Here is a 53868-nt window from a genome sequence, read left to right as displayed (position 1 = left end):
TCAAATCACTACTGGTGAACGTCGCGAATCTCGCGTAACTAACGCTCAGAAAGGTCACTTCGCAAAAGCGGGTGTTGCTGCTGGTCGTCTAGTTCAAGAATTCCGTGCAACAGAAGCTGATCTTGAAGGTCGTGAAGTTGGTGGAACTATCGGTGTAGACATGTTCACAGTTGGTCAAGTAGTTGACGTAACTGGTCAGTCGAAAGGTAAAGGTTTCCAAGGTGGTGTTAAGCGTTGGAACTTCCGTACGCAAGATGCGACTCACGGTAACTCAGTTTCTCACCGTGTTCTAGGTTCTACAGGTCAAAACCAGACTCCTGGTCGCGTGTTCAAAGGCAAAAAAATGGCTGGCCATTTAGGTGCTGAACGCGTAACTGTACAGGGTCTAGAAATTGTATCTATCGACACAGAACGTTCAGTTTTAGTAGTGAAGGGTGCAATTCCTGGTGCTACTGGTGGTGACGTAACTGTTCGTCCTACGATCAAGGCCTGAGGGGAAATAACGTGAATTTAAATACTGTTTCCGGCTCTGCTGTTGAATTATCAGAAGTTGCGTTCGGTCGTGAATTCAATGAAGCTCTTGTACATCAGGTTGTTACAGCTTATTTAGCTGGTGGCCGTCAAGGTTCAAAAGCTCAGAAATCACGTGCAGACGTTTCTGGCGGTGGCAAAAAGCCATTCCGTCAAAAAGGTACTGGTCGCGCTCGTGCTGGTTCTATTCGTAGCCCAATCTGGGTAGGTGGTGGTAAAACTTTTGCTGCTCGCCCACAAGATTGGTCTCAAAAAGTTAACCGCAAAATGTATCGCGGTGCAATGCAATGTATCTTAGCTGAACTTGTTCGCCAAGATCGTCTTGTATTGGTTGAAGAGTTTGCTGTTGCTGCTCCAAAAACTAAAGAGTTGCTTGCAAAACTTAACGACTTGAATGCTACTCGTGCATTGATCGTTACAGAATCTGTAGATGAGAATCTATACCTTGCAGCCCGCAACATTCCACACGTTGATGTGGTTGATGCTGCTGCTATCGATCCTGTTAGCTTGATTGCGTTCGATAAAGTTGTTATGTCTGTAGCTGCTGCTAAGAAAATTGAGGTAGAACTCGGATGAACAACGAACGTATCTATCAAGTCCTACAAGGACCTGTATTCTCAGAAAAAGCACAAGTTTTAGGCGAAACTGCTGGTGTTCAAGTTTTCAAAGTTGCACTTGATGCAAACAAGCTTGAAATCAAAAAAGCTGTTGAGCAATTGTTTGGTGTTCAAGTTGTTAAAGTTAACACAACGATCACTAAAGGTAAGACTAAACGCTTTGGTAAAACATTAGGACGTCGTTCTGATGTTAAAAAAGCATACGTCACCCTGAAAGCTGGCCAAGATGTTGAAATGGCTGACTTGGGCGATACCGCTGAAAGCGCAGCGGAATAAGGACGAAATTTATGCCGATTCAAAAATGTAAGCCAACGTCTCCTGGACGTCGCTTTGTAGAGAAAGTCGTTCACGACCATCTTCACAAAGGTGCGCCTTATGCTCCGTTGGTTGAAGCTAAAAAACGTACTGGTGGTCGTAATAACAACGGTCACATCACGACTCGTCACGTTGGTGGCGGTCACAAGCAGCACTACCGTCTAGTTGACTTTAAACGTAACAAAGATGGTATTCCTGCAACTGTAGAGCGTATTGAATACGATCCTAACCGTACAGCACACATTGCACTAGTATTGTATGCTGATGGTGAGCGTCGCTACATCATCGCGCCTAAAGGCCTTCGTGCTGGCGATAAAGTTCAATCTGGTAACGATGCTCCAATTCGTCCAGGCAACTGTTTACCGCTTCGCAACATGCCTATCGGTTCTACTCTTCACAACATCGAACTTAAAATCGGTAAAGGTGCTCAATTAGCGCGTTCTGCTGGTACTTCGGTTCAATTGTTGGGTCGTGACGGTTCTTACGCTATCGTTCGTTTACGTTCTGGTGAAATGCGTAAAATTCACGTTGAGTGCCGTGCAGTTCTTGGTGAAGTTTCTAACCAAGAAAGCAACCTTCGTTCACTTGGTAAAGCAGGTGCAGCACGCTGGCGTGGCGTTCGTCCTACCGTTCGTGGTATGGCGATGAACCCAGTAGATCACCCGCACGGTGGTGGTGAAGGTCGTAGCAAAGGTATTCAACCTGTAAGCCCATGGGGTCAAAAAGCTAAAGGGTACAAGACACGTACCAATAAGCGTACGACTAAGATGATTATTCGCGACCGTCGCGTTAAGTAACAAGTAAAGGAATCTGACAATGCCTCGTTCTCTGAAAAAAGGCCCATTCGTCGATGCGCACTTGTTCGCTAAGGTTGAAGCGGCTATCGCGGCTAATAACCGTAAGCCGATCAAAACTTGGTCGCGTCGTTCGATGATCCTCCCAGATTTTGTTGGTTTAACAATTTCTGTACATAATGGCCGTAACCATGTTCCAGTGATCGTATCTGAACATATGGTTGGTCACAAGCTTGGTGAATTCGCGCCAACTCGTACCTATCGTGGTCACGGTGTTGACAAGAAATCTAAACGTTAAGGTGCTATGATGGAAGTTACTGCTAAATTACGCGGTGCCGCTATCTCGGCACAAAAAACTCGTTTGGTTGCAGACCTAATCCGTGGCAAATCTGTTGCTCACGCGCTTAATATTCTTAACTTCAGCAACAAAAAAGCTGCAGTTTTGGTTAAAAAAGCATTGGAATCTGCAATTGCAAACGCTGAACACAATAACAGTTTAGATGTAGACGACCTTAAGGTTACTACGATTTACGTTGATGAAGGCACTAGCCTTAAGCGTATTATGCCACGTGCTAAAGGCCGTGCAGATCGTATTACTAAGCGTACTTGTCACATTACCGTTAAGGTAGGGGTTTGATATGGGTCAGAAGGTTCATCCAATCGGTATCCGCCTTGGTGTTGTAAAACGTCATAACGCCAACTGGTATGCGAGTCCGAAACAATACGCTGAATACTTGCTTAAAGATCTTCAAGTTCGTGAGTTTTTAACTAAAAAACTTAAGAATGCAATGATCAGCAATATTCTTATCGAACGTCCTACGGGCGCTGCTAAAGTAACGATTAGCACTGCACGTCCTGGTATCGTTATCGGTAAAAAAGGCGAAGACATTGAGAAATTACAGCGTGAACTTACTCAAATTATGGGTATTCCAGCGCAAGTAAGCATCAATGAAATCGATCGCCCAGACTTAGACGCTCGTTTAGTTGCTGAAGCTATCGCTTCTCAATTAGAAAAACGTGTAATGTTCCGTCGTGCTATGAAGCGTGCGGTTCAAAACACAATGCGTGCTGGTGCTAAAGGTATCAAAGTTGAAGTATCAGGCCGTTTAGGTGGTGCTGAGATTGCACGTACTGAGTGGTATCGTGAAGGTCGCGTACCTTTGCATACACTTCGTGCAGACATCGATTATTCAACTATGCGTGCTGAAACGACTTACGGTACGATTGGTGTTAAAGTTTGGATCTTCCGTGGTGAGATCTTGGGTGGCATGAAACAAGTCATGAACCCGGCTCCAGCTGAAGAACGTCCAGCTAAACGCGGTCGTGGTCGTGGTGAAGGTCAAGAGCGTCGTGGTCGTCGCAATGATCGTTCTGCTGAAAAAGGAGAATAATCCATGTTACAACCTAAACGTACTAAATTCCGTAAAGTGCAGAAAGGCCGTAACACTGGTCTAGCTCACCGCGGTAGCTCGGTATCTTTTGGTACAATCGCACTTAAATCTGTTGAGCGTGGTCAAATGACTGCTCGTCAAATTGAAGCAGCGCGTCGTACAATCAGCCGTCGTATTAAACGTGGTGGTAAGATCTTTATCCGTGTTTTCCCAGACAAGCCAATTACTTCTAAGCCTCTTGAAGTGCGTATGGGTAAAGGTAAAGGTTCTGTGGAATATTGGGTTTGTCAAATCAAACCAGGTAAAGTCTTGTACGAAATTGATGGTGTTAACGAAGAATTGGCTCGCGAAGCGTTTACGCTTGCAGCTGCTAAACTTCCGTTTAAAACCACTATCGTGACTCGGACGGTAATGTAATGAAAACTAAAGATCTACGTGAAAAGTCGGTAGAAGAGTTGACAGCTTTGCTTGATGAGCAACAGCTTAACCAATTCCGTCTTCGTATGGCAAAAGCAACTGGTCAATTGGGTAAATCGCACGAAGTTGCGCTTACTCGTAAAACAATTGCTCGTATTAAGACACTCCTTACCGAAAAACAGGGGAACGGACAATGAGTGAACAAACAGTTCGCACGTTAACCGGCAAAGTAGTAAGCGACAAAATGGACAAGTCTATTGTTGTACTTATCGAACGCCGCGTTCAACACCCGTTGTATGGCAAATCAATCCGCCGTTCAACTAAATTACATGCTCACGATGAGAACAACACAGCTAAAACTGGCGACGTTGTGACTATCAAAGAAAGCCGCCCAATTTCTAAAACTAAGTCTTGGACTCTAGTTGAAGTTGTTGAGGCTGCTGCTGAGTAATTAGACGTATCTGTTGCATCATCGGTTAATTTCGAGTACTCTTTGAGCCTTTCGAAATTGTGACCGGTGATGCTCGGTTTTGGAGTAGGGCAATGATTCAAACCGAAAGTATGCTAGACGTAGCAGACAATAGTGGTGCTCGCCGCGTACAATGTATTAAAGTACTTGGTGGTTCACACCGTCGTTATGCTTCTGTTGGCGACATTATTAAAGTTACTGTAAAAGAAGCTATTCCACGCGCACGTGTTAAAAAAGGTGACGTGATGAATGCTGTTGTAGTTCGTACAAAATTCGGTATCCGTCGTCCAGACGGTTCAGTGATTCGTTTCGACGATAACGCTGCTGTTATTTTGAACAACAACAAAGCGCCGATTGCAACTCGTATTTTCGGACCAGTGACTCGTGAACTTCGTACTGAACAGTTCATGAAAATTATTTCACTGGCTCCTGAAGTTCTATAAGAGGCAATCATGGCTAAGATTAAAAAAGGCGATCAAGTTATTGTGATCGCAGGTAAAGAAAAAGGCAAACAGGGTACTGTTCTGTCTGTTTCAAATGACCGTGTTATGGTTGAAGGCCTTAACTTGGTTAAGAAGCATCAAAAGCCGAACCGTGCAACAGGTGCTGAAGGCGCTGTAGTTACACAAGAAGCTTCGCTTCATATCTCTAACGTGGCAATTTTTAATGCTACAACCCAAAAGGCTGACCGTGTTGGTTACCAAGTGACTGAAGGCGTGAAAACTCGCGTTTACAAGTCAAATGGTGAATCAGTGGCGGTAGCGAAGTAATAGGTTGAAAAGGCAATGGCCAGACTTAAAACGCGTTACAACGACGAACTTAAGGCTCAATTACAAGAGACTTTAGCCGTTAAAAATGTGATGGATATTCCTCGCATTACTAAAATCACGATCAACATGGGTGTTGGCGCAGCTGCTGCTGACAAAAAACTCCTTGATGGTGCTCTTGCTGATATGCAAGCTATCGCTGGTCAAAAACCAGTTCTTACGTTAGCTCGCAAATCAATCGCTGGTTTCAAAATCCGTGATGGTTGGCCGATTGGTTGTAAAGTTACTTTACGCGGCGAACGTATGTACGAATTCTTAGACCGTCTAATCTCGATTGCGATCCCTCGTATCCGTGACTTCCGTGGTTTCTCTGCGAAATCATTTGACGGTCGTGGTAACTACTCAATGGGTCTTAAGGAACAAATCATGTTCCCTGAAATCGATTTTGATAAGATTGATCGTATTCGTGGTATGGATATTACCATCACTACGACTGCTCGCACCGATGACGAAGGCCGTGCGCTTATGCGTGCATTCGGCTTCCCGTTCAAATAAGAGGTCGATATGGCTAAGAAAAGTATGATTAATCGCGAATTGAAACGCGAAGCTACTGTTGCTAAATACGCTGCAAAACGTGCTGAATTAAAAGCTGTTATTGCAAACGTAAATGCTAGCGACGAAGAGCGTTTCGAAGCGATGATGAAATTCCAAGCATTACCACGTAATGCGTCTCCAGTACGTTTACGTAACCGTTGTGGTTTAACTGGTCGTCCTCATGGTTACTTCCGTAAGTTCGGTTTAAGCCGTAACAAATTACGCGATACAGTAATGCAAGGTGATGTACCGGGCGTTGTTAAGGCAAGCTGGTAAGGAGCGTTATAGATGAGTATGCAAGATACCGTTGCCGACATGTTAACTCGTGTTCGTAACGCGCAAATGGCAAAGAAACAAACCGTTTCTATGCCTAACTCTAAGTTGAAGGTTGCTATTGCAAACGTTCTTCAACAAGAAGGTTATATTTCAAACGTAGAAGTTGCAGATGCTGAAGGCAAAGCAACTCTTACTTTGACTTTAAAGTATTTCGAAGGCAAACCAGTTATCGAAACTGTGAAACGCGTAAGCCGTCCAGGTCTACGTCAGTATCGTGGTAAAGATGCACTTCCGAGCGTTAAGCAAGGTTTAGGTATTGCAATTGTTTCTACAAGCAAAGGCATCATGACTGATCGCGCTGCACGTGCTGCAGGTATCGGTGGTGAAGTTATTGCTTTTGTTTCTTAATAGGTGATTCCTCATGTCTCGTGTGGCTAAAGCCCCAGTAACTGTACCTAACGGTGTAACAGTTACTCAGAACGGCCGGCAGGTCGAAGTGAAAGGTAGCAAAGGTACTTTGTCTTTCACCCTGCATGCGCTGGTCGAGCTTAAACAGGAAGACGGTATTTTAGCGATTGCTCCAAAAGCTGAGTCGAAAGACGCTTGGATGCAAGCTGGTACTGCTCGCGCTGTGCTTAACAACCTTGTAAAAGGTGTGAGCGAAGGCTTTGAACGTAAGTTACAACTTATCGGTGTTGGTTATAAAGCTGCGGTTAAAGGTAACATTGTTAACCTTAACCTTGGTTTTTCTCACCCTATCGACTATACGCTTCCTGAAGGTGTAACTGCTGAAACTCCTACAGCAACTGAAATTGTTCTTAAATCTGCTGATAAAGCACGTTTAGGTCAGGTTGCTGCAGATATCCGTGGTTACCGTCCACCAGAGCCTTATAAAGGTAAAGGTGTTCGTTATTCTGACGAAGTTGTACTTCGTAAAGAAGCTAAGAAGAAATAAGGCGCGAGGTTCTTATGAACGAAAAGAAACAATCCCGTTTGCGTCGTGCGAAAAGCACACGCTTGCACATCCGTGCGTTGGGTGCGACTCGTTTGTGTGTAAACCGCACTCCGCGTCACATCTACGCTCAAGTTATTTCAGCAGATGGTGGCAAAGTTTTAGCGCAAGCTTCAACTTTAGATGCTACTTTACGTGCTGGTACAACTGGTAACGTTGAAGCAGCTACTAAAGTAGGTGCTTTAATCGCAGAACGCGCTAAAGCAGCTGGTATTACTAAAGTTGCATTTGACCGTTCTGGTTTCAAATATCATGGTCGTATCAAAGCCTTGGCTGATGCTGCTCGTGAAAACGGCTTGGAGTTCTAATCATGGCTAAAGTTGAACAAAACGAAGGTCTTGTTGAAAAGCTGGTTGCCGTTGATCGTGTAGCCAAAGTTGTTAAGGGTGGTCGTATCTTCTCTTTCACAGCATTGACTGTGGTTGGTGATGGTAATGGTCGTGTAGGTTTTGGTCGTGGTAAAGCACGTGAAGTTCCAGCTGCTATTTCTAAAGCACTTGAAGCTGCTCGTCGTAACATGATTACTGTTGACCTTGTTAACGGTACTGTACAGCACCCTATTAACGCGCGTCACGGTGCAAGCCGTGTTTACATGCAGCCTGCTTCTGAAGGTACTGGTGTAATCGCTGGTGGTGCTATGCGTGCAGTTCTAGAAGCTGTAGGCGTACGTAACGTATTAACAAAATGTTATGGTTCTACTAACGCTGCAAACGTAGTAAACGCGACTTTTAACGGTCTGCGTGATATGACTTCTCCTGAGAAGGTTGCTGCGAAACGTGGTCTTACAGTAGAACAAATTCAAGGGTAATCAATCATGAAAACGATTAAAGTTACCCAGACTAAATCTTCTGCGCATCGCTTGAAAAATCACAAGCTTAGCCTACAAGGTTTAGGTCTGCGTCGTATTGGTCATACTGTAGAAGTGCAAGATACGCCTTCTAACCGTGGTATGATCAACCAAGTCTACTATATGGTTAGTGTAGAGGAATAAGCCATGACTCTGCGTTTAAATGAGCTTGCACCTGCTGAAGGTGCAAAACGTGAAAATCGTCGTTTAGGCCGTGGTATCGGTTCTGGCGTTGGTAAGACTGGTGGCCGTGGTGTCAAAGGTCAGAATTCACGTAAGAGCGGTGGTACTCGTCCAGGCTTTGAAGGCGGTCAAACTGCGATATATCGTCGTTTACCTAAATTCGGTTTCACTAGCCAAATCGCTTTAAAAACTGCTGAAGTACGTTTATCTGAGCTTACTAAAGTGGAAGGCGACATCGTTAGCCTAGAAACTTTAAAAGCTGCAAACGTTGTACGTAAAGATATGTTACGTGCTCGTATCGTACTTTCTGGTGAAATTACTCGTGCATTCACTGTTCAAGGTGTTGCTGTGACTAAAGGCGCTAAAGCTGCTGTTGAAGCTGCTGGCGGTAAAGTCGAGGAGTAATCGCTAGTGTCTATGTCTCCTAGTTCTTCAGGTCATGTCAATATGATGAAAGGCCAGCCATTTCATGTGAAATACCGTGAAATTATTCGCCGCATGATGTTTCTCATCGGTGCATTATTGGTTTTTCGACTAGGAGCACATATTCCAGTACCAGGCATTAATAATGCCGCACTTGAAAATCTTTTTAATGCAAACCAAGGTACGATCCTTGGTTTGTTTAACATGTTTTCTGGTGGTGCATTAGAGCGTATGTCCATTCTTGCTCTTGGGATTATGCCGTACATTTCTGCATCGATTATCGTGCAGTTAATGTCTACAGTTATTCCTTCGTTGGAAGCTTTAAAGAAAGAAGGCGAACAAGGCAAGCGTAAGATTAATCAATATACGCGACAGGGTACATTGTTCCTTGCACTCGTGCAGGCAATTGGGATGTGTGCTGGTCTGATCAGTCAAGGGATTACCTTAACTGCAGGTCTGGCTTTCTACGTACCAGCTGTAACCTCTTTGGTTGCAGGTACAATGTTCTTGATGTGGTTAGGAGAGCAAATTACCGAACGTGGGGTGGGCAATGGTATTTCCATGATCATCTTCGCCGGTATTGTTGCAGGTTTGCCGAATTTAATTCTGCAATCAATATCATCAGTAGATAATGGTCAAACCAGTCTAATCGGCTTGGTTATTTTTGGCGTGTTGTCTCTGGCTGTATTAGCTGCAATTGTATTTATTGAGAAGGCGCAACGTCGTATTCCAGTAAACTATGCTCAAAAACAACAAGGACGTCGTGTATTTACTGCACAACAGTCGCATTTGCCATTAAAAATTAATATGGCCGGTGTGATCCCAGCGATTTTCGCAAGTTCATTGCTTTTGTTCCCTGCGAGTTTAGGGCAATGGGTGGGTAGTGCAGATCCGAATGCGGGTATTATCAAACGTAGTTTGCAAGATTTGGCATTGGTGCTTTCGCCTGGTCAGCCGTTGTATTTGGTGCTCTTTGGTGCGTTAATTATCTTTTTCTGTTACTTTTATACAGCGCTTGTATTTAGCCCGAAAGAAGTATCGGAAAACTTGAAACGCAGCGGGGCTTATGTACCTGGTATTCGTCCAGGTGAGCAAACTGCTCGTTACTTAGATCATATTCTTAACCGTTTGACATTTATTGGCGCGATTTATATCACCATCATTTGTTTAATGCCGATGATTTTACAAAGCTCATTTGGTATTCCATTCTCTTTAGGTGGAACATCTTTGCTTATTGTTGTGGTGGTAGTGATGGACTTTATGGCTCAGCTGCAAGCACATCTCACCTCGCATCAATATGATAATCAAACGTTAATGAGAAAAACGACTGCTCATCCTAAGGGATAAGCGCACTTGAGGTTTCATCATGAAAGTACAAGCTTCTGTAAAGAAAATTTGTGGTAGCTGTAAAGTTATCCGTCGTAATGGGGTTATTCGCGTAATTTGTAGCGCAGAACCTCGTCATAAGCAGCGTCAAGGTTAATCTGATCAAGACCTGTTGATTTCAGTAGGCTAATTAGGTTATTATCCGCCCCTCAAGATTTTTGTGGGGCGGTTGATTGTCTTAACTGCCTTTTTGGAGAAAATTGAATGGCTCGTATTGCCGGTGTAAACATTCCGGATAACAAGCATGCTGTTATCTCTCTAACGTACATCTTTGGTGTAGGTCGCCACACTGCTAAGAATATCTTGGCTGCTGTTGGTATCGCGCCGACTACAAAGATCCGTGAATTAGATGACGCTCAGCTTGATGCGATTCGTGCAGAAGTTGCTAAGGTTCCGACCGAAGGTGATTTACGTCGCGAAATTTCCATGAACATTAAACGTTTAATGGATTTAGGCTGCTACCGCGGTCTTCGTCATCGTCGCAGCTTGCCTGTCCGTGGACAACGCACCAAAACTAACGCACGTACCCGTAAAGGTCCGCGCAAACCTATTAAGAAATAAGATTTCTGGAAGCTAAAAGATGGCTAAAGATACTCGCACACGCAAGAAGGTCACTCGTACCGTCTCTGAAGGTGTTGCACACATTCACGCTTCTTTTAATAACACCATTGTGACTATTACCGATCGTCAAGGTAATGCACTGGCTTGGGCTACCTCTGGTGGACAAGGCTTCCGTGGATCACGTAAATCAACTCCGTTTGCTGCTCAGGTAGCTGCTGAAGTTGCTGGTAAAGCTGCTTTAGACTACGGTTTGAAAAACTTGGACGTCCTTGTAAAAGGTCCTGGTCCTGGTCGTGAATCTGCGGTTCGTGCTTTAGGTGCAGTGGGTTATAAAATTAACAGCATTACCGATGTGACGCCAATCCCGCACAACGGTTGCCGTCCACCTAAAAAACGTCGCGTGTAAGGAGAAACATTCATGGCTCGTTATATTGGTCCAAAATGCAAACTCTCTCGCCGCGAAGGGACAGACCTGCAATTAAAATCTGGCGTTAAACCATTTGACGTCAAAACTAAAAAAGCTGCTAAAGCTCCTGGCCAACATGGCGGAGCGCGTGGTGGCAAACAATCTGAGTACTCACTACAATTACGTGAAAAACAAAAAGTACGTCGTATGTACGGTGTTTTAGAGCGTCAATTTAGTAATTACTATAAAGAAGCTGCTCGTGTGAAAGGCGCAACTGGTGAAAACTTGTTGAAACTGCTTGAAAGCCGTCTTGATAACGTCGTTTATCGCATGGGTTTTGGTTCTACACGTGCAGAAGCTCGTCAGCTTGTATCTCACCGCTCGATCACTTTGAATGGCCGTCGTGTTAACATCGCGTCTATCCAAGTTAAAGCTGGTGATGTAATTGCTGTGCATGAAGGTGCTAAACAACAATTGCGTATCAAAAACGCAGTTGAATTAGCTGCACAACGTGGTATTCCTTCTTGGATGGAAATCGACCATTCTAAGTTGGAAGGTACGTTTAAAGCTGCACCAGATCGTTCAGATTTACCTGCTGAAATCAACGAAAGCTTGATTGTAGAATTGTATTCTAAATAATCCTTGAGGTAGCAATATGACGCGTACTGCAAATGAGTTTCTAACTCCGCAAGCGATCAAGGTCGAAGCGGTTAGCGGGACCTCGGCAAAAGTTATTCTAGAACCCTTAGAGCGTGGCTTTGGTCATACTCTGGGCAATGCTTTACGTCGCATCCTTCTTTCTTCTTTACCTGGCGCTGCTGTGGTTGAAGTTGAGATTGAAGGTGTCGAGCACGAGTACAGTACTTTGGAAGGCTTGCAGCAGGACATCGTCGAGCTCTTGCTGAACCTAAAAGGATTGTCTATTAAGCTGTTCGATCAAAATGAAGCTTATTTGACATTAGAGAAACAAGGTCCTGGCGATGTAACTGCTGCTGACCTTCGTTTACCTCATAATGTTGAAGTGGTTAACCCTGAACATTTGATCGGTACTTTAAGTGCTTCAGGCTCATTAAAAATGCGCTTGAAAGTTTCTCAAGGTCGTGGTTATGAAACTTCTGACTCGCGTTTCCCAGAAGGCGAAACTCGCCCTGTAGGTCGCTTACAGTTAGATGCTTCTTATAGCCCAATCAAACGTGTGTCTTACACAGTGGAAAACGCTCGTGTAGAACAACGTACAGACCTTGATAAATTGGTCATTGATCTTGAGACCAACGGTACAGTTGATCCAGAAGAAGCAATCCGCAAAGCGGCAACAATCTTGCAACAACAAATTGCAATTTTTGTTGACCTTCAGAAAGATCAAGCTCCTGTTGCTCAAGAACCTCGTGAAGAAGTTGATCCAATTTTGCTTCGTCCAGTAGATGATCTAGAGCTTACTGTTCGTTCTGCTAACTGTTTGAAAGCAGAAAATATTTACTACATTGGTGATCTTGTACAGCGCACTGAGGTTGAGTTACTCAAAACTCCTAACCTTGGTAAAAAATCGCTTACTGAGATCAAAGATGTTCTGGCTTCAAAAGGCTTACAACTCGGCATGCGTTTAGAGAACTGGCCACCAGCTAGTCTCCGTATGGACGATCGTTTCGCCTATCGTAGCCGTTAATTAAGTAGGACTATCACCATGCGTCATCGTAATAGTGGTGTGAAATTAGGCCGTACAAGCAGCCATCGTAAAGCGATGTTTCAAAACATGGCTAACTCTTTGTTTGAGCACGAGTTGATCAAAACAACTGTGCCTAAAGCAAAAGAGTTACGTCGTGTAGCTGAGCCTTTAATCACTTTAGCTAAAAACGATACTGTTGCAAACCGTCGCTTAGCGTTTGCTCGTACTCGTTCAGCAGCAACTGTTGGTAAATTATTTACCGTTCTTGGCCCTCGTTACAAAGAACGTAACGGCGGTTATCTACGTGTTCTTAAAGCGGGCTTCCGTGCAGGTGATGCTGCGCCGATGGCTTACGTTGAACTAGTAGATCGCGAAGTTAAATAATTTCGTAGAGCTATTCAGTTGTTCTTAGAAAAAGACCAGTGTTTCACTGGTCTTTTTTTATGGGTTTTTGTTCGACAATCTATGCATTTTGGCCTTTAGTGACATATTTTACGACAGATCTACTTAAACTTGACATTGTGTATTGTCAGTTTTATGGTTTAATAAGAACAGAATATAAGACAGGATAAAAACAATATGGATAAGCACGTCGATCTGCTCATTGTAGGTGCTGGTATTTCAGGCATTGGCCTTGCGGCACATTTAACCAAGCATTGCCCACAACGTTCGTTTGAAATTATTGAACGTCGTGACAGCTTTGGTGGAACATGGGATTTGTTTAAATACCCAGGTATTCGTTCTGATTCAGATATGTCGACCTTTGGTTTTAATTTTAAACCGTGGCAACAAGCCAGCGTTTTGGCAGATGGTTTTTCGATTAAGGGCTATTTGGCGGAAGTCATTGATGAACAGAAACTCAAAGAAAAAATTCATTTTAAGCATCGCGTACTCAGCGCTAATTATGATTCTACTGAGAAAAAGTGGCAGATCGTGATTGAGAATGCAAAAGGCAAAAAACAAAACTGGATTGCAAATTTTGTGTTTGGCTGTACCGGCTATTATAACTACGACCAAGGCTACCAACCTGATTTTCCAAATAAAGAAGTATTTAAAGGCGAGTTTGTAAATCCACAGTTTTGGCCTGAAAAATTAGATTATACAGGTAAAAAAGTCGTCATTATTGGAAGTGGTGCGACAGCGATTACACTGGTGCCTGCGATGGCCAAAGGTGGGGCGGCACATGTCACTATGCTACAACGCTCTCCAACTTATATTGCTTCGGTGCCATCAATCGATTTTGTGTATGACAAAATGCGTAAAGTATTACCTCAAGATGTAGCTTATAAATTGACTCGTGCACGTAATATTGGAATGCAACGCGGAATTTATGCGTTCGCGCAGAAGCAACCGAAATTACTCCGCCGACTGCTGCTCCAGTCGATTAAGATGCAGCTCAAAGGTAAAGTGGATATGAAACACTTCACCCCAGAATATAATCCTTGGGATCAACGATTATGTGTAGTGCCAGACGGTGATTTATTTAAAATTCTTCGTTCAGGCCAAGCCAGTGTTGAAACAGATCAGATTGAACGCTTTACTGAAACGGGCCTTCAATTAAAGTCTGGCATGCATTTAGAGGCCGATATCATCGTCTCAGCCACTGGTCTAGAAATTCAAATCTTGGGAGGTATACAAGCAACGATTGATGGCAAACCTTTAGATACCTCTAAACATATGCTGTATCAGGGCGTGATGGTCAGTGATGTACCGAATATGGCGATGATTATTGGCTATATTAATGCGTCATGGACCTTAAAAGTGGATATTGCAGCTGAATATATTTGCCGCTTACTCAACTATATGGATCAAAAGCAGTGGGCTGAAGTGATCCCGCAAGGGGATGCGACAGAGCTGATGGAAGATACGGTTATGGGCAGTTTAAGCTCGGGTTATATTGCCCGTGCTGCTAATGTAATGCCAAAACAGGGTAGACATGCACCATGGAAAGTCAGCAATAATTATCTTGCGGATCGGAAGACATTGAAAAGCGCTTCTTTTGAGGATGGTGTACTGAAATTTGCTAAACGTGATGCAGCATTGAACCAGAAGCCTAAATTGGTGTCTTAGGTTGAGTAGTTGATTTAAAAGGAGCATAACGCTCCTTTTTTTATGGAAATGACTTTAGGGTGTTCTGTTTTTAGTTTCTTAAACTGTAGGACTTTTGGATGATTTTAAAAACTTAAAAGATAAAGAATAGGGAATATTTTGAATATCTTAGAACAAAGTTACCAAGTCCCATTTGTATCAAATATGATTCATGCCAAAAAATGGCACACTGATGCAACATATCATACTTTAGCCCCGATTATTCTAATGCACCATTCATTAGGTTGTGTGGCTTTGTGGCGGGATTTTCCTGCCCGACTGGCACAAGCGACTGCACGCGTGGTCTATGCCTATGATCGATTGGGTTTTGGTTTGTCTGATGCGAGTACACAGCCCTTGGCACATAGTTTTGTCATCACTAAAGCAGAACACGCCTTTAAAGCTGTTTGGATTATTTTTCGATCCAGAATTTTGTCATTCTAGGGCATAGCGTGGGTGGGGGGATGTCTGTTGCGATTGCTTCGGCTTATCAAGTGCGTTGCCAAGGATTAATTTCAATCTCGGCACAGTATGCGGTTGAAGCACTGACACTGAAGGGGATAAGTGAAGCAAAAGTTAGCTTTCAACAAGTGGGACAAATGGAACTTTTAGAGAAATATCACTCTGAAAAGGCGCAATGGGTACTTGATGCATGGATTGAAACATGGCTATCACCCATTTTCCAAGATTGGAATTTGGCCAGTGTGATTGATGGTGTGCTTTGTCCAACGTTGGTTATTCATGTTGAACTGGATGAATACTGTAGTACGGCACAACCTCAGCAGATTTTTGAAGGGGTGTCAGGGCAGGCTGAACTGCACATTTTAGAAGGTTTACATCATATGCCACATAAAGAGCAACCTGAGTTGGTGGTTGCTTTGATTGCGGAGTTTCATCAAACACATTGTTAAAAGTAAAAGCCCATCGAAAGAGGGGCATTTTGATCTTAGAGTGAACGGGAAATGAGCTCTTTCATAATTTCATTGGTTCCGGCATAAATGCGATTGGCACGATTATCTAGATAAGCTCGTGCAATCGGATATTCCAGCATATAACCATAGCCGCCATGCAGTTGTAGACATTCATCGACAACTTTAGAAAACATCTCGGAAATTTTATATTTGGCTGCTGCTGCGGCATCAATGCCGAGACTCTCTTCCAGTTGCAATTGCATACAACGGTCGAGGTAAGCACGGCAAAAATCGATTTCTGTACGTAACTCTGCCAGTTTAAAACGAGTATTTTGAAAGCTTGAAACTGTTTTTCCAAAAGCTTTACGTTCTTTGGTGTACTGAACGGTATGTGCCAGTGCTGCTTCTGCCCCCGCTTGGCAGATAATGGCCACCAACATGCGCTCCCAAGCCAGTTCTTTCATCAGCATCATAAAGCCCATACCTTCCATACCAAGCAAGTTTTCTTTAGGCACACGCACATGATCAAAAAACAATTCGCAGGTGTCTTGTCCTTTCATGCCAATTTTATTGAGGGGTTTGCCTTTACTGAACCCCGTACGATCAGCTTCAACGATGATTAATGAGAGATTGGCTGAACCTTTTTCGTTATTGCCGGTCTTACAAACCACAATCGCCATATCGCAGAGGTAGCCGTTGGTAATGAAGATTTTGGAGCCATTGATAATGTAGTCATCACCGTCTAAAACAGCCGTTGTTCGTACCGCTTGCAAGTCTGAGCCTGTACCAGGTTCAGTCATGGCAATGGCGGTGACGGTTTCACCCGAAGCCATTCGCGTTAACCAATAGTGTTTTTGTGCTTCATTGCCAAAGTTATTGATATAGTTCGCGACAATGTCCGAGTGTAGTGAAAACCCAGTTGAGGAATCCATGGCATAGGCTTGCTCCTCAATCAAAATCATACTGTACAAACGGTCTACACCTGAGCCACCATAAGCTTCAGGCATGGTGGCACACAGTAGCCCCATGGCACCTGCTTTATTCCATAGCTCACGATCAACATGTTGTTGTTGTTCATATTTTTCAATATTCGGAACAACTTCTTTGGCATAAAACTTTCGCACAGTTTCTCGAAATGCCTCATGTTCAGCATTAAATAAATTACGCGGCAGCATATTAGTTAACGGGCGAATTGCGCCTGATTGCATGGAAGCTCATCCTGATGTTGTTATTTTGCTAGAAGATTAGTGAAAAGCAGGACATGCGACAATGGACTGAATGCTCAAATCTATTTGATTTTTTGATGAGTTTTGCCAGTTGTTAAAATTGCGACATTTAACTAGTGGCGAGGGCGGTGTGATCGGTTAAACTAAGCCGTTTCAATTAATTTGGGGAATGTAATGACTGAAGAAATGAGCTTGGAAGAACGTAAAGTAATCTACCGAGCACGTCGTGGTTTAAAAGAAATTGATGTGTACTTTGACCCTTATGTGAAAAATTATTATCTTCAGGCAGATCCTGCGGAAAAGGCCATGTTTGCGGCCTTGGTTGAACAAGAAGATCCAGATTTGCTGGATTGGTTTATGGAAGTGTCTGAACCACCGCACCCTGAGATGAAAACCTTGATTCAAAAATTAAAGCATTATGTACACGGATAAGTGCAATGGAACATCGTCATTTTCAACTTAAACCCAGCCGTTTGGCTTATGTGTTTCAGTTGTCGATTTATGCCGTTCTGATGCTGGTCTTGTATCAGCTACTTCCTTTTGGACTGTGGCTGATCGCTTTGGTTGCAGGCTTTGTGCTGTATTTGTTTTTTCTACGTGGGCCGCAACATTTTCAGCTTCAGCATTTAGATGGCCGTGATTGGTCTTTGTCACTTCAGAAACAAACTAATGTGCAACGAGTGCAAATCAGCCATATTGTGGATCATCGTGCTTATATTGTGATTTATTTTCAACACTTTAGAGCAAAACCGATGTTGGTTTGGTGTGATCAGTTACCCATCACGCAATGGAAAGCCCTAAAAACACTCACTAAAATGCAATAATTGTTGGACAATTTTAATTTGCAATACTCACCTAAGCTATTGAAAAATAATAAATATAATCATATTTCATTTTCTATTGTCTGACATATCTGAAGAAACTGATGTGCTTTTTGGGATTGTCAGACAACTTTCCTACAGTTTTTTGATCTTAAAATGTACATTCAAATCACCAACAGCAAACAAGGATAATCTTATGATGATCCCAACTTGGATGTTTCTAGTGGTAGCAATTGTGTTAGCGATTGTTATAGGACGATTAGGAACTGTGCTGAAGGAACGATTTACACCAAACAAAGCCTAGCTAGGCTTCCCAGTTGATAAGTAGCATGTGCTGAACCGTCGCTATGCTACTTTTTTTTTGCCTAAAAAAAAGTTGAGGCGTCATTTTAGTCAATTTTCCGCTTTTTATTTCATGGCAGAGTAGTGGTCTCATTTAGAGTAAATACTCTTTTCTTCGAAAAATGCTTCTGCTATGTTTGTCAGCATGGACACATACAATTATACAAATAGAGGACAGGAAAATGTCGCAAGTCCAAAAAATAGGCCAAGGTGTGGCTGTTGTAGCGCTTACAAGTTTATTATTTTCGGGTTGTTCACAAGTGGTTAAAACAGGTGCCAATGTTGCGCTTGGGTTTAGTGAAAAACATATCGTACCGCCTATTTTAGCCATGGAAGACGCTGAGATGGTGTGTAACTCAGGCAATGCTTTGACTCCTGCGATTATGTCGACCAAAGACATGGGGGCAGATCCAACGCGTGTGGCAGTTCTGCTTTATTCAGCATCAGGTATTTGTGCGGAGAATCAGGCACTTGAGGCTGAGTTACGTTATTTGCGTGCCTCGAAAGCAGGCAATCTCTCTGAAGCACAGGATGCTCGAATTGAACAAAAGCGTTGGGCGGCGACTGCAGCACAACGGCAATATACTGGTTATCAACTTTTTCAAAACCGCTGGGAAAAGAAATATAAGAAACCATTGGGCGAAGGCTGTCCAAAAATGAACAGCGATTTGGATCAAACTGTATATATGCTGGGGATGTTGAGTGGGTTACAAGCCATGACCAATGATATTAACTCAGGTAGTGCAGTCAATGTTCCTAAAGACATTGCGGCTATTGTTGAACGTGGGATGGTGTGTCTAGACAATGAAAAGTTTTGGGGTGCGCCGAATGCAACGCGTGCGGTGATTTGGACCTTATTGCCAGGTGCGGGTGAAGGCAAACCTGATCCATATCAGACCTTGAAACAATCGATGCAAATTGGGGAGCAAAAAGGGGTTCGCTTATCTCATGCAATGTATGCTATAGCAGCTCAAGCCAGTGGGGACGATGCCAAGATTCGTGATGCATTAAAAAGTTATGCGTCTTCCTATAGCGATGAAAAACAGAGCAATCCACAATTTAAACTGATTGATAGTATGGCCTCGAGTATAGTTCAGGGGATTTCAGATCGTTATTGGACTGAACACACCGGGACACGAACTGGGGATGGTGGTATGGCGCATTTCTGGGATGAAAAAGAAGACCGCTCTGAGCTAGATGAGTTGTTTAGTGAAAGTTAACCAATTTTAAACTGAGCCGCAGCGCAGAAAAAACAACAATAAATAAATGAGCAACGCGATAAGGACATGTGATGCATGATCAATTTCTGAATCGAAAAATCATTTTGATTGCTTTTGTCGTGTCGATCTCGGCATGCCTACAGATTTTTAAAGATCAATTTATTTATTGGCGAGTGGATATTTTTCCTGAAATTTGGCGCTTGTGGACAGCGCACTGGGTGCATGTGGGATGGATTCATTTTGCACTCAATATGCTGGCTTTTATATGTTTGCCTTTTATTTTTCCACGGGCCCGTGTCTGGCATTTTGTGGCGTTATTGCTGATTTTACCGCCGCTGATTAGTCTCAGTTTTTATTATTTTCTAGCGGATATTGAAGCTTATGCAGGGCTGTCTGGTGTGCTGCATGGAATATTCACTGCCATAGCCATTGTCCATTTGCTATACCGTAAGGAACGGATGTTTGCGAGTTTGGTGTTGTTTCTTATTTTAGGCAAATTGATTTGGGAAAACACCTTTGGTGAGAGTGCTACGGCTGAACTGATCGGGAGTCCAGTTTTGGTCGAAGCACATTTGTTGGGCGTGATCTGGGGAATTGTGATTGTAGCTTTGTATTTAATCGGGGTAAATCTATTTGATGAATAGAGGATTGACCTAAATTCTAAAAAGAAAATCTAGATTGTCATATTCAAAAATATAAATTTGATGCAAAGATAAACAAAACAAAAATCTAAAGGCAGAGAGAAAGGATAAGCTCGAGCCGACTAAAACGACAGGTTCTACGGTGTATTACGCTGGATACAACGGTAATAAAAATAGGAAACAACATGCAGAATCATGGACAGCACAGATCAGGATTCGATCTGCTGAAGTATATATGGACCGAGTGGATTTCTACTTTTGTCATTCTGATTTTACTGTTACTTACGCTGTTAATTGGTACAGGTGAAATGATTCATGGCCAATTACTACGTATGGGTGAGCGCTTATATGGTGATCCAACCACGGGTATGCAGTACTCTTTTTTAAGGGCAGAGCCTGCCAAACCAGAGTGTAATCGTCAGCCTAATGTGGATGCTTTGGTCAAAACCCAAATGCAAGCCAACGCCGCAGATGAGTTCGCCGACTTCTTTGGTACTGCTTCGGAAGCGGATGTGCGTGCGTCCATTTTGGCAGGTGTACAGCAGTGTGAAGAAAAGTATCAGTTTTATGATAAAGCCATGCAACATATGGATGCACACCCAAGTATTCGTGCCTATCGTAATTTTGAAACCACCTTTTTCGGTATTTTTAAATTCGGAACAGAAAATCGCGCCATTCTGTTAATTTTTATGGTGGTTTTAGCTGCGATTAGCGCCACTTTAAAAATCCATCATATTGGTTTGCGTGGCCCTGCAACCAAGCTGGATTATCGAGTTTATAGCCTACTGATGACACTGGGTAATGGTTTATTAACCTACTCAAGCATTAGCCAATTTAACTCAGTCAAAGACTCGGGTGTACCGATGAATGGCGAAACCCAGCTGATTTATTGGCTGTGGATGATTCTGTTTTCGGTACTTACCTTGATAAGTGTGTGGCAGCTGTTTAGCCCACCGAAAGAGGCCAAAGCTGGCGGGCGTCTAGGCTTTGCTTTCCTGAGTGTGCCTCTGTATGCCTACATGGCGGTGATTACAGGTGTGGCATTTATCTTCTTCATGGACTACCCCATGGGGCAAGGGATTTACTTGGGACAGTTGGTTGAATTCTCCAGTATTTTCCTGAATTTAGCCCTATTTATTTGGGCGGGTATGTTGTTGAAACAAACCCGTGTCGTGGATCTGTTCTTAAATATTTTGCGTCCATGGAATTTGGCTCCTGAAACTTTAACTTGGTTGATTTTAATCGCTGCGGCTTTACCGACCGCATATACGGGTGCATCAGGGATCTTTGTGATTGCAGCAGGGGCGATTATTTATAAAGAAGTCTGGAATGCAGGTGGACGTCGTCAGTTTGCTTTGGCTGCAACGGCAATGTCGGGTTCGCTGGGTGTAGTTTTGCGTCCATGCTTATTGATTGTGGTGGTGGCATCCTTAAACAAAGAAGTCACGACGGACTTACTTTATCAATATGGTGTTTACACGTTCTTACTGACCTCAACACTGTTTTTAGTGGTTTCACTCTTCTTTGCAGAGAGTAAATTCCGCATCGCGGCACCGAGTTTGGCCGCACCGAAATCAGGGCGTGCTTTCTTAGCAGTTGTGCCTTATATCGTGATTTTTGTCCTCACGTGGATGTTCTATAAATTCTTATTAGACACTGACCTAAATGAATTTACTGCACCCGTGATGATGCCTGTGATTTTATTGATGATCGTGTTGTTTGATAAATTACGTCATCAGCCTGCGCCTTTGCCTGCTGTGGGGCATTGGGATGAGACACTCAGCGCAAATTATAACTCGGGTGGTGAACCTGCATTGGCTGGGGCTCAAGTTGCCCATGCAGAATACCGTGAAGGGCTACATGGTAATGCCGCAGATGATGGACAAGTGGTGAATCATGGGGTGGTTCAATCTAGTTCCATGGACGTGTTACGCCAAGTCGGTTTTTGGAAATCGATGCATATCTCGACCAGTGAAACCGTTGGACACATTGGTGCTTTGGTCATTTTAATGGCACTGTCGGTGAGCGTGGGCGGATTGCTTGAACGTACGGAGGTAATGAGTTTCTTCCCAACTGATATTAGCAGTACGTTCTTGGTCATTACTCTGATTTTGGGGTTGATGGTCTTTGTTGGGATGATTATGGATCCGTTTGGCGCCGTGATCTTGATTTCTGCGACGGTTGCACCTGTGGCCTATCAATATGGTATTCATCCTGTCCATTTTTGGATGATCACCTTGATTGGCTTTGAGTTGGGTTATGTGACACCACCTGTGGCCCTTAATCATCTTTTAGCAAGACAATCCATTGGTGATGCCGAGGTGAATGAGGCCGATGAGGAAGTGCGTCATTTGTCTTTCTATTATCGTTATGAACGTTGGATTTTGCCTTTGATCGTGTTGTTCCCAGCGATGCTGATCATTGCTTATGTTCCATACTTCTTTAAGTTATTTGGCTGGTATCACTAAGTTGTGAACTTGAGTTAGAACATAAAAAGCATCTTCGGATGCTTTTTTTAATGCTTTAGCTTTATTGATGATGCTGGTCAGTAAACTGATTTCTTTGCAGAGACTATAGTCAAATCATCATAAAACTTATATAGCTAACTCTATGAATTATTTTGAGTTTTTTGGAGTAATGTGTGGATAATAAAGTAGTTTGACTATACCAATCAAATCAAATCAAATCAAATCAAATCAAAGTACAAGGATATTGCTAAGCGTCCCATCTTAAAAAATCAACCCTTACTTAAGCTCAATGATAAGAGCTAATCGACAAATAAACTCCTTCTAAAAGATATCCTTGGTATGAGCTAGGGGTTGTTATGTATAACGACTAGAGACTTTATCACTAGAGGTAGTTCAAAAGAGATGATGAGTTATGTAATGGCTTAGTGCTGATTGAAAAGATATAATCAAATCATTATAAAACCAATACAAATCATTCGATGAATTATTTCGAGTTTTTTTCGAATCCTGTATGGATAATAAAGTAGTTTGACTATAGGTGAAGCAGCAGGGCAAAAAAATACGTTAGCGTATCAGTCGATAGGCTAACGTCTTTAAAAATAACAACTGCATTTTACTGTGCAGCCAATTGTGCTTCTAACAGTTTAATTTGTTCTTCTTTGAGCTTTACCAGTTCATCGGCATCTTTATGCTGTGCTTGCAAACTCTTTTCCTGTTCCTTTAACTGACTTTGAATATCGTCCAGTTTTGCCACTTCTTCTTTGGCAAGTGAGGCATTTTCAGGTACAGGTGCTTTTAAAATCTCTTCTTCAACCAGTTTAATAGTGTTGTCTGCCATGGCGGTCGAAGCTGCTTTTTCAGCTTCTGGAAGGGTCTTCACGGTCGGCTGAATCAACTCCGCTTGGTGCACCGGTGTTGCTGTAGACTCTTGTGCAGCAAACAACCACTGATAAAGTGCGAAAATCGCAATGATTGCCACTAAACCTGCTGTAATACCCCAGAGTAATTTAGGGTTGTTGTGTTGTACGGATGACATTCGATTCAACCTTTATTCTTTGGATTGACGTGGTTTAAATTGAATGACCCCAACCTCGTCAGGGATAGCGGGGATCTGAGGCTCGTCTACATGAGTTGGACGATTCTCAGAATAACCACAGTCGATACATTCAATCCATTCATCGTCATTCGAGGTAAGCATAACAACTCGATCCATCGCCTGACATTTAGGACATTTTGCACCTGCAATGAAACGACGTTTAATAGTCATTAGACTTACCTTCTGAACAATTTAGGCGCCTAGTTTACTCACTTTTTTAGCGGTTCGTCCAACCTTGATGACGAAGTAAAGCATCTATTTTTGGCTCGCGTCCACGGAAATTGATAAATGCATCAAGCGCTGTATCTTTTCCGCCAACTGCTAGAATAAACTGGCGAAATTCTTTTCCAGTGGCAGTATTAAAAATCCCTTCATTTTCGAAGCGATCGAAGGCATCACTGGCCAAAACTTCCGCCCATTTATAAGAATAATAACCTGCTGCATAGCCCCCTGCGAAAATATGGCTGAAGCTATGTTGGAATCGGTTATCAGGCGTGGTCTCTAAAACAGCGTATTTTGCACGGATCTCATTTAAGGTGGCTTGGATTTGATCCGCTTTCAAAGCAGGGGTTGCTTTATGAATGCTGAGGTCAAACAGGGCAAACTCAATTTGACGTAGGCTTTGCATGCCAGACTGGAAGAAACGCGCATCCAGCAAGGCTTTCAGTAGACTTTGTGGTAAGGTTTCTTGGGTGTCAATATGTGCACTGAGCAGGTCTAAGCTTTCAGTATCCCATGCCCAAAACTCCATGAATTGGCTTGGTAACTCTACCGCATCCCATGCCACACCGTGTGTCCCCGCAACCGCAATATTATCAACTTCTGTCAACATATGATGTAAACCATGTCCAAATTCATGGAACAAGGTAATCACTTCATCATGGGTCAGCAGCGCTGCTTGATCCCCCACAGGTGGTGTAAAGTTACACACCATATAGCAAATCGGTTTTTGTAGGCCGTGCGTTGTTTGGGTGCGAGAGCGGAAACCACTCATCCATGCGCCGCCACGCTTGCCCTGACGTGCATAGAGGTCAAAGTAGAATCCACCGACCACTTCGCCTTGATCTTCTAGTTCAAAATAACGTGCATCTGAGTGCCAAACAGGGGCTTCACGCTCCACAATTTGAATCCCATAAAGGCGATTCACAATGCTAAATAAGCCCTGCAAAATCTTGGGTGCAGGGAAGTAGGGCTTGAGTGCTTCTTGAGATAAATTGAACTGTTGGACTTTCAGTTTTTCCGAATAATACGTGCTGTCCCACGGTTTTAAATCCTCAATGCCATCTTCAGCAGCAATAGCTTTCAGCTCCGCCACTTCTTTGAGCGCAGGGGCACGTGAATGTTCAGCTAAATCACGTAAGAATTGATCCACTGTTGCTACATTTGGCGCCATTTTGCTGGCCAATGAAAGCTCGGCGTAGTTGTTGAAACCTAACAGTGCAGCCATTTCCTGACGCAGGCTTAAAATTTCTTCCATCGCCGCGGTGTTATCAAATTCAGCGTGTTCAGACTGATCAGATGCACGTGTGGTATATGCACGATACAGTTCTTCGCGTAAAGGACGGTTTTCCGCGTAGGTCATAATCGCCAAGTACGATGGAAAGTCTAAAGTGGCAACGGGTTGATCCAGTTCGCGCTGCTGACCATATTGTTTTAACAGCTCAACACTGCTTTGGGGTAAGCCTGCCAGTTCGTGTTCCGCTAAAGGTTTGAAATAGGCTTGGGTTGCATCCAGGACATGGTTGGAAAACTCAGACGATAGTTGTGATAAGCGTGCGGAGATTTCTGCATAACGTTTTTTGGCTTCACCTTCTAAAGCCACACCCGATAGTTTGAAGTCGCGCAGTGCAAGTTTAATCGCACTTTGTTGGGCTTCAGGGAGGTGATCAAACTGCGCAGCATCATGAATGTGTTGATAGGTTTGATACAGCGCTGTGTGTTGACCTAACTCGGTATAGTATTCACTTAAGCTTGGTAATAGTGACTGGTACACCTCACGAGTTTCAGCATTGTTCATCACGGCATTGAGGTGGGACAGCACGCCCCATGCTTCACTCATATTATTTTCTAAATGATCAACTTGTTCTAAGACCGCAAGCTGTGCCTGAATCGATTTAGGGACTTCGCTCAGGTCTTTTAAAAAACTTTGACCCTGTTGAATGGCTTGTTCGATCTGCTGTTGGAGTTGTACTAAGGTGATTTGATCAAACTGTGGAACAGGCAAGGTTGCTTTTTCTAATGTCATGCGTTTAAGCCAAATTAAATGTTCAGTTATCACTAGATGTAAGGGTGATACTGTGGGAAATCAAGTTTTAATTGGTTTTGATATTTTGCGCTGCTTGAAATTCAGCCCATGATGGGTAGTGCTGGTCAATGTGTGAGGGCTGATAAAGCACTTTGGCAAAGTTACGGGTCATACATTCAGTTGCTAAGATTTCACCGCTTTTATATTTTTCTTTACGGTGTCGCCAAATTTCATTTTGTCGGTAGTAATCCGTCCCGATTTTAAGGAAGATATGCTGTTGTTCAAATACATGATAGACATAGCCTAAATCGACTGAGCAACGCAGTTCACCTTCTAGGCATTTCTCACTAAACCAAAGCTGAATTTGAAAGCTATGTGGAGTGGGGTTGTAAAATTGATAATCAATATAGTTATAAAAAATTGCAGCGCCACTACCAAATGGAAGTACACGACCATGATCTGGAAAAGGGTCAAAGGAATGCTGTGAACGTTGTACCACTTGCAATGGACTATGTAAGACAAGCCAGTGAATGAGATTGGCAATTTGGCATATACCACCACCAATACCACCGCGTGCTTGACCAAAGCTGAGTTCCATTCCCTCTACATAGCCTTTTTGAGTTGTTGGTTGTCCCACCAACTGACAAAAAGAAAAAGTCTGTTGTGGGTGGATTAAAATCCCGGAAATACACGGACTGGCAATTTTGAGATTGATGACTTTATTGTGTTGCCAGTGTTGATCGCTGTCGCCTAATTTACGAATCAGAACGGACTGATGCTTTTTGACGCGAAAAGCCAAAGGGACGTCAGAAAATGAATGGGCATAGTCTTTCCCATCTGTTTTCCACTGCCAATAGCGCATCATACGTCGGCTACGCGTGGCCATGAAATAAAGCAGGGGATGGTATTGGCTGATAGGTTTGCTTAAAAATAAACGCAAAAAGTTCATGTTGGTCCTATGAAAAAAGGTGCTAGAACATTAAGCCCTAGCACCTTTTACATCATTTACTCAGTTTTCGCTTTTGCATTTGATTTTTTCTTTTTAGGTTTCGACTTTTTCTTCACTTTATCTTTAACCTTTGTTTCAGACTTTGATGAAGATTTTTTACCAGGCTTTTTGCTGTAGGAGCTAGGTTGGGATTTATCTTTTTTGCGTCGTATGGGCTGGTCTCCGCTGTTACTGGGAGAGGCGTTTGTCGACTCGCTAAAGACTTCTTCTTTACTTTCGCTTCGTGCTGTTTTGGCTTTGCCAACACGGGGCGCTCGACTACGTATAGGCCGACCACCATGTGAGAGTTGTTGCAATAATTCAAAATCAATTTTACGGTCTTCTAAATTAACTGCTGCAACTTTGATTTTTACTTCATCGCCCAAGCTAAAGCTTTGACCGCGTGTCTGTCCAATCAAGCTCTGACTTGGTTGGTCATAGACAAAGTAGTCATCGCCCAGTTGGCTGACATGGATCATACCGTCAACATATAAGTCTTTAAGTGTCACAAACAGGCCAAATTCTGCCACTGCAGAAATGATGCCGACAAACTCTTCACCTAAATGCTGCTGCATGTAATGGCACTTCAACCATGTAGTGACAGAACGAGAAGCTTCATCTGCACGGCGCTCGGTCGCAGAGAAGTGTTCACCTGCATCATCCAGCGAAGCACCAGAAATTGGGTAAGGCTTTTTCTTCAATTGTGCTTTGATGGCACGGTGAAGTAACAAGTCTGGGTAGCGACGAATTGGAGAGGTGAAGTGCGTATAAGCTTCATATGCCAAACCAAAGTGACCCGCGTTATTCGCACCATAGTAGGCTTGCATCATCGAACGTAACAGCACGGCATGGATACTTGGAGCATCAATACGGTCTTTGGTTGCATCAATCACGGCTTGGTAGTCTTTCTGAGTCGGCTGTTCTGGGAACGGTAGACCGAGCAGTTTGACAAAGTCGCGTACTTTTTGAATACGTGAAAATTCAGGTGGTTCATGAATACGGTATAACATTGGCACATCATGTTGTAGCGCATATTCAGCCGCTGCCACGTTTGCCAACAACATACATTCTTCAATCAGTTTGTGCGCATCATTACGCGTACGCGGTAAAATTTCCTTAATGCCGCCCAACTCATCAAATGTCATGTAAGTTTCAACAGTTTCAAATTCCATGGCATGACGTTCAGCACGTAAACCTTTGAGGACTTGATAGAGTTGGAACAGGGTATTTAAGGATTTGCGTACATCACGGTCTTCTGGGATGGCACTGCTGTCACCTTCAAAGTATTGAGAAACGTTGGTATAGGTTAAACGTGCCTTTGAATGCATGACTGATGGATAGAACTCAAACTTGGTGACGCGACCGGCACGTGACAGGTTTAAATCACAGACCATACATAGGCGGTCCACATGCGGATTGAGTGAACATAAGCCATTCGAAAGAGCTTCAGGCAACATCGGTAAAACAAAGTGCGGAAAATACACCGATGTACCACGTTCTTGAGCTTCATCATCCAGTGGTTTGCCTGAACGGACATAGTGACTCACATCTGCAATGGCTACCACAACACGATAACCACCACCCGGACGTTTTTCCGCATATACCGCGTCATCGAAGTCGCGTGCATCTTCACCATCAATAGTGACTAAGGCTAAATCACGTAGGTCAATACGACCTTCACGGTCTTGCGCTGAAGGCTCTTTAAAGTTTTCTGCTTCTTTAATGACTTCTTCTGGAAACTCATACGGCAAACCAAACTCTAAAATGGTTTGCGGAATAATAATTTCAGTGTCGGCCTTGTCTGCCATCGATTGCACAATATGACCTGTCGCGAACTCATCTTTGGTTGGGTAGTCATCAATTGCGACACGAACCGAATCGCCCACTTTGACTTGTGCGTGTTCGATTAACTCTTTTTCTAAAGTAATCGGTTGGTGCGCATTCGGATTTGCTGGCTGAATAAAGTATTCACCATCATGTATTGATACTTTACCAATGATTTGCTTCACACGGTGTTGCACTACCTCGGTAATAAAGCCCCAAGCTTTACCTTTGCGGTCCACTGAGGTTTGACGCACTTTAACACGGTCACCATTAAAGACTTGGCGTAGTTCACGTTCAGGCAAAAGTAAGTCTTCATGACCTGCAATATTCGCCGTGCCAAAGCCTTTACTGTTGATGTAAACCGTTGCTTCATGTTCAGGTTGCTCTTCGGCAATTTGAAACTTGAAGCCATCTTTCATCAGTTGGCCATCACGAACCATGGCAATTAAGCGATGGCTGAGCGCTTCAATGCTTTTTTGATCTGCAATGTTAAAAATTTCGACCAAGTCCGCATGCGATAAAGCCGTCTTTTTTTCTTCGATGGTTTCTAAAATGAGCGTGCGGCTCGGAATAGGGTTGTCATAACGTTCAGCTTCAGCTTTTGCTTCAGGATCGACCCAATTTTTCATAATATCTTTGGCTGTATGTCAGTAGATAGGATTAGCATAAGTCATGCGAAGACAGACTGCACGCAAATGATTGCAATATTGTGTTTTATGTCGGCAATTTAGAATATTTGCTGTTTTAGTCAATATGCAGATGTAGAGAAAAGAATAAATTCGGCTGAATCCGCTCTAAATTGTTTAAAAAGTATTTAATTGAACAGAAATATGCAAAAAATTGAGTGTCTGTGCTTGCAGTGCTAGCATGAAGTTTGTATTATGGCCGCACGTTACGGTGAGATGGGTGAGTGGCTGAAACCACATCCCTGCTAAGGATGCGTACGGGTAACTGTACCGAGGGTTCGAATCCCTCTCTCACCGCCAACTTTACTTATGTCGCGCTCATAGCTCAGCTGGATAGAGCACTTGGCTACGAACTAAGGGGTCGGGAGTTCGAATCTCTCTGAGCGCACCAATAAGTAAACTGCATGTAACGTATCGCCTAAATTGGCACACAAGTAATGCGCTCATAGCTCAGCTGGATAGAGCACTTGGCTACGAACTAAGGGGTCGGGAGTTCGAATCTCTCTGAGCGCACCAACTTGAACAATCAACCGCACATGTTGCGGTTTTTTTGTGTCTGTAAAAAATGAAGTGCTTCGCTTGAGAAAGTGATTCCTCAAGAAAGATTCGATATAAATAAAGCGCTACTCTTGCGTGATTCCCCAGCGATGTTCGTATGGAGTGCTCAATCTGTTGGTTTATGCAGCGTTTTATACCCACTATGCTTAATAACTGGGCAGTTGATCGGCTTTTATGAAAATAAGACTTAACAAAAAATAAGATTCACGTATAATTCACCCCATCAAGACGTCGCGCTCATAGCTCAGCTGGATAGAGCACTTGGCTACGAACTAAGGGGTCGGGAGTTCGAATCTCTCTGAGCGCACCAACTTGAACAATCAACCGCACATGTTGCGGTTTTTTTGTGCCTGCACGTTTTGTTCGGTAGAAATCCATAGCATGGATGGATTTTATGCCGTAGTTATTCAGTTGTTTATTGCATCTCAGTTTTATCATGCGGTTCTGATATCAGTATGGCCTCGGCTTAAGTGGATCGCCGCTAATCAACATCGATCTGCTAAAGTCCTAAAAAAATGACCGATTGTGTTGTAGTATTGAGCACAATATTTTTAGCTATTTGATATGACCCTATGTCAGAGAACAAGCCTGCATTATCGACACGTTATTTCCTCACTTTAGAAGAGTCCCAAGATGGTTTTGCCTTAGCAACCTTTGGTAAAAAGCAAATGACGCGTTTTATCACGCCGTTGATTAGTGTCGGGATTATTGTGTGGGGCTTTATGCTCGGCTTTTCAGGCGTCGGTCGCTACTATGTGGCATTGGGTGTATTCTTCTTGGTTTTACAAATTCTCATGCGTTATTGGTTTCTGCCGATGATGTTTAAGCGCCAATTTGTGAAATATCAGTTTGGTAAAAGTGAGCAAGGCATCGACTTATACCAAGATTATGCGGAAATTTATGCCAATGGTCGTAAGCAAGTGGTCCATTATAATGAAGTGCAAAAGTTTGCCAGTGGCAAGCTGACCTATATGCTTGAGCTGAAAAACCGTACTGTGGTGATTGTGCCTAAGCGTGCTTTGGCCGATAGTGCGGATCAAGCAAAATTTGAAAATACTTTCAAAAAATAAGCATTTTGCTCCATAACACCATCAAAAAATCAGAGGAAGATCATGAGTACACGTCCATCTAAAATTGTCTGTGTTGGTCGTAGTTATGCAGACCATGCCAAAGAATTAGGCAATGCGATTCCTGATCGTCCGGTTTTATTTATTAAACCACCGAGCAGTTTGCTTAGTTTAGATGCGGGCATCTCTTGGAATCCTGCATGGGGCAGCTGCCATTATGAATGTGAACTGGTTTTACGCATTGACCATCGCCTAAGCAAAGCAACCGAGCCAGCTCAAGCCCTGCAAGCAGTAGGGGCTGTGACTTTAGGTTTGGACTTAACCTTACGTGACTTACAAGATGACTTGAAAACCAAAGGCCAGCCTTGGGAACGTGCCAAAGCCTTTGATGGTTCGTGTGTACTGGCAGACTGGGTTGCTGTTTCCGATGTGGTACAAGACTGGGATGATGTGCACTACAGTTTTCATGTTAATGATGAGCTCCGCCAAGCGGGCAACACTGCACACTTAATTTTTGATATTGGCACCTTACTGGCTGACATTAGCCAAGTCTTTACTTTGGAAGCAGGCGATGTGGTCATGACAGGCACACCTGCTGGGGTGGCTGCACTACAGGCGGGTGAGCAGTTGAAAATGACTCTAAAAGGTAAAAACCAAGACTATTCTTGGAATACTTTTGTTCAAGCTTAATTTACAGGCTTTCAAACCCCATCATTCATAAGGTCACTTCGGTGATCTTTTTTTAGCGCTGTTGATGACTATGGTACAGTTTGCGGAATTGATCGGGGGTATATACCATCCAGCGTTTAAACATATTAATAAAGGCCGATGCATTGGCATAGCCCAAATCCAGCGCGATACTTTCGACCTTTTTTCCCTCTGTCAGCATGCTCATGGCTTTCATGACTTTTAAGCGCTGTCGCCATTCATTCAAAGACATGCCAAGTTCTTTTTGACTATAACGTGCCAGTGTGCGTTCAGTCATATTGTGCTGTACTGCCAGTTGTTGCAAAGAACTGTTGTCCGCAGGATATAGATGTAAAAAATCTAAAATGCTTTTTAGGGTCGGGTGTTCAGAGTGCGGTAAATAGCTGCTAACCAATTCTGCATGATGTAGTTGGTCAAGCAAGACATAGAGTAAGCGCATGTGTTCAGGTGCATCATCGGGCAGGCTGTGTTGTCTCAAATGCTTAAAGAGTGCCGAGACCAAAGGTGAGCTGAGCATAATACCTGCCTGTTGAGGCAGATGAGTGCATAAGCTTTCATGGATATACAAGGTGCCATGCGAAACATCGGTACGATTTAAGCTGCTATGGGCTACATTGGGTGGAAGCCAAATGCCATAAGGTGGCGGGGTAAGGTAGTCAATCTGGTTAATATTCACTTCCATCACGCCATTAAAGGCATATACAAATTCGCCCCATGCATGTCCATGCACAGGATAAACCGATTGCGCGGGGTCTTCGCGAAAGCTGATCCACAATAATTTATCAATATCATCATTGGTCGGTAATTGTTTGAGTGGCGCGCTCTTTTTTTGTTGTCGTTGGGGTATGGCTGAAATTGCCTGAATAAGAAGATCTCTTGTCTGTTTTAAATTATATGTTTTATTTCAGACAAATCTATAGTGAGCTTTGATCTTTTTCAGTGGAGCAGGTCGTGAGTAGTCGTCAAGCGCTAGACAGTAAGGCCTCAGGGATTATGTTTGGGCTGTGTATTTTGTGGGGATTACAACAAGTGGTGTTAAAGCTTGCTGCCCCCGATATTTCTGCAGTGATGCAAATTGCACTTCGCTCAGGTTTATCTGCGTTGATGGTTTACCCCATGATCAAGCGGGCAAAGGGCACATCTTTATGGGGGCGAGACTACTTACCCGCAGGAGTTTTAGTCGGGCTTTTATTTGCAGCTGAATTTTTTCTGGTCGCGCAAGCTTTACGTTTTACCTCCGCGGCGCATACCGTAGTTTTGCTGTATACCGCACCTATTTTTGTCGCATTGGGTCTGCAATGGAAATTACCCTCTGAACGTTTATCGCTTATCCAGTGGTTGGGCATTGCATGTGCATTTTTCGGGATTGTGATTGCATTTTTATTTCGTCCTGCAGCTTCACAAGTGGCTGCGAGTTCGGCACTTTGGGGCGATGCTTTAGCACTTTTGGCAGGGGTATTATGGGCAGCCACAACTATTGCAGTGCGGCTGACGAAACTAGCAGAAGCACCTGCCACCCAAACTTTGTTTTATCAGCTCTTTATCGCATTTTTAGTGTTATTGCCTGTGGCTTTTTTTATGGGACAGGCGACGATTCACTGGTCTGTATTATCCCTTACAAGTTTACTTTTCCATACCGTTGTCGTGTCATTTGCCAGTTATCTGATTTGGTTTTGGCTGTTGAAAAAATATTTGGCATCCCAGTTGGGAGTCTTTTCTTTTTTAACTCCTATCTTCGACATGTGTTTTGGTGTGGTATTACTCAATGAGCAGCTGGAACTCAACTTTTTGGTGGGAACATGCTTTGTGTTGATGGGTGTGATGGTGGTAAGTTTGCATCACAAAATTAAGCAGTATATACAGGCCTTTAAAATGGCTTTGCAGTAAATACTGAGTCGGCTTGAATCTGTCTTAAATTCAAGGTGAAGGTTGAACTTAGATTGTTTTGATTCAACATATAAAAAACGTGTCTTGGACACGTTTTTTATATGAAGTCTTAAGATTTATCATCAAAAATTGTAGACAGCGGAATGGCGAGTTTGGCCGCCAAGTAATCATCCGACTCAACTAACGCTGGGCCAATTTTCTGTATCCAGACATCATCAGGATGCACATTACCCAAATCTTTACGCTTTGGTAAAGGGTAAGGAAGTCTGCTGTAAAAACTCCAAAAATCGACTTGAGATAAATTACGTACTAGTACAAATTGGTTGTCATCAGTACGTTTGACTAAGTTTTGCTGTTCAAGCATAAACACGTAACTCGGCCAACGGCCCAATTCATCTCTTCCTAAAACATCCAAAGCTTCATCATCAGAGACACTGAGTCCTTGCTGTTGCTTTTTATAAAACAGCTCCAGCAAATCTAGTAGCATAATGACAGGGTGCCGTTTTTGCTCTTTCTGGGAAGTAAATGCGGTGAGCGCGTAGCTGATTTCAACGCCAATCAGGACAATATTCCACGACAAAAAAATCCATAATAAGAAAATAGGAATCGCAGCAAAGGCACCATAAACGACTTCATAACTGGTGAAGTTTGACATGATAAAGCCGAACAAATTTTTCAGGAGTTCAAACACTACAGCACTAAATAAGCCTGCAATCAAAGCAGATTTAATTGGGACACTTCGGTTTGGAATAGTCCAATTCAGGATAAAAAATCCTAAAACCGTTAGACAGAAAGAAATCAACCACAGGACAAATGCGCCATTGAGTTCATAGCCTGCAAAATTATTGCTCAAAACATTGAGGGAAGCCATCGTCGACGAAATAACAAAGGCACTACCGAGTAGAATAGGGCCCAAAGAAATAATGGTCCAATAGCGCATAAAGCCAATAATGCCGCCGCGAGTTTCGCGGACTCGCCAAATACGGTTAAAGACTTTTTCAATGCTGGTTAGCATCATGACGGTAGTGACGAATAAAAATAAGATCCCAATAATGGTTAAATTACTGGATTTATCGGTAAACGCATTTAAGGCCTTATCAAAAGCGATCGTGGTTTTCGGTAAAAAATTACTATAGATCAGTTGTTGTAATTGCTGCCGTGCAGGCTCAAGCGCTTTGATTGAGGAAATGATCACCAAAAAAACGGTCAGCATCGGAACGACGGCAAACAGGGTCGTATAGGTTAGTGAACCGGCTTGTTCACGACATCGATCGGCCTCAAAGCGGCGCAGTACAAATAAAATGAACTGAAACCAAGTTTTCTCATAGAAAGGAAGTTTTCTTAAGTACTGTTCTAACATAGGCAAAGTATCTCTCTTGTTTTCTTCATCTTTTCTACATTTTTCACCATAAGCTTAACCAAAAAGTAGGAAAAATACCGTATAGTTTTATTTTTTCTGTCACCGAACTCTATTCATGCAAACCTATGTTTTAGTTTTATATTACAGCAAATACGGCAGTACCCGTGAAATGGCGCATCTGATTGCAAATGGAATTGAAGCCAGTGGTGTTGCAGTTAAAATTCGAACGGTGCCAAATATTGCGGCTGTGGTGAAGGAAGCAGAGTCGAGTATTCCTGCAGAAGGCGATATTTATTGTAGTTTAGAGGACTTGGCAAACTGTGCTGGTTTGGCGCTAGGTTCACCAACCCGCTTTGGCAACATGGCTTCTGAAATGAAATATTTTCTTGATCAAACCACCAGTCTTTGGCTCAATGGAGCTTTGCATGGCAAGCCGGCTTGTGTGTTTACCTCGTCAGGTTCGATGCATGGCGGTCAAGAAAGTACACTATTGACCATGCTGCCACCATTGTTTCATCATGGCATGATGATTTTAGGGTTGAACAATGCCAGTCCCGCATTGTCACATACGAAGACAGGTGGAACACCGTATGGTGCGAGCCATGTCAGCGGGCCTCGACATGATCAGAGCTTAAGCCAAGATGAAAAAGTGCTGTGCGAAGCTCAAGGTAAGCGTCTTGGGGAAGTTGTGAAGAAATTACAGGCCTAGTCATTGAGACATGAAAAAAGCCCATCCATGATGGGCTTTTTATTATTGGGCTGGCGTCAGATGCTGTTCTTTGAACTTTGTACCACACTTAAGACATTTATAGTCAAGAAATACATTTTTATCGACAATGACACCCGCTTTTTTACCAAAACGATGTCCTAAAAAACCACCTGTCACACCAATACTGACCGCACCCACAAAGGTGCCAATGGTGCCACCCATAATCACCCCAAGAGGTCCAGCCACTGCACCGATCGCTGCGCCAATAGAGGCTCCAGATGCTGCACCACCGACAGTACCAGCAGTTGCACCTGCAGAACTGAGCAATACGCCCCCAATTTTAGTCAGTTGTTGCTCGTGATTGCGTTTTTCAACCTCACTAGAGCCACATTTTGGGCAGAGAATTGTATTTTCCATAGTTTATTGGCCTATTCGGGTGACCAGTGATTGAAGCTGGCAGCCGTTTTACGGTGTGGATGATACGTTGCGCAGAACAACCGAGTTTTGCGCTTGAATTTGACAGATCTAAACAACTGAATCTAGAGTAAATCTTAGTTGAACTTGCAGCAATAATATTTATTAAACTTGTAATTTTCTTGAGTACTTTATGCTGAGTTTTTAAATATGGTTTAGTTGGCAAAGTGAATTGGGTTTCTTATAGCTTGTTTGGCACAGTACAATGCTTTATCTGCGCGTTTAAAGACATCTTCTGCATCTGCATCATGTTTGCCGATTTCAGCAACCCCTATACTGACCGTGAAACACAGCACTTCTTGCTCATAATGCACTTCCATGGCTTCAATCGTTGAACAAATGGGTTTAAAGACCCGCATCGCTTCATCACCCAAGCAGGCGGGTAAAATTATCGCAAATTCCTCCCCACCAATACGGGATAAAAAGTCTTGGTCACGCAGTACGCTGCGGATTTTTTTAGTCATCTTTTTCAGCACATGGTCACCTGCGGTATGCCCATAACAGTCATTCAGCTGTTTAAAGTGATCAATATCTAAGATACCTATCGTAAATGGCACGCGAGTATGGATGAAGTGCTGCATGGTTTGATTACTTTCTTGCAGAAATACTCGACGATTAAAGGTTGCTGTGAGTTCATCTGTAGATGTTAAGACCGCCATTCCTTGCGCTTGTAAATGCAGTTTAATATTTAAAGCTAACCATGTAGCGAGGCTCTATAAAAGAATCACTTGTTGTAGGGTGTAGTGATGTTTACGCTGATCTGCCACATTTAAGGTGCCAATACACACGCCATTGTGAATCATAGGCGCATCCATACAGGTGCCCATGCCATGCTCGGAAAGCATTTTACAATCCAGCTCATCCGACTGAGCGAGGTCATCGCAAATGATCAGTTGAGACTGAGCAAAGACTCGTCCGACAAAAGTCTGCTCAATCGGAATTGCATGATTGCCTGAGATCGAATACAGCTTGAGATATTCTTCAGTATCTTGCAGGGTAATACTGGCCCGATCCGCATCAAACATGTGAGAAATCCAGTAAGCAATGGTATCTAAAACAGCTTGCAAGGAGGCTGCTTTACTCAAGTCGTGAATGAAGTCTACAGGGAGTTGGATGGAGTGCGCGCCATCAAAGCCAGATAATTGGCTTGTGGTAAATGATCGTTGAGTTAATTGATTCTTGTTTATCATTCAAATCGGTATCTCTATAAAATAGTATCCAATCTAGTCTTTGTTTGTTTTGCTCTTAGAAAGTGGACATTACCTTTTAGATTTGATCATGCTATATAAATCGCATTTCTCCAACTTGAATGTGTAATTAAATTAAAAATAACCTACTGTGACATTTACATGTGGATGATCCGCGGGTTATCTGAGTGACAAAAAAAGAGCACCTGAAGTGCTCTTTTTTGAAGTTAAACGCCGTGATTAGTCACGAACAAATTCAACAGTGCCATTTGCTAATGATTTTACGCGTGCCAAAGATTCAACGCGGTAGCCTTTTTCAAGCAAAATGTCACGACCGGGTTGGAATGATTTTTCAATCACAATACCGACACCTACAACTTCTGCTTTCGCTTGGTGAATTAAGTCAATCAGACCCAATGCCGCTTGACCATTGGCCAAGAAGTCATCAATCACGAGGGCTTTGTCTGCTGAGCTGATGTGCTTATTTGAAATCGCAATCGTGCTTTCCGTTTGTTTGGTAAACGAAAAGACTTTTGAGCGGTAAAGGTCATCTTTTAAGGTTAAAGATTGGTACTTACGCGCAAAAATAACGGGCACGCCCAGTTCTAAACCTGCCATGATTGCAGGTGCGATACCTGATGCTTCAATCGTGATGATTTTAGTGATGCCTGCATCTTTAAAACGAGCAGCAAATTCTTTACCGATTAATTGCATCATAACCGGATCAATTTGGTGGTTTAAGAAAGCATCAACTTTCAGAACTTCATCAGATAGAACGATACCTTCGCTTAAGATTTTCTGTTCTAGTGCGTACACGGGAGAATCCTCTAGGGGCAGGTGCTTTTTCAAGCAAAAGCGTATTTTAGGAAGCACCTGAAAAAATGCAAGTAAAATTCGTCAAAATGACTAATTGCTTGCACCTTTATAACCCGTTAATAGCAATCCATAGGATGTTTTCTTATCCACATGGCTGACTTTGACTGGAAGGTAGTCTAATTTAGGTGCTAACCAGAAAATGGTTTCACGGCCAGGTTTGTCATGTTTCATGACCACTTTAATGGTGTCAAAGGTGCCGTAATCGGTTTTAATTGACTCAGAACCTTGCTTCACAAATTTACGTGCTTCCACTTCTTTGGCATCGGCCAAATAATAAGTCGATTTTAAACCGCCGTTTTTGATGTCTTCACGAAGTTGTAATTCAGCATTCAGTTCATCCAGTACGCCTGCTTTCCAAGCGAAAGAACGCGCTTCTTTGTCTTTCTTGGTATTAATAGTTTTTGCTGCTGGATTGAAGTTAATACTCATGGTGTTGTTATGCACCAAAATTTTACTACTACGACTAAAACTGCTGGACTGAATTTGCTTACCATTGAAACTAAAGCGACTGCTTTCGGTCGCAGAGGCGATACCACCCGCTTTGGCTGCAAAGACATAGTTCCAGTTATTGCCCGATTTCGATAACGTACGTGTCGCTGAGCCCATGTTTTTGCCATTATAGTTAAACTGATAACTGGCTTGGAATGGACTCATGGCAAAGGTTTGATTTGAGAAACCGACAAAGAGCAAGGTGCTGACACCTGTTGCCATTGCGACTGTTTTCAACATTGATTTAGCCATAAGAAAAAGTTTCCTATTCAGTTGTAGCCACAAATTTTTTGCATAGAAATATTATGCACGTTGATTATGAAGAAAAAATTCGAAACATAGGGCAAACTGTAGTTTTATGTTTCTTTTACCCACCTTAAGTCACATTTTAGTCGCAGCATCCCGAGTTATTTTTGTCGAATTGGCGAGACTGTGCTTTCGTCTAGATTAGGTTCAATCAAGTCATCGATCGAGGTTTGCGAAAACTTATTGAACAATGCCGTTAAGTTGACATTACCGATCACCACCAATTCTGCTTCACGCAATACGGCATGATTGACGTGGACTTTACCTAAGGTATCGATAATAGAACGATTTTTTCCTAACCAGCGATTCAGATCCAAATGTAACAAATCATCTTTGACTTTAATCACATTCAGTTTTTCTAAAATCATGCCTAAGGGGTCTTGATTCAGGACTTTTTGATAAAAGAATAGAGCACAGCGCACCCCCATTTTATGAAATACCGTTGGGTATTCAGCATCCAGCACACTGGTGTCACTGATTTGCTCAAATACGATCAACTGCGTTTTTTTATTTAACTCCATTTGTGCCAGTTTCAAATCTACCGAAAGCGTGAGTTTGAGTCCGTTATAGTCGAGCGTGGCGTATAAACGTAACCAATCATCATGTAAGTCGGCATGCAAGTCTTTCAACATTCTCACGTTGTCGGTCACAAAACGTTGAAAAGTGGCATTTAAAAAGACTTGAGACATTGGAAACTCGCGCTCATCCTCAATAAATCCTTCCGCCTTTTGATAAACTTGGCGTAAACGATTTGAAATGTTGGAAATAAGCGTTTGCATAAGAGGCGTCCTAGCGAATCAACGTGTTTAAGCGATCAGATCTCTGGTCGAAGTGTTTGAAAAATACTGCTCATGAACCTTGCAGTTTAGCAAAATTCATTGCACCATTTTCATGATTTTATGAAACAGTGAATCTAAATGGCACAAGGTCTCATTCTACGCAATAAAATGAAGACTGTGTCTATTTTATACTGCGCGCCTGCGCTTTGGGGAACAAGACAAATTGTCGGTTTGGTGTGATGCTTAGAAAAATAAATGTAATGCCTTTGGCTCATGATTGGTGGAAAGACCCAATTTTTACAGCGACTGTTGTGTTGGCGGTGTTTTTGCATCTCGTGATTTTGACTTTGCAATTTGCGATGCCTCAAGAAAATGATACGGCTGTGAAAGAAATTGCGGTTACTTTGCGTCCTTCTGATCAAAAAATTGAAAATGCAGATTTTTTAGCACAAGCCGATCAACAAGGTTCAGGGACCTTTCGTGAGTCACATCGCATGTCGAGTGACATGCCCGCACCGATGCTTGAGCAAAGTACAGGTGAACAGCAGCGTGAAACTTTAGAACAAATCCAACAAAAACGTGAGCTGAACTTTGAAGAAAAACTGTTGATGACGACTTTAAGTTGGCAAAAACAAGCTGAGGATAACCAGCGCAAAAAAGCCATGGAAGAAATGAACAGTCAGTTTCAAGCCAAAGCAGCAATGGTGGCCAGCCTTGAAGCGCAATATTTGCAACGTCAACAAAACTTTAGCCGTCAGCAAAAAATTAAAACAGTCGATGGTATTCAAGCCAAGCAAGATATTTCGGCCGCCTATCTTGAAAAGTTCCGTCAGAAAGTGGAATTTTATGGCAACCGTTACTATCCAGAAGCGGCTAAACAACAACGACTGGCGGGTGAAGTACGTTTAATGGTGATTCTAAATGCATCAGGAGGTATCCGCGCCATTCGTCTGATTGATAGCTCAGGCCATGAGATGCTCGATGAGGCTGCAAAAGCCTCAGTACGTAAGGCTGCACCATTCGGTGGATTTGATGTCAAAATGAAGGATATTTCTGAGTTACGCATTGTGCGTACATGGCGTTTTGACCCAGCAGAGGCAGAGTTTGAAGTGCACTGAGCCGTGCATTTTTAAGTGTACTTTGATGATTTTGCTTACTTTGGATTATTGAGTTGCGCGTACATAGGCACCGTCTTGACGTCCACCGATCCAAGTCACAGTTAAATGAGACTCTTCCACATCTATGCGGGTAGGAAAAATTTCTAAGTGCTTGCTATATTTCGGTAATGCTTTTAAACCAATGCAATTGCCGTTTTTCCACCATGTTCCTTCGGCATATTGGTCTAAAGAGCCGACAGCTAAGTACCATTTAAATTTACCGTTGGGCTCTAGTAAAAGCTCTGAACCGACCTCCATAACGCCGTTTAAATAATAATGTCCAGCCCACGCCTGATCTGCGTCTTGAAACTTCACTTCCTGACAGGATGTTTGATTTTCAGTATTGCTATTGGCATAAAGTGGCATGGTGCAGGATAGGGCGATAATGCAGAGTAGTTTTGAAATCAATGTATGCATTTTTATAATCTCTTCATCTATTTTTCATCTTGTATTATTTTTAGCATAAATAAACCCGACACATCGAGATGAATCGGGTGAGCTGTTTCAAATCTAATAATTATTGTTCTAAATAAGGGTTTTCAAAACCGAGTTTAGCCAAAATTTCAATTTCGATACCTTCCATTTCTTCAGCATCTGCTTCTGACGTTTCATGGTCATAGCCCATGAGGTGCAAAGTGCCATGTACCAACATATGAGTGAAATGCGTCAGTGGCGTTTTGTTTTGTTCTTTCGCTTCCAACAGTACTACAGGAATGCAAATGACCAAATCGCCAATGGGAAATGAGTCAAGGATTTGCGCCATTTCATCGGGTAAGTCACTAGGGAAAGACAACACATTGGTTGATTTATCTTTGCCGCGATATTCCAAATTCAATTTATGACTTTCGTCATGGTGGACACAAGCAATACCAATTTCACAGTTACTTTGTGTGCCAATATGACGTAAAACAGTTTCTACAACTTTTTTGATATAGCCACGTTTCAAGACCAACTCAGGTGCTTGAAAGTCCTGTTGTAGAGAAAGACTCAGTTTCAAAATAGATCCTTAAATAATGATATCTGCGGGCATTTTAAAATGCCCGCAGACTTTAACTTAATGCTGAGCATCGGCAGCGGCATCATTTTCAGCCACTAAGGCCTCTTGACGCGCTTTGCGTTCAGCACGCGCTTCAGCCGTTAAGCGATGTTGTTCTGCATCCCATCCCTCATAAGCTTCAACAATTTTTTGTACTAATTGGTGACGTACCACATCACGAGAGTGGAAACGAGTAATATGAATTTCTTTGATCTTGTCGATGATGCGTAAAGCATGTGCCAGACCAGATTGCTGACCACGCGGTAAGTCGACCTGTGTGATATCGCCTGTAATCACTGCGCGCGAACCAAAGCCTAAGCGTGTGAGGAACATTTTCATTTGTTCAGGCGTGGTATTTTGCGCTTCATCTAAAATCACGAAAGAGTGGTTTAAAGTTCGACCACGCATATAAGCCAGTGGTGCGACTTCAATCACTTGACGTTCAATCAGTTTGGCCACTTTTTCAAAACCAAGCATTTCATACAAGGCATCGTAGAGTGGGCGCAAATAAGGGTCGATTTTTTGGCTTAAATCACCCGGCAGAAAACCAAGTTTTTCACCTGCTTCAACGGCAGGGCGAACCAATAAAATTCGTTGAATTTCATTACGTTCTAGCATGTCAACTGCGGCTGCAACTGCGAGATAGGTTTTACCTGTACCCGCAGGTCCAATACCAAAAGAAATATCGCTTTGTAGAATACGCTGCACATAACGCTTTTGGTTGGCACCACGTGGATTGATACGACCTTTACGGGTTTGGAGCCACACTTCATCTAAACCAGTGTGCTCTTGCCCATCGAGGTCTTCTTGCAATTCACGGTCAGTCTGACTGCCTTGAATCATGAGGTGTAAGGTATCGGCACTGATTTGTGCCGTATTTTCTGCTTCTTCATGCAGGCGATGGAGCAGGCCTTCGGCTCTCTCAACTGCATCCATTTCACCATCGACATAAAATGCATCACCTCGATGGGAAATAGTGACATCTAAACGCTGTTCGATTTGTTTCAAATGACCGTTATAAGCACCGAGCATGCTCTTTAAACGTTCTATTGAAACCCCAGGAAAAGTTACTGTACGTCGAATCGCTGCAGTCAAGAGAATTCCTTTAAGTAGTCAGAATCTATTCCCTTACATTACGCCACGTCAGGCTCAAGATTCAAGAGTTCGCCATAAACAAAATTCAAAGTTTTAATCTCTGTCACTTCGATTTCAGCGAAACGTCCAACCCATGTTGCATCACCAATAAAGCTCACGTAACGGGTGTTATCTGCCGTACCAATCAATAAGTTTGGATCTTTATCTGAAACTTTTTCGATCAAAACCCGTTGAATGGTGCCGAGCATGGCATCGGTCTTTTCAATACTAGATTGTTTAATCCACTTTTGAACCTTGGCTAAGCGCTCTTTTTTCACCTCTTCAGGTGTCGTATCTTCAAGGTCAGATGCAGGTGTACCTGGGCGTTTTGAATACACGAAACTATAAGAATGGTCGAAGTCCATGTCTTTGATAAATTGATAAGTTTCTTCAAAGTGAGCATCAGTTTCGCCTGGGAAGCCGATAATGAAGTCACTTGATAAATGCATATCAGGACGCACTTTACGTAACTTAGCAATTTTGTCGATATAGACATCAATGGTGTGGTTTCGTTTCATCGCTTGCAGTACATCGTTTGAACCACTTTGTACAGGCAAATGCAGATGCGATACCATTTGTGGTAAGTCACGGTAGCATTGAATCAAATCATCGTTAAACTCAAGCGGATGTGAGGTGGTATAACGCAAACGACCAATCCCCGGAATTTCTGCAACAAGACGTAACAAGTCGGCAAAAGTACAGATATTACCTTCGAAAGTTTCACCGCGGTAACCATTTACATTTTGACCGAGCAAAGAAATTTCTCGTACGTCTTTTTCGGCTAAAGTGGCAATTTCTGCTAAAACATCATCCAGTGGACGTGAAACTTCTTCACCACGGGTGTAAGGCACCACACAGAATGAACAATATTTTGAACAACCTTCCATAATTGAAACAAAAGCCTTGTAACCTTCTACACGCGGTTCAGGTAAAAAGTCGAATTTTTCAATGTCAGGGAAAGAAATATCCACCAGTTTGATTTTTTCTTTCTTGGGTTTTTCGATTTGTTCGAAATGCTGATCGAGCATTTGTGGCAAACGGTGCAAAGTTTGTGGACCAAAAATCATGTCGACATAATTGGCACGTTTTTGAATATTGTCGCCTTCTTGAGAAGCAACACAACCACCGACACCAATGATCAGGTCAGGATTTTTATCTTTCAGCTTGCGCCAGCGCCCCAACTCGGAAAACACTTTTTCTTGTGCTTTTTCACGAATAGAGCAGGTATTCATCAATAGAATATCCGCTTCTTTCGGGTCTTGAGTCAGTACATAGCCGTGTGAGTCGCCAAGTAAGTCTGCCATACGGTGACTGTCATACTCATTCATCTGACACCCTTGCGTTTCGATATACAGTTTTTTAACTGATCCATCGATGGCTGGGGTGTGCTGTGGCTGGGTAACAGTGTTTTCTGAGGCAGCTTGGGCACCATTTGGAATGAAGGTTTGAACCGTCATGTAGGCTCCTAAGGGGGATAAATCTAGGTTTTTGTTTCTGATCGGTATCTGTGGCGGCGAAAGCAGAGCTTGGCTGGCCACAAAAAAGGATGATCAAACACCATGTGAAATCTACGAAAGGCGCATATTTTAGCAGGAAATCTGAATAAACTTATAGCTTTAAATCTGAAGCTAAAAAGATTGATTTGTGAAGTGAAAATGCAGGAAAATTAATATTGTCTAATCATAAGGTTACATAAGAGAACAATAGAGTCTGTTATGAGTTATTAAACTAATGAAAATGATGAGACGAGACTAGGCAATCCAAAGATGACTGAAGGCAAACCCATGTTAAAACGATTACAGAATAAATATTATCAAGTGTTTGCGTTGGGTGTGGCTGCCTTAGGTCTATCGGCAGTGACACATGCCGCAGATGAACAGTTTAATGATGCCTTGCGTGCAGCAAATGCAGGCAATGTTGGTTTATTACAACAATATCAAAGCAGTATGCAGGGTGATGTACTGGGCTATTATCCTGAATACTGGGTGCTTAACAGTAATTTGGCATTGCAACCTGCGGCGAATATTGTCGGATTTGCACAGCGCTATCCGCAATCTGCTATGGCTGAGAAGTTAGCAGCAGATTACATCGAAGAAAAAGTCAAAATGGCCGACTTTACTTCTGCGCAGCCGGTATTGGCCTATGTGTCCAATGCAGATCGCGCAGAAAGTTGTGCTATAGCACAAGTCCGTGCCAAGTCTGGTGACCCTTTGGTTTTTGCTGAATATAAAGATGTTTGGCTCACGACCAATTCACAGCCTGAGTCTTGTACGGGGCTAGGGCGCATGATGTTGTCTAGTCCACTGATGACGGAACAAGACAAACAACAACGTTTATGGGCGCAGCTACGTGCAGGGCAGTCAGGTCAAGCGATTGCAACCGCACAGACCATTGGCATGAATCTGTCTTTGGCCCAGCTGAATAGCATTCAAGCCGATCCGCTGAACTATCTCTGGTCCGCACCGAAAGCATCGGCGGCAGATCAAGCATATTTAATTTATGCCATTGGCCGTTTAGCCGACAGTGATCTAAATACTGCACTGGCGTCGGTCAAGCGTGCTGCAGAGGGGACACCTGAGTTGGTACAAAAAGCGTTGTACCGTGCCGTGGGGTATATCGGTGGCACAACCGTTATGAAAAACAATTTTAATGTGGAAGTGTTGCAAGCCTTCGATCGGAGTTATGGTTTAGCACTGAGTGAAGAAGAAGCTGAAATTTATGCACGCCAAGCTATTCGTTTCGGCGCATGGGAGAGTGTGATTCGTGCCATTGATGGCATGAGTGTGACGCAGAAACAAGAAGACCGCTGGCAGTATTGGTTAGCCCGTGCTTCAGAACAACGTGGTGATGCAAAGTCAAAAGCACTGGCGCGCGAGATCTTCAAAAAATTGTCAGTAGGTGACGATTATCATAACTTATTGGCAAAAGATCGTATTGGTCAGCGTTATCAAACGATTCCAGCCAATACCCAACCCAGCAATGCGGATGCGCAGCGTTTGAGCCAAGATATTCACTTTAGTCGCGCTTTTGCACTACGCAACGTCAATGCGCCAGACAATTATGTCAACCGTGAATGGAATTGGGCTGTTCGACAAGCTTATTTAAAACAAGATGATGGCTTAATTTTGGCTGCGGCCAAACGTGCAACAGAAATGGGATGGTATGACCGCGCGATCTATGCAGCCGATCGAACCGTCAAGCAACATAACTACAGTTATCGTTATGCCATGCCGCATCAAAGCTATGTGGTCAGCCATAGTCGCAATGCAGGCATAGATCCTGCATGGGCGTATGGGTTAATGCGCCAAGAAAGTCGATTTGTTACCCATGCTCGCTCGCATGTTGGGGCAGGTGGTTTGATGCAAATCATGCCAGATACGGCAAAACTAGTCGCTAGACAAATGGGTGAAACCTATAATCCTGCTGCACTGAGTGATATGAATACCAATGTTCGTTATGGCACATTCTACTTGTCCATGATTCAAAGCCAATTAAGTAACAGTCCTGTACTTGCCACAGCAGGTTATAACGCAGGGCCAAATCGTGCGCGCCGTTGGCAGCCTGAAAATCAGCCGATTGCGGCGGATCAATACACAGAAAGTATTCCTTTGACTGAAACTCGCGATTACGTCAAGCATGTCATGAGTAATGCGACCCATTATGGTGTTCTGCTTGGACAGGGGCCACAGTCGATCACCCAGCGCATGCAAAATATCCCTTTTAGAAGTCAATAATAAAGGCCTAGACATTTTATGGTTTTGATGTCATCCCAATCAGTCTTAACGCAAAAGCTTCTGCTGTTGATCAGCAGCGGCATAGCTATGGGATTTTTTGCGACATCAGCCCATGCGACACCGACCGTGTTTGGCTATGTGATGGAAGTTCAAATGACACCTGCCGTGTGTTTGTTTGATAGCCAAGGCTCAAAGAAACGGAAATGTTTGGAAGGTTATTCACTCAATATTACTGGCTTGTACCCTGAAACTACAACACGAGAGTGTCAGACCAAATCTTCAGGTGTATTGTCTCCACTTCAAACTAAAGTGGTGGCTAGGGTGATGCCCGATGAGCATGCACGTCGCCAGTTGTGGGCAGAAATTGGGGGATGTGTGCCGATGAGTGCCAGTCAATATTTTCGTAATGTGATTAATTATGCGGAACGTTTAAAAATTCCCGCAGATTTGACTTCATCTGAAAATAAAACTGCGCAACTTAATACCTTGCGAGGGCAGTTTCAGCGTTTGAACCCCGGGCTGCCTGCAAGCGGGTTACGTTTTAGCTGCCGTACTCACCGCCAAACCAATATTTTGACCGAAGTCAAGGTCTGTTATAAACCTAATGGTCAGTACAAAGCTTGTGCAGAGAATATACAAGAAAACTGCCCAAATTCTTTTGCGATCAAGGGTTCTTACTAATCTCTTTCCCTAAATTAATTTATATTTCCTATCATACTTTTGTTGGAATTCATTCTCTTTTACATGCATCTACCAAAGTATTGGAGTACAATCTTTGCCGTTTATGATTATTAAGATTAGATAGAACAGCTATTTAATCATATAACGTTCCTCAAATGGAGATAAGTACATGAAGCAACCTGTTCGCGTTGCCGTTACTGGCGCTGCTGGTCAAATCGGTTATAGCCTATTATTCCGTATCGCTAGTGGCGAAATGTTAGGTAAAGACCAACCAGTTATTCTGCAATTGTTAGAAGTTCCTTTTGAGAAAGCTCAAGCTGCGCTTAAAGGCGTAATGATGGAATTAGACGACTGTGCTTTCCCATTATTGGCTGGCATGATCGGTACTGATGATCCAAAAGTTGCATTTAAAGATGCTGACTACGCGTTATTGGTTGGTTCTCGTCCACGTGGTCCTGGTATGGAACGTGCTGACCTTCTTAAAGTAAACGGTGAAATCTTTATTGGTCAAGGTCAAGCACTTAACGAAGTTGCGAGCCGTGATGTTAAAGTTCTTGTTGTGGGTAACCCAGCGAACACGAATGCTTATATCGCAATGAAATCTGCTCCAGATCTTCCAGCGAAAAACTTCACAGCAATGTTACGTCTTGACCACAACCGTGCGTTAACTCAACTTGCTCAAAAAGCTGGCGTTGCTGTTTCTGACATCAAAACAATGACAGTTTGGGGTAACCACTCTCCAACGATGTATGCTGACTACCGTTTTGCAACTGCAAATGGCGAAAGCTTAAAAGACAAAATCAACGATGATGCATGGAACAAAGACGTATTCCTTCCTACAGTTGGTAAGCGTGGCGCTGCGATCATCGAAGCACGTGGTTTATCTTCTGCTGCATCTGCTGCAAACGCTGCAATTGACCACATGCGTGATTGGGCGCTTGGCACAAACGGCGAATGGGTAACGATGGGTATTCCTTCTGACGGTTCTTACGGTATCCCTGAAGGCGTAATGTTCGGTTTCCCTGTAACTTGTGAAAATGGCGAATACAAAATCGTTCAAGGTCTTGAAATCGACGAGTTCAGCCGTGAGCGTATCAACTTCACGTTAAACGAACTTGAAGAAGAACGTGCAGCAATTGCTGACATGCTTAAATAATTAAAAACTGATCAGTTTAAGATCTGTTTTGAAAAAGCACTCCATTTGGGGTGCTTTTTTATATTGAGGGTGTGTTGAACAAAAAATAACATGCTGTGATGTAGATACAACTGAGCGTAGAAGGGGAACGGTTTATTCTAAAAGGGCATGATCAGGGCTTGAGGAGAACAATGATGTTTGACCAACAACCAACTTTAGAACTTTTATTTGAACAATTGGGGCTTGATGCGAGTGCAGAAGCAATTGATCAGTTTATTGAAACACACCAACTTACTTCAGATGTTCCATTGCATAAAGCACCCTTTTGGTCAAAAGCACAGCATGATTTCATTATCAGTAATTGGAAAAAAGATGATGAATGGGCAATGGTGGTCGATCTGCTAAATGAACAATTGCATACAGAACATACGCTTTCAGGTTCGTGTCATTTATAATCACAAATTGAAACAACAAACCTAGTTTTATGACTAGGTTTTTTTAGAAAATACATATAAGTTAATTAAATAATAATTGACAATAGTATTGATAAGGAGGCCGAGATGCTTAGTCAACATAAACCATCCTTAGAGCTTTTATTTTCGCAACTGGGACTCGCCAATAGTGCGGCTGCCATCGAGTTATATATTCGTACGCATCAACTTCCTGCTCATCAATCTTTACACGAAGCACCATTTTGGAATTCTGCACAACGTGCGCTATTAATTAGTCATTTGGTTCAAGATGATGATTGGGCGATTATGGTTGATGAGCTCAATCAACAGTTACACCTCGATGCTTATAAACTTCAAACTGCCTAAATTAATTTTATGTCGCCGCCATTTGAATAGTAGAATTGACTCATAAAAAAACGCCTGATTTCAGGCGTTTTTTATTTGTACATTTAGTGCAATTTACTTTGCATCAACTTGATAAACCAATCTTCTTGATGAAAGTCAACAAAAGCGGCATGTTCACGCAGTAAAACGAAATCAAACTCGGTACTTTTCGCATATTTACCAAGCCAGTGTCGTGCCAATGCTGACTCTTTTCTACTGACCGAGGCATAGGCCAAAAATAGGTAAATATCGCCCTGACCATAGTTGGTCAGTGGTTTTAAAATTTGCTGTGTAATCAACGCAAAGCGATCTTCTTTGGTGATTTCAAAGTACAGCATATAAGCCTTAGCAAGGTGCAAAGACAAATTAAGGTACAAAGATAGAGGCATTTCCTCAAACTCAATTCGACCTTGCTCAAGTAATACTACTGCTTCTTGTAAAAAGTGCACTTGCTCTTGGCGCAGTTGGCTCAGTGTGACCAACTGTAAGCGCAAATCAGCACGCTCAAGGGCTAATTCAGGGCTATTGCCTTGTAGGTAGAGTTGATCTGTTTCACCAATACGCTGAATAATTTGTTGACTGCTGGCACGCATCGGTTACATCCTCATCAATTGATGTTCAGTATATGAGGATACTTCTTACAATTTAAAGTCTTTTTGCTTGAATCACAGAATTGTACTGTCACTCCGTAACCATCCAGTAATCGATAAACGTTGATGTTTAGCTTCTAAGACCTCATGCAGTAAGTCACTTTGAAACAGCGCAATACGATTCGGTTTGGGTTGTAGCACATGCCAAATGTCATTTTTATCTTGCAGATGAAGTTCACCGCCCCAATCGTCTTGCCAGTCTTCGTGTAAATAATAAACCGTAGAAATCATGCGGCCATTTTTGCCTTGAGGATTATCACGGTGTAGGGCATAAAACTCGCCAGCGTTATAGCAAGCAAAATGAGCTTCGACGTCTCGAATACCAAGATAAAAGGCACGATTTAGTTCCTGACCCAAACTATAAAGAGTTTGAACATGTTGATTGGAAATAACGAGCTCGGGATTGAGCCATAAAATGTGATCACTACGGATCTTGCTGATGACACCGTTTTGAATAGCGGCTTCACGAAAGCGGTTTAAGTTCGAAGTACATTCTTCAATGAGTTGATGTACATAGTCATTAGAATAGGCGTCATCAATGATGGCAAAACCATGTTGATCTAAATCATCTAGGATTTGATCAACATTCCAAGACTTTGGGAGAAGAGCTGCTTCCATTACATTAACCTAAAAAAGACAAAGAAAAGCCACGGTTATTCTAGTGTATGAAAGCAATCTGAACGAAACTATTTTTCATGCTAAAATACTCATTGATTTTAGGAATGATAGAAACATGAATTACCGTCACCACTTCCATGCAGGTAACTTTGCAGATGTCATGAAGCATGTCCTTTTGCTTCAGATTTTGGCTCGCCTCAATCAAAAAGATAAACCGTATCGTTATATTGATACGCATGGCGGTGCTGGTAAATATGATTTATCGACTTCAGAAGCACAAAAGTCGGGTGAGTTCTTAAATGGTATTCACCGTTTAGTAAAACTTGATGACTCGATTAAGCGTAATGCGCCTGAAGGTGTTCAGCAGTATTTAAAAATTGTTGAAAAAATGCGTGAAGGTTCAGGCAAAGGTGCTTATCCAGGTTCGCCGTGGTTTGCATTGGAAGGCATGCGCGAAATCGATAAAGCCACTATTTTTGAAATGCAGCGTGATGTATTCCAACAGTTGTATTACAACGTTCGTGACAAACGCGCTGGCTTACATGAGCGCGATGCTTATGAAGGGTTATTTGGCGTTATTCCACCCAAAGAAAAACGCGGTTTGGTGATGATTGATCCGCCTTACGAAGTGGAGCGTAAAGATTTCCCTCAATTGGTTGATCTCATAGCGACTGCATATAAAAAATGGCCAACGGGTGTTTTTGCAATTTGGTATCCAATCAAAGACCGCGCCATGATTGAACGTTTTGAAAAGAAAATGATTAAAACCGGTATTCGCCGTCAGTTGATCTGTGAAGTGTGTGTTTGGCCAGATGATACGCCAGTGGGCTTAAATGGCTGTGGTCTGTTAGTGATTAACCCACCTTGGAAGTTCTCCGAAGATGCAGATGAAGCGCTACAATGGTTATTCCCGCATTTGCGTATGAGTGAAAATGGTGGTCATGCTGCTGTTCGTTGGTTAGTTGGCGAATAAAGATAGACTATAAGAGAAAAGGCTACATTAGGATCGACAGAGAATGACAAATATAAATAAACCTGAAAGTGAATCTTCACCCCGCAGTACGCCTACTTTTGATGGGATTACTTTCGAGGTGGAAGAAGAAGAGCATACACAGGAAGGTCAAAAAGTAAAACGTCGAGGTATTTATTTGTGGCCGAACCTGATTACAACGGCAGCGTTGTTGTCAGGCTTCTATTCCATCATTGCCAGTATGAATGGCAACTTCCAGCAAGCGATTTATGCCATTTTCTTGGCAGCGTTGTTGGATGGTTTGGACGGTCGAGTTGCACGAGCCATTGGTGCGCAGAGTGCTTTTGGTGAACAGTATGATTCTTTATCTGATCTATTGGCGTTCGGTGTTGCACCCGCTATTTTGATGTATAGCTGGAGTTTGGATTCGCTCGGTCGCATAGGTTTAGCGTGTTGCTTTGTCTACACTGCCTGTGCTGCGTTCCGTCTAGCTCGTTTTAATGTGCAAATTGGTGTGGTGGATAAGCGTTACTTTATTGGTGTAGCTAGTCCACTTGCTGCCATTATTATTATTTCATTGGTTTGGGTCGGACTCGATTTCCCAGAAATTTTTAATATTCGTGAGCGGGGTATTCAAGCGATTAGTGCAGCAGTGATTGTGTCTGTCGGACTCCTTATGATTTCGAATATTAAATATTATTCATTTAAAACGGTAGATCGTAAGCGTGTTCCATTTTTTGTCCTTCCTATCGCGGTCTTTATTTTTGCTGCAATAACTTACAATATTCCTGTCGGTATTTTGGTCATCTCCTTGATTTATGCACTATCTGGCTTTGTTACTACGTTTTTAGCAGGACGTCAGCACAGCCCATCATGAGTTAATGATATGTAGAAGGAGTATGCTATGTGGTTGTTTCAAGATTTTCTCGATCAGTCTAAACAACTTAATCAGGCTCCTTCACGGTCACTCCCTGCTTATCATCCACCCAATAAAAAATATAAAATTATTCATCAAGCTTTAACTATTCCCAATCTTCCTGCCCCATTACATTATTTAAATTTTTTGAGCATGATTGGGCAGCCTAATACACCCATGTTTCGGAATAACAGTGCAATCAGAACTACACCCTTAGATACTGCTACGGTATTGGCCAGTAGTAGTCCACATATGGCAGGGCAACTGAACCGCTATTCAATTTCTGCGGAATGTTCATTTCAAGAAAAAACATTTAAATTTGCCAATAAAGAACAGCTCATGGGAACGTTCCCAAAATTTCAAATTCAAAGAAAAGACACAGAATTGAGTTTTAAGATTGAAATAACAACAACACCACTGATTTCACATTTCACCAAATTGCGTTTTGGTCTTGCTGAGCATTGGTCTGTATTGTGTCGATGTCAGGGCGAAGTTAAATATAAAGAACAGCGCTATGACATTGACCAGTTAGGGGCTTTTGAATACGCGCACAGTATAGACTTTAGCTATTTACCCTTAGCCTTTTTCACATATCAAGTCATTAATCTGCTGGATCAGCGTCAGCTATTATTACAACAAATTCGAGATTCATTTAATCGAATTGTACAGTCACGTATCTATATACGTGACTTGCAGAAACAACAAACCCATATGTTTGATCGGATGGTGCGCTTTCAAGTTCATCGTGTTTATCCTGCTGTGAAAACCCCCAATGGGCAAAAAATGTATTTGCCGCGAGAATTTGAATGGCATTATCAAGACGAGCAGGGACATCACATCCATCTTTGCGCGCAAAGTCGTGGTGATTTTAAATTTGGTTTAGCTGCAGGTTATGTGGGGAGCTTTAAATATCAACTCAAAATGGGTAATTATGAGGAACAGGGCGAAAGTGGTTATTGTGAATATGTGGATTGTCGTGCATTAAAGTGGCAAGAAAAAAATTCTCAGGAAAAAATACACAATGAAATTGGAGAAATTATTCCCTTTTCACTCAAAAAATAAGAAAAAAGCATCATTTTGCTGAATAAATAAACAACTGGGGTTTTTTTTATAAATAATTGAGAAAAGGGGGTTGTGTTGGGTGTGAAATGCTGTAGAATGCACATCCATCGGCGGTGATGTTGATTAAAACTTGTTGAGAAACAAGGATTTAGCCAAAGCGGTAGAATCTGAGAGTCTTGAGTAAGTTTAAAAATAATTAATAAAACCAGTTGACTCTTTCGAAATAAAGAGTAATATAGCCGACCTAGCTTGCTGATGACGAATCAGCAAGAAGATCATTAAGAGATTATGAAGAACAACTTGTGTGGATTTTTACTGATTGATCGATCGA

Annotated in this window: 66 protein-coding genes, 4 tRNA genes and 3 pseudogenes (1 of these 73 only partly in view); 53 read left to right on the top strand and 20 right to left on the bottom strand. The window is 42.7% G+C overall.

The genetic code is table 11. From position 1 onward, the window contains the following. The 30 genes and pseudogenes from rplC to ACG9ZB_RS12130 form a co-directional block, all read left to right on the top strand. Positions 1–493 carry the 3' portion of a 50S ribosomal protein L3 gene (rplC, locus tag ACG9ZB_RS12275; protein WP_234964885.1) on the top strand. Its footprint begins 146 nt before the window's first position, so the window shows 493 of its 639 coding nt (coding positions 147–639); the start codon falls outside the window, past its left edge; it ends in the stop codon at positions 491–493. Positions 494–504: 11 nt separating this feature from the next. Then, the gene (rplD, locus tag ACG9ZB_RS12270) at positions 505–1107 is read left to right on the top strand and encodes a 50S ribosomal protein L4 (protein WP_004691326.1); all 603 of its coding nucleotides are present in this window, start codon (positions 505–507) and stop codon (positions 1105–1107) included. Then, the gene (gene rplW / locus ACG9ZB_RS12265; RefSeq protein ID WP_004691323.1) at positions 1104–1424 is read left to right on the top strand and encodes a 50S ribosomal protein L23; all 321 of its coding nucleotides are present in this window, start codon (positions 1104–1106) and stop codon (positions 1422–1424) included. Before rplD ends, rplW begins: the two co-directional genes overlap by 4 nt. An 11-nt stretch (positions 1425–1435) precedes the next feature. Beyond that, a complete protein-coding gene (rplB, locus tag ACG9ZB_RS12260; RefSeq protein WP_004691322.1) occupies positions 1436–2260 on the top strand; it encodes a 50S ribosomal protein L2 in 825 nt (274 codons plus the stop codon). 19 nt (positions 2261–2279) lie between these two features. Continuing rightward, the gene (gene rpsS, locus ACG9ZB_RS12255; protein WP_004281508.1) at positions 2280–2555 is read left to right on the top strand and encodes a 30S ribosomal protein S19; all 276 of its coding nucleotides are present in this window, start codon (positions 2280–2282) and stop codon (positions 2553–2555) included. A 9-nt stretch (positions 2556–2564) separates the two neighbouring features. Then, positions 2565–2894, top strand: coding sequence for a 50S ribosomal protein L22 (rplV, locus tag ACG9ZB_RS12250; RefSeq protein WP_004691320.1), 330 nt, complete (start codon positions 2565–2567; stop codon positions 2892–2894). A 1-nt stretch (position 2895) separates the two neighbouring features. Beyond that, positions 2896–3712, top strand: a pseudogene (gene rpsC, locus ACG9ZB_RS12245) (30S ribosomal protein S3). Next, positions 3652–4065 (top strand): 50S ribosomal protein L16, encoded by a 414-nt coding sequence (gene rplP, locus ACG9ZB_RS12240; protein ID WP_004691317.1) that lies wholly within the window; start codon positions 3652–3654, stop codon positions 4063–4065. Before rpsC ends, rplP begins: the two are co-directional and overlap by 61 nt. After that, positions 4065–4262 (top strand): 50S ribosomal protein L29, encoded by a 198-nt coding sequence (gene rpmC, locus ACG9ZB_RS12235; protein WP_004650482.1) that lies wholly within the window; start codon positions 4065–4067, stop codon positions 4260–4262. Before rplP ends, rpmC begins: the two co-directional genes overlap by 1 nt. After that, positions 4259–4516 carry a 30S ribosomal protein S17 gene (gene rpsQ, locus ACG9ZB_RS12230; protein ID WP_004691314.1) on the top strand — a complete coding sequence of 86 codons (258 nt, stop codon included), beginning with the start codon at positions 4259–4261 and terminating at the stop codon, positions 4514–4516. The genes rpmC and rpsQ overlap by 4 nt, the downstream gene beginning before the upstream one ends. Before the next feature lie 92 nt (positions 4517–4608). Then, on the top strand, positions 4609–4977 hold the full coding sequence (rplN, locus tag ACG9ZB_RS12225) for a 50S ribosomal protein L14 (protein ID WP_004657680.1): 369 nt from the start codon (positions 4609–4611) through the stop codon (positions 4975–4977). Between the two features lie 9 nt (positions 4978–4986). After that, a complete protein-coding gene (gene rplX / locus ACG9ZB_RS12220; RefSeq protein ID WP_004691313.1) occupies positions 4987–5304 on the top strand; it encodes a 50S ribosomal protein L24 in 318 nt (105 codons plus the stop codon). Positions 5305–5319: 15 nt separating this feature from the next. After that, on the top strand, positions 5320–5856 hold the full coding sequence (gene rplE, locus ACG9ZB_RS12215) for a 50S ribosomal protein L5 (protein ID WP_004691311.1): 537 nt from the start codon (positions 5320–5322) through the stop codon (positions 5854–5856). A gap of 9 nt (positions 5857–5865) precedes the next feature. Next, positions 5866–6171: a 30S ribosomal protein S14 gene (gene rpsN, locus ACG9ZB_RS12210; protein ID WP_004691309.1), complete on the top strand. Its 306-nt coding sequence runs from the start codon at positions 5866–5868 to the stop codon at positions 6169–6171. A gap of 12 nt (positions 6172–6183) precedes the next feature. Continuing rightward, positions 6184–6579 (top strand): 30S ribosomal protein S8, encoded by a 396-nt coding sequence (gene rpsH, locus ACG9ZB_RS12205; protein ID WP_004691308.1) that lies wholly within the window; start codon positions 6184–6186, stop codon positions 6577–6579. A gap of 13 nt (positions 6580–6592) precedes the next feature. Beyond that, positions 6593–7126 carry a 50S ribosomal protein L6 gene (gene rplF / locus ACG9ZB_RS12200; RefSeq protein ID WP_004691306.1) on the top strand — a complete coding sequence of 178 codons (534 nt, stop codon included), beginning with the start codon at positions 6593–6595 and terminating at the stop codon, positions 7124–7126. Positions 7127–7140: 14 nt separating this feature from the next. Continuing rightward, positions 7141–7491 carry a 50S ribosomal protein L18 gene (gene rplR / locus ACG9ZB_RS12195; RefSeq protein WP_058870349.1) on the top strand — a complete coding sequence of 117 codons (351 nt, stop codon included), beginning with the start codon at positions 7141–7143 and terminating at the stop codon, positions 7489–7491. A gap of 2 nt (positions 7492–7493) precedes the next feature. Further along, complete coding sequence (rpsE, locus tag ACG9ZB_RS12190) at positions 7494–7991, top strand: 30S ribosomal protein S5 (protein WP_004691304.1); 498 nt, start codon at positions 7494–7496, stop codon at positions 7989–7991. Between the two features lie 6 nt (positions 7992–7997). After that, positions 7998–8174, top strand: coding sequence for a 50S ribosomal protein L30 (gene rpmD, locus ACG9ZB_RS12185; protein ID WP_004691302.1), 177 nt, complete (start codon positions 7998–8000; stop codon positions 8172–8174). A gap of 3 nt (positions 8175–8177) precedes the next feature. Continuing rightward, on the top strand, positions 8178–8618 hold the full coding sequence (rplO, locus tag ACG9ZB_RS12180) for a 50S ribosomal protein L15 (RefSeq protein WP_419326013.1): 441 nt from the start codon (positions 8178–8180) through the stop codon (positions 8616–8618). A 45-nt stretch (positions 8619–8663) separates the two neighbouring features. Beyond that, positions 8664–9983 carry a preprotein translocase subunit SecY gene (secY, locus tag ACG9ZB_RS12175; RefSeq protein ID WP_171054269.1) on the top strand — a complete coding sequence of 440 codons (1320 nt, stop codon included), beginning with the start codon at positions 8664–8666 and terminating at the stop codon, positions 9981–9983. Between the two features lie 19 nt (positions 9984–10002). Next, the gene (rpmJ, locus tag ACG9ZB_RS12170) at positions 10003–10119 is read left to right on the top strand and encodes a 50S ribosomal protein L36 (protein WP_000867907.1); all 117 of its coding nucleotides are present in this window, start codon (positions 10003–10005) and stop codon (positions 10117–10119) included. A 107-nt stretch (positions 10120–10226) separates the two neighbouring features. Then, complete coding sequence (gene rpsM, locus ACG9ZB_RS12165; protein WP_004691296.1) at positions 10227–10583, top strand: 30S ribosomal protein S13; 357 nt, start codon at positions 10227–10229, stop codon at positions 10581–10583. A 19-nt stretch (positions 10584–10602) separates the two neighbouring features. Then, positions 10603–10989: a 30S ribosomal protein S11 gene (gene rpsK, locus ACG9ZB_RS12160; protein ID WP_001040166.1), complete on the top strand. Its 387-nt coding sequence runs from the start codon at positions 10603–10605 to the stop codon at positions 10987–10989. A gap of 12 nt (positions 10990–11001) precedes the next feature. After that, positions 11002–11628, top strand: coding sequence for a 30S ribosomal protein S4 (gene rpsD / locus ACG9ZB_RS12155; RefSeq protein ID WP_004691294.1), 627 nt, complete (start codon positions 11002–11004; stop codon positions 11626–11628). Positions 11629–11644: 16 nt separating this feature from the next. After that, on the top strand, positions 11645–12652 hold the full coding sequence (locus tag ACG9ZB_RS12150; RefSeq protein WP_004691292.1) for a DNA-directed RNA polymerase subunit alpha: 1008 nt from the start codon (positions 11645–11647) through the stop codon (positions 12650–12652). Positions 12653–12670: 18 nt separating this feature from the next. Then, positions 12671–13036 (top strand): 50S ribosomal protein L17, encoded by a 366-nt coding sequence (gene rplQ, locus ACG9ZB_RS12145; protein ID WP_004691290.1) that lies wholly within the window; start codon positions 12671–12673, stop codon positions 13034–13036. A 195-nt stretch (positions 13037–13231) separates the two neighbouring features. Further along, positions 13232–14722, top strand: coding sequence for a flavin-containing monooxygenase (locus ACG9ZB_RS12140; RefSeq protein WP_419326012.1), 1491 nt, complete (start codon positions 13232–13234; stop codon positions 14720–14722). Between the two features lie 138 nt (positions 14723–14860). Then, on the top strand, positions 14861–15184 hold the full coding sequence (locus ACG9ZB_RS12135; protein ID WP_419326011.1) for an alpha/beta fold hydrolase: 324 nt from the start codon (positions 14861–14863) through the stop codon (positions 15182–15184). Between the two features lie 20 nt (positions 15185–15204). Next, positions 15205–15651 carry an alpha/beta fold hydrolase gene (locus tag ACG9ZB_RS12130; RefSeq protein WP_419326009.1) on the top strand — a complete coding sequence of 149 codons (447 nt, stop codon included), beginning with the start codon at positions 15205–15207 and terminating at the stop codon, positions 15649–15651. Between the two features lie 35 nt (positions 15652–15686). On the opposite strand, the gene ACG9ZB_RS12125 is transcribed toward ACG9ZB_RS12130, so the two are convergent. Further along, positions 15687–16859, bottom strand: a complete 1173-nt coding sequence (locus ACG9ZB_RS12125) for an acyl-CoA dehydrogenase family protein (protein ID WP_419326008.1) — start codon at positions 16857–16859, stop codon at positions 15687–15689. Between the two features lie 192 nt (positions 16860–17051). Between ACG9ZB_RS12125 and ACG9ZB_RS12120 the strand changes: the two genes are divergently transcribed. The 6 genes and pseudogenes from ACG9ZB_RS12120 to ACG9ZB_RS12095 form a co-directional block, all read left to right on the top strand. After that, positions 17052–17309: a succinate dehydrogenase assembly factor 2 gene (locus tag ACG9ZB_RS12120; protein WP_005401275.1), complete on the top strand. Its 258-nt coding sequence runs from the start codon at positions 17052–17054 to the stop codon at positions 17307–17309. A gap of 5 nt (positions 17310–17314) precedes the next feature. Continuing rightward, positions 17315–17701, top strand: a complete 387-nt coding sequence (locus ACG9ZB_RS12115) for a protein YgfX (protein ID WP_419326005.1) — start codon at positions 17315–17317, stop codon at positions 17699–17701. A gap of 521 nt (positions 17702–18222) precedes the next feature. Then, the gene (locus ACG9ZB_RS12110) at positions 18223–19260 is read left to right on the top strand and encodes a hypothetical protein (protein WP_419326004.1); all 1038 of its coding nucleotides are present in this window, start codon (positions 18223–18225) and stop codon (positions 19258–19260) included. Between the two features lie 71 nt (positions 19261–19331). Further along, entirely contained in the window at positions 19332–19904 is a 573-nt protein-coding gene (rrtA, locus tag ACG9ZB_RS12105) for a rhombosortase (RefSeq protein WP_419326002.1), read from the top strand. A gap of 182 nt (positions 19905–20086) precedes the next feature. Beyond that, positions 20087–21689: pseudogene (locus ACG9ZB_RS12100) on the top strand (hypothetical protein); the annotation flags it as partial. Positions 21690–21829: 140 nt separating this feature from the next. Beyond that, positions 21830–22369: pseudogene (locus tag ACG9ZB_RS12095) on the top strand (TRAP transporter large permease subunit); the annotation flags it as partial. A gap of 613 nt (positions 22370–22982) precedes the next feature. Here ACG9ZB_RS12095 and ACG9ZB_RS12090 read toward each other — a convergent pair. Genes ACG9ZB_RS12090 through rnr form a run of 5 tightly spaced genes read right to left on the bottom strand, consistent with a single transcriptional unit; the run spans position 22983 to position 29154 of the window. Then, a complete protein-coding gene (locus tag ACG9ZB_RS12090) occupies positions 22983–23405 on the bottom strand; it encodes a hypothetical protein (RefSeq protein ID WP_419326001.1) in 423 nt (140 codons plus the stop codon). A 12-nt stretch (positions 23406–23417) separates the two neighbouring features. Next, complete coding sequence (locus ACG9ZB_RS12085; protein WP_171054267.1) at positions 23418–23630, bottom strand: YheV family putative zinc ribbon protein; 213 nt, start codon at positions 23628–23630, stop codon at positions 23418–23420. Positions 23631–23682: 52 nt separating this feature from the next. Continuing rightward, a complete protein-coding gene (locus ACG9ZB_RS12080) occupies positions 23683–25725 on the bottom strand; it encodes a M3 family metallopeptidase (protein WP_419326034.1) in 2043 nt (680 codons plus the stop codon). A 52-nt stretch (positions 25726–25777) separates the two neighbouring features. Further along, on the bottom strand, positions 25778–26659 hold the full coding sequence (locus tag ACG9ZB_RS12075) for a VanW family protein (RefSeq protein WP_419326000.1): 882 nt from the start codon (positions 26657–26659) through the stop codon (positions 25778–25780). Between the two features lie 56 nt (positions 26660–26715). Continuing rightward, positions 26716–29154 carry a ribonuclease R gene (rnr, locus tag ACG9ZB_RS12070; protein ID WP_419326033.1) on the bottom strand — a complete coding sequence of 813 codons (2439 nt, stop codon included), beginning with the start codon at positions 29152–29154 and terminating at the stop codon, positions 26716–26718. Positions 29155–29418: 264 nt separating this feature from the next. On the opposite strand from rnr, the gene ACG9ZB_RS12065 reads away from it, so the two are divergent. The 6 genes from ACG9ZB_RS12065 (at position 29419) to ACG9ZB_RS12040 (ending at position 31523) form a co-directional block, all read left to right on the top strand. Continuing rightward, a tRNA-Ser gene (locus tag ACG9ZB_RS12065) sits at positions 29419–29508 on the top strand. A gap of 14 nt (positions 29509–29522) precedes the next feature. Beyond that, positions 29523–29599 (top strand) — tRNA-Arg (locus tag ACG9ZB_RS12060). A 48-nt stretch (positions 29600–29647) separates the two neighbouring features. Then, positions 29648–29724 (top strand) — tRNA-Arg (locus ACG9ZB_RS12055). A 275-nt stretch (positions 29725–29999) separates the two neighbouring features. Then, positions 30000–30076 (top strand) — tRNA-Arg (locus ACG9ZB_RS12050). Positions 30077–30338: 262 nt separating this feature from the next. Continuing rightward, positions 30339–30836, top strand: a complete 498-nt coding sequence (locus ACG9ZB_RS12045) for a YcxB family protein (protein WP_419325999.1) — start codon at positions 30339–30341, stop codon at positions 30834–30836. Between the two features lie 42 nt (positions 30837–30878). Then, positions 30879–31523, top strand: coding sequence for a fumarylacetoacetate hydrolase family protein (locus ACG9ZB_RS12040; protein WP_419325998.1), 645 nt, complete (start codon positions 30879–30881; stop codon positions 31521–31523). Positions 31524–31575: 52 nt separating this feature from the next. On the opposite strand, the gene ACG9ZB_RS12035 is transcribed toward ACG9ZB_RS12040, so the two are convergent. Continuing rightward, entirely contained in the window at positions 31576–32388 is an 813-nt protein-coding gene (locus ACG9ZB_RS12035) for an AraC family transcriptional regulator (RefSeq protein WP_419326031.1), read from the bottom strand. 104 nt (positions 32389–32492) lie between these two features. On the opposite strand from ACG9ZB_RS12035, the gene ACG9ZB_RS12030 reads away from it, so the two are divergent. Continuing rightward, on the top strand, positions 32493–33428 hold the full coding sequence (locus ACG9ZB_RS12030) for a DMT family transporter (RefSeq protein ID WP_419325997.1): 936 nt from the start codon (positions 32493–32495) through the stop codon (positions 33426–33428). A gap of 109 nt (positions 33429–33537) precedes the next feature. Here ACG9ZB_RS12030 and ACG9ZB_RS12025 read toward each other — a convergent pair whose 3' ends face one another. Then, complete coding sequence (locus ACG9ZB_RS12025; RefSeq protein WP_419326030.1) at positions 33538–34788, bottom strand: YihY family inner membrane protein; 1251 nt, start codon at positions 34786–34788, stop codon at positions 33538–33540. A gap of 115 nt (positions 34789–34903) precedes the next feature. Here ACG9ZB_RS12025 and wrbA point away from each other — a divergent pair, with 115 nt between their 5' ends. Then, entirely contained in the window at positions 34904–35497 is a 594-nt protein-coding gene (gene wrbA / locus ACG9ZB_RS12020) for an NAD(P)H:quinone oxidoreductase (RefSeq protein ID WP_125280240.1), read from the top strand. 42 nt (positions 35498–35539) lie between these two features. Here wrbA and ACG9ZB_RS12015 read toward each other — a convergent pair whose 3' ends face one another. From ACG9ZB_RS12015 to ACG9ZB_RS11990, 6 genes are all read right to left on the bottom strand, one after another. Then, positions 35540–35914: a hypothetical protein gene (locus tag ACG9ZB_RS12015; RefSeq protein ID WP_419325996.1), complete on the bottom strand. Its 375-nt coding sequence runs from the start codon at positions 35912–35914 to the stop codon at positions 35540–35542. A 212-nt stretch (positions 35915–36126) separates the two neighbouring features. After that, the gene (locus ACG9ZB_RS12010; protein ID WP_419325995.1) at positions 36127–36630 is read right to left on the bottom strand and encodes a GGDEF domain-containing protein; all 504 of its coding nucleotides are present in this window, start codon (positions 36628–36630) and stop codon (positions 36127–36129) included. A gap of 54 nt (positions 36631–36684) precedes the next feature. Further along, on the bottom strand, positions 36685–37161 hold the full coding sequence (locus tag ACG9ZB_RS12005; protein WP_419325994.1) for a GAF domain-containing protein: 477 nt from the start codon (positions 37159–37161) through the stop codon (positions 36685–36687). Between the two features lie 237 nt (positions 37162–37398). After that, positions 37399–37974 (bottom strand): xanthine phosphoribosyltransferase, encoded by a 576-nt coding sequence (locus ACG9ZB_RS12000; protein WP_004691243.1) that lies wholly within the window; start codon positions 37972–37974, stop codon positions 37399–37401. Positions 37975–38064: 90 nt separating this feature from the next. Further along, the gene (locus tag ACG9ZB_RS11995; protein ID WP_419325993.1) at positions 38065–38775 is read right to left on the bottom strand and encodes a DUF3108 domain-containing protein; all 711 of its coding nucleotides are present in this window, start codon (positions 38773–38775) and stop codon (positions 38065–38067) included. Positions 38776–38930: 155 nt separating this feature from the next. Beyond that, positions 38931–39608, bottom strand: a complete 678-nt coding sequence (locus ACG9ZB_RS11990; protein WP_004977854.1) for a hypothetical protein — start codon at positions 39606–39608, stop codon at positions 38931–38933. A 260-nt stretch (positions 39609–39868) separates the two neighbouring features. Between ACG9ZB_RS11990 and ACG9ZB_RS11985 the strand changes: the two genes are divergently transcribed. Beyond that, complete coding sequence (locus tag ACG9ZB_RS11985; protein WP_178904409.1) at positions 39869–40726, top strand: energy transducer TonB; 858 nt, start codon at positions 39869–39871, stop codon at positions 40724–40726. A 45-nt stretch (positions 40727–40771) separates the two neighbouring features. Here ACG9ZB_RS11985 and ACG9ZB_RS11980 read toward each other — a convergent pair whose 3' ends face one another. The 4 genes from ACG9ZB_RS11980 to miaB all read right to left on the bottom strand — a co-directional run bounded on the left by ACG9ZB_RS11980 (position 40772) and on the right by miaB (position 44392). Continuing rightward, a complete protein-coding gene (locus tag ACG9ZB_RS11980) occupies positions 40772–41182 on the bottom strand; it encodes a hypothetical protein (RefSeq protein ID WP_419325992.1) in 411 nt (136 codons plus the stop codon). Between the two features lie 100 nt (positions 41183–41282). Continuing rightward, positions 41283–41762 (bottom strand): rRNA maturation RNase YbeY, encoded by a 480-nt coding sequence (gene ybeY / locus ACG9ZB_RS11975; RefSeq protein WP_419325991.1) that lies wholly within the window; start codon positions 41760–41762, stop codon positions 41283–41285. A 57-nt stretch (positions 41763–41819) separates the two neighbouring features. After that, positions 41820–42896, bottom strand: coding sequence for a PhoH family protein (locus ACG9ZB_RS11970; protein WP_004977846.1), 1077 nt, complete (start codon positions 42894–42896; stop codon positions 41820–41822). 38 nt (positions 42897–42934) lie between these two features. Next, positions 42935–44392: a tRNA (N6-isopentenyl adenosine(37)-C2)-methylthiotransferase MiaB gene (gene miaB / locus ACG9ZB_RS11965; protein WP_419325990.1), complete on the bottom strand. Its 1458-nt coding sequence runs from the start codon at positions 44390–44392 to the stop codon at positions 42935–42937. A gap of 309 nt (positions 44393–44701) precedes the next feature. Between miaB and ACG9ZB_RS11960 the strand changes: the two genes are divergently transcribed. From ACG9ZB_RS11960 to ACG9ZB_RS11940, 5 genes are all read left to right on the top strand, one after another. Beyond that, positions 44702–46669, top strand: coding sequence for a transglycosylase SLT domain-containing protein (locus tag ACG9ZB_RS11960; RefSeq protein WP_419325989.1), 1968 nt, complete (start codon positions 44702–44704; stop codon positions 46667–46669). 87 nt (positions 46670–46756) lie between these two features. Further along, positions 46757–47350, top strand: coding sequence for a ribonuclease I (locus tag ACG9ZB_RS11955; RefSeq protein ID WP_419326028.1), 594 nt, complete (start codon positions 46757–46759; stop codon positions 47348–47350). Between the two features lie 169 nt (positions 47351–47519). Then, a complete protein-coding gene (locus tag ACG9ZB_RS11950) occupies positions 47520–48506 on the top strand; it encodes a malate dehydrogenase (RefSeq protein ID WP_419325988.1) in 987 nt (328 codons plus the stop codon). Between the two features lie 173 nt (positions 48507–48679). Further along, positions 48680–48940 carry a DUF2789 family protein gene (locus ACG9ZB_RS11945; RefSeq protein WP_004691222.1) on the top strand — a complete coding sequence of 87 codons (261 nt, stop codon included), beginning with the start codon at positions 48680–48682 and terminating at the stop codon, positions 48938–48940. A 105-nt stretch (positions 48941–49045) separates the two neighbouring features. Then, positions 49046–49303 carry a DUF2789 family protein gene (locus tag ACG9ZB_RS11940; protein WP_159152609.1) on the top strand — a complete coding sequence of 86 codons (258 nt, stop codon included), beginning with the start codon at positions 49046–49048 and terminating at the stop codon, positions 49301–49303. 83 nt (positions 49304–49386) lie between these two features. Here ACG9ZB_RS11940 and ACG9ZB_RS11935 read toward each other — a convergent pair whose 3' ends face one another. Together ACG9ZB_RS11935 and ACG9ZB_RS11930 are read right to left on the bottom strand one after the other, a co-directional pair. Next, positions 49387–49914 carry a hypothetical protein gene (locus tag ACG9ZB_RS11935; protein ID WP_419325987.1) on the bottom strand — a complete coding sequence of 176 codons (528 nt, stop codon included), beginning with the start codon at positions 49912–49914 and terminating at the stop codon, positions 49387–49389. Positions 49915–49986: 72 nt separating this feature from the next. Next, positions 49987–50589, bottom strand: coding sequence for a 2OG-Fe(II) oxygenase (locus ACG9ZB_RS11930; protein ID WP_419325986.1), 603 nt, complete (start codon positions 50587–50589; stop codon positions 49987–49989). Positions 50590–50704: 115 nt separating this feature from the next. On the opposite strand from ACG9ZB_RS11930, the gene ACG9ZB_RS11925 reads away from it, so the two are divergent. The 3 genes from ACG9ZB_RS11925 to ACG9ZB_RS11915 are packed head-to-tail and all read left to right on the top strand — an operon-like array spanning position 50705 to position 53537. Beyond that, positions 50705–51562, top strand: a complete 858-nt coding sequence (locus ACG9ZB_RS11925; RefSeq protein ID WP_419325985.1) for a 23S rRNA (adenine(2030)-N(6))-methyltransferase RlmJ — start codon at positions 50705–50707, stop codon at positions 51560–51562. Between the two features lie 43 nt (positions 51563–51605). Then, positions 51606–52436: a CDP-diacylglycerol--serine O-phosphatidyltransferase gene (gene pssA / locus ACG9ZB_RS11920; protein ID WP_419325984.1), complete on the top strand. Its 831-nt coding sequence runs from the start codon at positions 51606–51608 to the stop codon at positions 52434–52436. A gap of 27 nt (positions 52437–52463) precedes the next feature. Further along, a complete protein-coding gene (locus tag ACG9ZB_RS11915) occupies positions 52464–53537 on the top strand; it encodes a DUF6670 family protein (protein ID WP_419325983.1) in 1074 nt (357 codons plus the stop codon). Positions 53538–53868: the final 331 nt, after the last annotated feature.

The sequence above is a fragment of the Acinetobacter johnsonii genome, from assembly GCF_048551975.1.
Lineage (GTDB): Bacteria > Pseudomonadota > Gammaproteobacteria > Pseudomonadales > Moraxellaceae > Acinetobacter > Acinetobacter johnsonii_A.
This window is presented reverse-complemented; position numbering and strand designations above follow the sequence as displayed.

What these genes read in the sequence shown, in the direction of transcription:
- miaB (WP_419325990.1), bottom strand. Translation starts at nt 44,392, where the DNA reads ATGACGGTTCAAACCTTCATTCCAAATGGTGCCCAAGCTGCCTCAGAA.
- wrbA (WP_125280240.1), top strand. Translation starts at nt 34,904, where the DNA reads ATGCAAACCTATGTTTTAGTTTTATATTACAGCAAATACGGCAGTACC.
- ACG9ZB_RS11915 (WP_419325983.1), top strand. Translation starts at nt 52,464, where the DNA reads ATGTGGTTGTTTCAAGATTTTCTCGATCAGTCTAAACAACTTAATCAG.
- ACG9ZB_RS12150 (WP_004691292.1), top strand. Translation starts at nt 11,645, where the DNA reads ATGACGCGTACTGCAAATGAGTTTCTAACTCCGCAAGCGATCAAGGTC.
- rplQ (WP_004691290.1), top strand. Translation starts at nt 12,671, where the DNA reads ATGCGTCATCGTAATAGTGGTGTGAAATTAGGCCGTACAAGCAGCCAT.
- rpsM (WP_004691296.1), top strand. Translation starts at nt 10,227, where the DNA reads ATGGCTCGTATTGCCGGTGTAAACATTCCGGATAACAAGCATGCTGTT.
- rpmJ (WP_000867907.1), top strand. Translation starts at nt 10,003, where the DNA reads ATGAAAGTACAAGCTTCTGTAAAGAAAATTTGTGGTAGCTGTAAAGTT.
- rpsK (WP_001040166.1), top strand. Translation starts at nt 10,603, where the DNA reads ATGGCTAAAGATACTCGCACACGCAAGAAGGTCACTCGTACCGTCTCT.
- pssA (WP_419325984.1), top strand. Translation starts at nt 51,606, where the DNA reads ATGACAAATATAAATAAACCTGAAAGTGAATCTTCACCCCGCAGTACG.
- ACG9ZB_RS12010 (WP_419325995.1), bottom strand. Translation starts at nt 36,630, where the DNA reads ATGGCGGTCTTAACATCTACAGATGAACTCACAGCAACCTTTAATCGT.
- ACG9ZB_RS12125 (WP_419326008.1), bottom strand. Translation starts at nt 16,859, where the DNA reads ATGCAATCAGGCGCAATTCGCCCGTTAACTAATATGCTGCCGCGTAAT.
- ACG9ZB_RS12115 (WP_419326005.1), top strand. Translation starts at nt 17,315, where the DNA reads ATGGAACATCGTCATTTTCAACTTAAACCCAGCCGTTTGGCTTATGTG.
- rpsH (WP_004691308.1), top strand. Translation starts at nt 6,184, where the DNA reads ATGAGTATGCAAGATACCGTTGCCGACATGTTAACTCGTGTTCGTAAC.
- ACG9ZB_RS11990 (WP_004977854.1), bottom strand. Translation starts at nt 39,608, where the DNA reads ATGCAAACGCTTATTTCCAACATTTCAAATCGTTTACGCCAAGTTTAT.
- ACG9ZB_RS12040 (WP_419325998.1), top strand. Translation starts at nt 30,879, where the DNA reads ATGAGTACACGTCCATCTAAAATTGTCTGTGTTGGTCGTAGTTATGCA.
- rpsN (WP_004691309.1), top strand. Translation starts at nt 5,866, where the DNA reads ATGGCTAAGAAAAGTATGATTAATCGCGAATTGAAACGCGAAGCTACT.
- rplN (WP_004657680.1), top strand. Translation starts at nt 4,609, where the DNA reads ATGATTCAAACCGAAAGTATGCTAGACGTAGCAGACAATAGTGGTGCT.
- rpsE (WP_004691304.1), top strand. Translation starts at nt 7,494, where the DNA reads ATGGCTAAAGTTGAACAAAACGAAGGTCTTGTTGAAAAGCTGGTTGCC.
- rpmD (WP_004691302.1), top strand. Translation starts at nt 7,998, where the DNA reads ATGAAAACGATTAAAGTTACCCAGACTAAATCTTCTGCGCATCGCTTG.
- ACG9ZB_RS12025 (WP_419326030.1), bottom strand. Translation starts at nt 34,788, where the DNA reads ATGTTAGAACAGTACTTAAGAAAACTTCCTTTCTATGAGAAAACTTGG.
- ACG9ZB_RS12140 (WP_419326012.1), top strand. Translation starts at nt 13,232, where the DNA reads ATGGATAAGCACGTCGATCTGCTCATTGTAGGTGCTGGTATTTCAGGC.
- ACG9ZB_RS12120 (WP_005401275.1), top strand. Translation starts at nt 17,052, where the DNA reads ATGACTGAAGAAATGAGCTTGGAAGAACGTAAAGTAATCTACCGAGCA.
- ACG9ZB_RS11985 (WP_178904409.1), top strand. Translation starts at nt 39,869, where the DNA reads ATGCCTTTGGCTCATGATTGGTGGAAAGACCCAATTTTTACAGCGACT.
- secY (WP_171054269.1), top strand. Translation starts at nt 8,664, where the DNA reads ATGAAAGGCCAGCCATTTCATGTGAAATACCGTGAAATTATTCGCCGC.
- ACG9ZB_RS12005 (WP_419325994.1), bottom strand. Translation starts at nt 37,161, where the DNA reads ATGATAAACAAGAATCAATTAACTCAACGATCATTTACCACAAGCCAA.
- ACG9ZB_RS11925 (WP_419325985.1), top strand. Translation starts at nt 50,705, where the DNA reads ATGAATTACCGTCACCACTTCCATGCAGGTAACTTTGCAGATGTCATG.
- ACG9ZB_RS11945 (WP_004691222.1), top strand. Translation starts at nt 48,680, where the DNA reads ATGTTTGACCAACAACCAACTTTAGAACTTTTATTTGAACAATTGGGG.
- ACG9ZB_RS11935 (WP_419325987.1), bottom strand. Translation starts at nt 49,914, where the DNA reads ATGCGTGCCAGCAGTCAACAAATTATTCAGCGTATTGGTGAAACAGAT.
- ACG9ZB_RS11980 (WP_419325992.1), bottom strand. Translation starts at nt 41,182, where the DNA reads ATGCATACATTGATTTCAAAACTACTCTGCATTATCGCCCTATCCTGC.
- rplW (WP_004691323.1), top strand. Translation starts at nt 1,104, where the DNA reads ATGAACAACGAACGTATCTATCAAGTCCTACAAGGACCTGTATTCTCA.
- rpmC (WP_004650482.1), top strand. Translation starts at nt 4,065, where the DNA reads ATGAAAACTAAAGATCTACGTGAAAAGTCGGTAGAAGAGTTGACAGCT.
- rpsS (WP_004281508.1), top strand. Translation starts at nt 2,280, where the DNA reads ATGCCTCGTTCTCTGAAAAAAGGCCCATTCGTCGATGCGCACTTGTTC.
- rplE (WP_004691311.1), top strand. Translation starts at nt 5,320, where the DNA reads ATGGCCAGACTTAAAACGCGTTACAACGACGAACTTAAGGCTCAATTA.
- ACG9ZB_RS11930 (WP_419325986.1), bottom strand. Translation starts at nt 50,589, where the DNA reads ATGGAAGCAGCTCTTCTCCCAAAGTCTTGGAATGTTGATCAAATCCTA.
- rplR (WP_058870349.1), top strand. Translation starts at nt 7,141, where the DNA reads ATGAACGAAAAGAAACAATCCCGTTTGCGTCGTGCGAAAAGCACACGC.
- rplV (WP_004691320.1), top strand. Translation starts at nt 2,565, where the DNA reads ATGGAAGTTACTGCTAAATTACGCGGTGCCGCTATCTCGGCACAAAAA.
- ACG9ZB_RS11940 (WP_159152609.1), top strand. Translation starts at nt 49,046, where the DNA reads ATGCTTAGTCAACATAAACCATCCTTAGAGCTTTTATTTTCGCAACTG.
- rplX (WP_004691313.1), top strand. Translation starts at nt 4,987, where the DNA reads ATGGCTAAGATTAAAAAAGGCGATCAAGTTATTGTGATCGCAGGTAAA.
- rplP (WP_004691317.1), top strand. Translation starts at nt 3,652, where the DNA reads ATGTTACAACCTAAACGTACTAAATTCCGTAAAGTGCAGAAAGGCCGT.
- ACG9ZB_RS11960 (WP_419325989.1), top strand. Translation starts at nt 44,702, where the DNA reads ATGACTGAAGGCAAACCCATGTTAAAACGATTACAGAATAAATATTAT.
- rrtA (WP_419326002.1), top strand. Translation starts at nt 19,332, where the DNA reads ATGCATGATCAATTTCTGAATCGAAAAATCATTTTGATTGCTTTTGTC.
- ACG9ZB_RS12130 (WP_419326009.1), top strand. Translation starts at nt 15,205, where the DNA reads ATGTCTGTTGCGATTGCTTCGGCTTATCAAGTGCGTTGCCAAGGATTA.
- rpsD (WP_004691294.1), top strand. Translation starts at nt 11,002, where the DNA reads ATGGCTCGTTATATTGGTCCAAAATGCAAACTCTCTCGCCGCGAAGGG.
- ACG9ZB_RS12045 (WP_419325999.1), top strand. Translation starts at nt 30,339, where the DNA reads ATGTCAGAGAACAAGCCTGCATTATCGACACGTTATTTCCTCACTTTA.
- rpsQ (WP_004691314.1), top strand. Translation starts at nt 4,259, where the DNA reads ATGAGTGAACAAACAGTTCGCACGTTAACCGGCAAAGTAGTAAGCGAC.
- rplF (WP_004691306.1), top strand. Translation starts at nt 6,593, where the DNA reads ATGTCTCGTGTGGCTAAAGCCCCAGTAACTGTACCTAACGGTGTAACA.
- rplO (WP_419326013.1), top strand. Translation starts at nt 8,178, where the DNA reads ATGACTCTGCGTTTAAATGAGCTTGCACCTGCTGAAGGTGCAAAACGT.
- rplB (WP_004691322.1), top strand. Translation starts at nt 1,436, where the DNA reads ATGCCGATTCAAAAATGTAAGCCAACGTCTCCTGGACGTCGCTTTGTA.
- ACG9ZB_RS12075 (WP_419326000.1), bottom strand. Translation starts at nt 26,659, where the DNA reads ATGAACTTTTTGCGTTTATTTTTAAGCAAACCTATCAGCCAATACCAT.
- ACG9ZB_RS11950 (WP_419325988.1), top strand. Translation starts at nt 47,520, where the DNA reads ATGAAGCAACCTGTTCGCGTTGCCGTTACTGGCGCTGCTGGTCAAATC.
- ACG9ZB_RS12090 (WP_419326001.1), bottom strand. Translation starts at nt 23,405, where the DNA reads ATGTCATCCGTACAACACAACAACCCTAAATTACTCTGGGGTATTACA.
- ACG9ZB_RS12110 (WP_419326004.1), top strand. Translation starts at nt 18,223, where the DNA reads ATGTCGCAAGTCCAAAAAATAGGCCAAGGTGTGGCTGTTGTAGCGCTT.
- ACG9ZB_RS11995 (WP_419325993.1), bottom strand. Translation starts at nt 38,775, where the DNA reads ATGGCTAAATCAATGTTGAAAACAGTCGCAATGGCAACAGGTGTCAGC.
- ACG9ZB_RS12015 (WP_419325996.1), bottom strand. Translation starts at nt 35,914, where the DNA reads ATGGAAAATACAATTCTCTGCCCAAAATGTGGCTCTAGTGAGGTTGAA.
- ACG9ZB_RS11955 (WP_419326028.1), top strand. Translation starts at nt 46,757, where the DNA reads ATGGGATTTTTTGCGACATCAGCCCATGCGACACCGACCGTGTTTGGC.